Source organism: Cellulosimicrobium sp. NPDC055967 (assembly GCF_042269845.1).
Taxonomy (GTDB): Bacteria; Actinomycetota; Actinomycetes; order Actinomycetales; family Cellulomonadaceae; genus Cellulosimicrobium.
The window spans coordinates 511,183-554,949 of the sequence record NZ_JBHJYJ010000001.1; the positions used below are offsets into that span (position 1 = coordinate 511,183).

The window sequence follows — 43,767 nt, forward strand, 5'->3', positions numbered from 1 at the left end:
GCCGCGGACACGTAGTCGCGGGCCCGCAGCGACTTGGCCTGCATCCGGAGCACGATCGCCGCACCCGGCCAGGCCGTCAGCCCGAGGATCACCGCGACGATGATGAGCGACCGCGTCTGCAGGTACGCCGAGATGACGATGATCAGCGGCAGGCCCGGGATGACGAGCATGATGTTGGTGACGAGCGAGAGCGCCTCGTCGGTGAACCGCCCGCGGTACCCCGCGACGATGCCGAACACGATCGACAGCACGAGCGCGATCGCCCCGGCGACGAGGCCGACCATGAGCGAGCCCTGCCCGCCGTACGCCACCTGGGCGAAGATGTCGTTCCCGATGTGGTTGGTGCCGAGCAGGTGCTCGGTGCTCGGCGGCAGGAACCGCGCGTTCGCCGTCGAGCGCGGGTCCTGCGTGAAGAACGGCGCGACGAACGTGAACAGCAGGATGCCGACCACGAGGACGATCCCGGCGGTGAGCTTGCCGGACCGGCGCGGGAGCATCGCGCGCAGGCCCCGGCGCGCGGGCGCGGCCGGTGCGTCCTGGTCGAGCGCCGCGGGGACGTCCCGCACGTCCGGGACGATCCCCTCGGTCGTCGTCGCCGGCGCGAGGCCGTCGGCCACGACCGTGGCCACGGGTGCCGCGTCGGCGGCGGGGGTCACGATCTCCGTGTCGCGGATGTTGTCAGACATTGGCGCGCGCCCTCGGGTCGATGAATCCGTAGATGATGTCCATGAGGAAGTTCGCGGCGAGCACGGCGAGCGTGATCACGAGGAACGTGCCCTGCATGAGCGCGAAGTCGCTCGCCTGGACCGCGTTGAACAGGAGCTTGCCCAGACCCGGGTAGCTGAAGACCTGTTCCATGACCACCGACCCGGCCACGACGAACCCCAGCGCGACCCCGAACCCGGCGAACGACGGGAGCGCGGCGTTGCGGGTCGCGTAGGTGATCGCGACGCGCATCCGGCGCAGGCCCTTGGCCTCGGCCGTCGTGACGTAGTCCTCGGACAGCGTGGACACCATCATGTTGCGCATCCCGAGCAGCCAGCCGCCGACGGACGAGAGCACGATCGTCAGCGCGGGCAGGAAGCCGTGGTAGATCACGCTGCCGACGAACGCCCACGACCACTCCGGGCCGTTGTCGAAGCCGAAGATGTCGTAGCTGCCGATCCGCGGGAACCACCCGGTCGAGACGGAGAAGACCGAGACGAGGATGAGAGCGAGCCAGAAGTAGGGCACCGCCTGGAGCAGGGTCGAGGCGGGGATGATGCTGTCCACCCACGTGCCGCGCTTCCAGCCGGCCCACGCCCCCAGCCCGACACCCAGGACGAACGAGATGATCGTCGCGAGTCCCACGAGCCCGACCGTCCAGGGCAGCGCCTGGCCGATCAGCTCGGTGACGGGCTGGGGGTAATAGGTGATGGAGATCCCGAGATCTCCCTGGAACAGGCGCCCCCAGTAGTCCACGTACTGGTCCCACAGGGAAGCGTTGTCGTCCGCGCCGAAGAGGAGGTCGATGCTGTTCTGCATCTGGGGCGTCAGCTCGCCGCCCTTGCGCAGGAACTTGTCGATGAAGATCTGCTTGGGGTCACCAGGCATGAGCTTCGGGATGAGGAAGTTCAGCGAGACCGCTGCCCAGAGGGTGATCACGTAGAACGTGATCCGTCGTGCGTAGTACCTCATGATGCGTGTCCCTCGTTCCCCGTTCCTCCTCCTCGGCGCGGTCGCATCAGCTCGTCGGCTCGAGCTTCGAGAGCACGACGCCCAGCGAGACCGTGCTCCACGACGGCGGGAAGGCGTAGAGGTCCTCCTCCGTCGGCCAGCCCGTGAAGTCCTTCGTGTCCATGAAGGTCTGCGAGGCGTTCACGACGACGGGGATGTAGGGCAGGTCGCGGACGATCTCCTCCTGGATGACCGCGTACTGCTCCTGCTTCGCGGCCTCGTCGTTCGTCGAGGCGGCCGCCTCGACCGCGGCGTCGACCTTCGGGTTGGTGTAGCGCACGTAGTTGAAGAGCCCGGACTCCATGACCTCGCCGACCGGACGCGTGTAGTCCGTCGACATCCACTGGCGGTAGATGGTGAACGGGTCGTCGAGCGACGGGCCCGTGATGCCGCCGACCATGAGCTGGTAGGTGCCCGCGGCGCGCGCGTCGGACATCTCCTGCTGCGTGACCTTGTTGTGGACGACCGAGATGCCGGCGGCCTTCGCCTGCTCGACGAGCAGGTCACCGACGGCGTTGTAGTCGTTCCAGCCGTCGACCGTGATGAGGGTCAGCTCGACCTTCTGGCCGGCCTTCTCGTAGATGCCGTCCGCACCCTTGGTGTAGCCGGCGTCCTCGAGGACCTTCGACGCCGCCGCGGCGTCGGCCGTCTGCGGGCTCTCCGCCTCGACGTCCGGCGAGATCCAGCGGTCGTCGCGGCCGAGCAGCGCGAACGTCGGGGACGCGGTGGCGGCGAGGCCGGCGAACGCCTTCTCGTTGATCTCGGTGCGGTCCATCGCGAGGTTGATCGCCTGGCGCACCGCGACGTCGGTCTGCGGCCCGGCGCAGCCGAGGTCGACCGAGACGCACGTGTAGATCGTCGTCGGGTCCTGCGGCGTGTTGATCATGCTCAGGCGCCCGTCCGCGGTGATGCGGTCGGGGTCCGCGACGAACATCGCGGTCCAGTCGACCTTGCCCGTGGTCATGAGGTCCTCGGCGCTCTGGTTCGCGTCGATGCCGAGGTAGCGCACCTTCTTGATCTTGGGAGCGCCGTCCCAGTAGTCCTCGTTGGCGACCACCGTGTAGGCCGCCTCGGTGACCGCGTCGGCCTTGAACGGGCCGGTGCCGACCGGGTTCTCGTTCGCGAACGTCACCAGGTCGTCGACCTCGGACCAGATGTGCTCGGGCACGACGAGCGACGTGCCGAGGATCTGGACCTCGGAGGTGAACTGCGGCGAGTCGAACGTCCACGTCACGGTGTACGGGTCGACGGCCTCGACCGAGAGCACGAAGTCCCGCTTGGCGGCCTCGTTGGTCTGGGAGAAGACCACGTCCTCGGCGTCGAAGGCCTCGCCGTCGGTCCACTTGACGCCCTCACGGAGCTTCACGGTGAGCTCGGTCCCGTCCTCCGACCACTCGAACGACTCGCCCAGACGGGGCTCCGGCGGGCCGGCCTGCGCCTTGTTGTAGTAGAAGAGCGGCTCGTAGATCGCGCCGTTGGCCGCGTGCAGCGGGTTCGGCGAGTACGGGTTGAAGTTCGCGACGATCGGCGTCTGCGACCCCGCCCAGACGTTGAGCGTGCGCCCACCGTCCGCGGTCTGCTCGCCGTCGCCGTTCCCGGAGCCGGAGCAGCCCGTCGCCATGAGGGTCACGCCGGTCACGAGCGCAACCGCCGTGAGCAGACGCTTGCGCGCCGTGCTTCGAATCATCATCGGTCCTTTCGCGTGGACGACGCGTCGTCGCGTCGTTCGTCGTGCGCCCGGAGGCGTGTGGCAGGAACACTAACTAATCGATCCGGGGTCGCCGGCTAATACGACAGGAAAGTTACCTAACTGAGACATGGCCGCCGACGCCCGCCCGGAACGACGGCGGCCGACCCCCGCGTGGGCGGGGGCCGGCCGTCGGGACGTCGTGCCGTGAACGGCTCGCGCGCGCCGGGTAGCGGGGCGAGGTGCCGCTAGCGCGCGGCGTCGAGCGCCGTGCGCGCGGCCGCGGCGACCTCGGGGTCCGTGACCTCGTAGCCGGCGTCGCCGCCGCCCCCCGGTCCGGCGTCGTCGGCGACGACGCGCTTCGCGGAGAGGTGCACGGCGTCCACGCCGGCGGCCACGAGAGCGCCGACGTCCTGGGGCCGCACTCCCCCGCCGGCCATGACCTGGACGCGGCCGCGCAGCGGGCCGCGGGCGTGCACCGACATGGCGCGCAGGCGCTCGACCCCGTCGATGCTGCGGGCGGCGCCGCCCGACGTGAGCACGCGCACCACGCCCGCGGCGGCGAGCGCGTCGAGGGCCGCGAGCGGGTCGGCCACGACGTCGACCGCGCGGTGGAACGTCACCTGGCGACCGTCGGCGGCCTCGACGAGGGTGCGCACGGCGGGGACGTCCACGGAGCCGTCCGGGGTCAGCGCCCCGACCACGACCCCCGAGGCTCCCGCCGCGACCGCGGCCCGGACGTCGCGGACCTGCACGTCGAGGTCCGTCGCCGAGAGGACGAACCCGCCCGGGCGCGGGCGCACGAGGACGTGCACCTCGACGGCCGCCGCACCGGTCATGGCGTCCGCGGCGGCCGCGACGGCCGCCTCCACGAGGCCGGCGCTCGGCGTGAGCCCGCCCGTCGCGCCCAGGCCGACGCACAGCTCGACGCGCCGAGCGCCTGCGGCGGCAGCCACCCGGACGCCGTCCGGGTCCTGCACCGCGAGCTCGAGCACGACGTCGCGGCCCACGCGCGAGGCGGGCCCCTCGGGATCGGTGGTCGTCACTGCGTTCTCCCGTCGTCCGGTCCGGCGGCCGTCGCGTCGCGCGCTGTGCGCGACGGCGGCCGTCGGCCAGGGTAGACGACGGTCAGATGACGCCGAGCGCGAGGATCGCGTCGGCGACCTTGGTGAAGCCCGCGATGTTGGCGCCGAGCACGTAGTTGCCGGGCGTCCCGTACTCGTCGGCCGTCTCGACGCACCGGTCGTGGATGCCGGACATGATCTGCGCGAGCCGGTCCTCGGTGTACTCGAACGACCACGCGTCGCGCGAGGCGTTCTGCTGCATCTCGAGCGCGGAGGTGGCGACGCCGCCGGCGTTGGCCGCCTTGCCCGGCGCGAAGAGGACGCCCGCGTCCTGGAGCAGCGCGACGGCAGCCGGGGTGGTCGGCATGTTGGCTCCCTCGGCGACGGCGACGACGCCGTTCGCCACGAGCTGCTTGGCCGCGCCCTCGTCGAGCTCGTTCTGCGTCGCGCACGGCAGCGCGACGTCGCACGGCACGTCCCAGATGGAGCCGTCGGTGACGACGCGCGCGCCCGGGCGGCGAGCCGCGTAGTCGGCGACGCGACCGCGCTCGACCTCCTTGATCTGGCGCAGCAGGTCGAGGTCGACGCCCGCCTCGTCCACGACGTAGCCGGAGGAGTCGGAGAAGGCGACGACGTTCGCGCCGAGCTGCTGCGCCTTGGCGGTCGCGTAGATCGCGACGTTGCCCGAGCCCGAGACGACGACGCGGCGGCCGTCGAGGTCCTGCCCGCGCGTCGCCAGCATGCTCTGCGCGAAGAGCACGGTGCCGTAGCCCGTCGCCTCCGTGCGCACGAGGGACCCGCCCCACGAGATGCCCTTGCCCGTGAGGACGCCGGACTCGTAGCGGTTCGTGATGCGCTTGTACTGCCCGAACAGGTACCCGATCTCGCGTCCGCCCACGCCGATGTCGCCGGCCGGGACGTCGGTGTTCTCGCCGATGTGCCGGTACAGCTCGGTCATGAACGACTGGCAGAACCGCATGACCTCGCCGTCGGAGCGGCCGCGGGGGTCGAAGTCCGACCCGCCCTTGCCTCCGCCGATCGGCATGCCGGTGAGCGAGTTCTTGAAGATCTGCTCGAAGCCGAGGAACTTCACGATCCCGAGGTAGACCGACGGGTGGAACCGCAGGCCGCCCTTGTACGGGCCGAGCGCGGAGTTGAACTCGACCCGGAAGCCGCGGTTGATCTGCACGCGGCCCGTGTCGTCCACCCACGGGACCCGGAAGATGATCTGGCGCTCGGGCTCGCAGACGCGCTCGAGGACGGCTGCCTCGACGTAGCGCGGGTGCTTGCGCAGCACGGGGCCGAGCGAGTCGAAGACCTCGCGCACGGCCTGGTGGAACTCGGCCTCGCCGGGGTTGCGACGCAGGACCTCGTCGTAGACGGACTGCAGTCGACTGTCCATGGGCACTCCTCGTCTGGGCGGAAACTCCTGCTGACGGTACGCCTGTGCCAGAAGTTCCCGTACCGCCGTCTCACTCCCTGCGCACCCGGAGAGGTCGCGCGCGGGCTCGGGACGAGGCCCGGGGCGCGCCCCGGGGGGCGTCACGGGCCTGCCGGAAGCACCCGCGGACGACACAACCGTCCACCCGTCGAGAAACCCGATCGATCTAGTGCGGTTTATCGCGAGCCGTTGCTATACCCGTCCCCAGGTCACGAGCACCAGCGCCAAGCCCCGGCTCGCTGGTCGGCAACCCCCTGTTACGGCGGGGTGCTCCGGGAGATGACCCGGCCGTGCGCGACCAGCCCCGCACCCGCGGGGACGGCCGCACGGCAAGCGTGATCGACGACTACTGCGAGGTGCACATGACCCACCGCTCCCCCTCCCCGACGGTCCTCGCCGTCTCCGGCAACCCTCGGCCCGGCTCGCGCACGCTCGGTGCCGCCGAAGCCGTGGCGCACCGCGTCGCGGGCCTCCTCGGTACGACCGACGTCGCGGCGATCGACCTCGCGACGTTCGGCGACGAGGTCCTCGCCGCCGAGCACCCCGGCGCGGACGCCGCGCGCGACCGGCTGGCCGCGGCGACCGTCGCCGTCGTGGCGACCCCGGTCTACAAGGCCTCGTACACCGGGCTCCTCAAGGCGTTCCTCGACCTCTACGGCCCGGACGGCCTCGTGGGCGTCGTCGTCGTGCCGCTCGTCGTGTCCGGCAGCCCCGCCCACGCGCTCGTCGGCGAGGTGCACCTGCGACCCGTGCTCGTCGAGCTCGGGGCGGTCGTCCCGACCCGCTCGCTCACGGTCACCGAGGCGCAGCTCGCGGACCTGGGCCCCGTCGTGGACGCGTGGCTCGCCCGCGAGGGCGACGCGCTGCGCCGCGCCGCGACGCCGCTCCCCGGTGTGGACGGCGGCGACCCGCCGCCCGCCGACCAGGCCGTCGCCGACGCGTTCGCGGGGGTGACCCGATGACCGCCGGGCTCACCCACCTGGAGGCCCTCCTCGCGGAGCAGGACGAGCCGCAGCTCTCCCCCGACGAGTACAAGGCCGTGTTCCGCGGCCACCCCGCCGGGGTCGCCGTGATCGCGCTCGAGCACGACGGCCGCCTCGTGGGATTCACCGCGACGTCGGTCATCTCCGTCTCGGCCGCGCCGCCGCTGCTCGCGTTCTCGCTCGCGTCGACGTCGTCGTCGTGGCCCGCGGTCTCGGCCGCGCGGACGCTCGCGGTGAGCTTCCTCGCCGACCACCAGGACGACGTCTCGGCCCGGTTCGCCACGAGCGGCATCGACCGGTTCGCCGACGGCGGCTGGTCCCGCCTCGGCACCGGCGAGCCCGTGATCGACGGCGCGCTCTCCTGGGTCCGGGGCCGCGTCGTGCAGCGCACGCCCGTCGGCGACTCCTACCTCGTCTCGCTGCGCGCGCTCGCGTCGAGCGTCGGCGCGGGCGGTGGCACCCGGCCCGGGGCGGCCGGCGCGCCGTCGCCCCTCGTCTACCACGACCGCACCTACCACCGGATCGGGGACCACTCGGCGCTCTGACCCCGAGCGGCGGGCACCAGGGGCGAGGGGCCCGACCGCGGACGCGCCGCCGTCGGGCCCCTCGTCCGTCCCGCGCCGCCCTTCACGGGTGGACCGGTCACCAGCTCCAGCCGCGCGCGCTGAGCTCGAGCTCCTCGCGGAAGCGTTCGTCGTCGCCCGTGCGGAACCCGGCCCGCAGCGGGGCGTCCTCGACCGAGAGCCCGGTGAGCCGGCACGCCTCCCGCAGCAGCGCGTCGTAGGCGCCCTGGACCGCGAGGTAGTGGTGAGCACGGGCGAAGACCTCCGGGTCCGCCTCGATGCGCCGCATCTCCGCCGCGAGCTCGCTCAGCCGCACCTGGAGCGCGAGCGTCGCGAGCGGGTCGGGGGGCGGCGGACGGCGCCGCAGCAGGTGCGGCCGGCTGGTCGTCCGGTGGCTCGGAGGGCGACCTGCGCGGCGCAGCACCCACCACGCGGCGGCGGCGGTGCACGCCGTCGCGCACCAGATCATGAGCAGCCACGACATCGGAGCCGACCTCTGCGCGGGGAGACCCACAGGACCCCTCCAGTCTAGGTCCGCGTGCCGCCCCGAGCCATGGGTCGCGCGCGCCATCCCCCCGGAGCGCGGCACGGCCGTACGATGCCGACGACGCGCGCCGAGGCGCGCCACGACGACGGGGGCCGCGCATGACGACAGCACGACGGCTGCGGACGATCGCGTTCCGCGGCCGGCTCTGGGCGGCCCTCGTGCTCCCGCTGTGCCTCGTGGCCGGAGCCGTCGCCGCGGGCGGCGGCCTGCTCATGGCGGGGTTCGTCGTCGCGGCGGTCCCGGTCGCCGGCCTGCTCGCGCTCCCGCCCCTGCTGGGGACGTGGGTCGGGCGCGTACGGACCGCCGACGACGTCCCGCTCCCCGACGCCGTCGTGACCGTCGCGCTGTGGGTCGTGACGGTCCCCGTCGGCTTCCTCCTGACGTACACCCAGCCGGTCCCGCTGGACGTCGCGACCCCTCCCGGGTATCACGCGGCCGAGCTCGCGAGCGCCGTCGTGGTGCCCGCGGTCCTCGTGCTCTGGGTCGCGCAGCTGGCCCTGGCGCTCGTCGGCGTCCGGGCACGGCGACGCGCGCCCGACGCCGCACCCGCCGGCCCGGGAGCCGCGACCCTGCCGGGCTGACCGGGTCAGCCGGCGAGAAGGTCCGCCTGCGGGTGCCGCACGCCCTGCACCGCCCCGCGCGGGATGGCGGCGCCGATCGCCGCGACGTCGTCCGGGGTGAGCCCGATCGAGGCCGCGGCGACGTTCTGCTCGAGGTAGGCGAGTCGCTTCGTGCCCGGGATCGGGACGACGTCCTCGCCCTGGGCGAGCAGCCAGGCGAGGGCGAGCTGCGCCGTCGTGACGCCGCGCTCCGCGGCGAGCTGCTCGAGGGTGCGCACGAGGCCGCGGTTGTGCTCGAACGCCTCGCCGGCGTACCGGGCGTGGGCGCGGCGCACGTCGTCCGCGGCGAAGCCGTCGGGCGCGTCCACGGTGCCGGTGAGGATGCCGCGGCCCAGGGGTGAGAAGGGCACGAACCCGACGCCGAGCTCGCGCAGCGCGGGCAGCACCTCGTCCTCCGGGTCGCGCGTCCACAGGGAGTACTCGCTCTGCACGGCCGTCACCGGGTGCACCGCGTGGGCGCGGCGCACCGTCGCGGCGGACGGCTCCGAGAGGCCGATGCCGCGGACCTTCCCGGCCTCCACGAGCCCCGCGAGCGCACCGACCGTGTCCTCGATCGGGACCTGCGGGTCGACGCGGTGCAGGTAGTACAGGTCGAGCCGGTCCGTGCCGAGGCGGCGCAGGCTCGCGTCGACCGCCGCGCGCACGTACGCGGGGCGACCGTCGACCCGCCGGCCGTCCGGGTGCCCGCCCGCGGGCGGGAGCCCGAACTTCGACGCGAGGACGATCTGGTCGCGGTGCGCCCCGAGTACCCGGCCGATCAGCTCCTCGTTGCGGCCGTGCCCGTAGACGTCGGCGGTGTCGATCAGCGTCACCCCGAGCTCGAGCGCACGTCGCAGCACGGCCTCCGCCTCGGTGGCGTCCGCGGGGCCGTACGCGTCCGTCACGGACATGCCGCCGAAACCGACGGCCGCGACGGTGAGGGCGGCGTCCCCCGCGCCGAGCGTGCGCTGGGGGAGGAGGTGCAGGGCGGCAGGGGCGAGGTCGTCGGTCATGACGCCAGCGGACCACTCCGGGCGTCGCTCGGCAAGGGCCGCGGCGGGTCCTCTCACCTGGCGAGAGAACGTGACGCGCACCCCTCGCGACGGGCACCATCGGCCCGTGTCGCCGTAGGTCAGGCACGCCTGTCCTTGCTGGCGGGAGCGGGGAATCCTACCTAGTCTGGAATCGTTCAAGAGAACGAGCCACGAGGACGGCACCGACGGAAGCCGGGTGACCGCCGCACGTTCCGGGAGACCCCCGAGAGAGCGAGGAGCACCATGTCCGCACCCACCATCCACCGCGCCACCGCCCGATTCGAGGCGTCGGAGACGCTCCGCGCCCACCTGCAGCGCGTGCTCGTCGCGCTCGTCGACCTGCACGTCCAGGGCAAGCAGGCCCACTGGAACGTCACGGGCCGCGGGTTCCGCGACCTGCACCTCCAGCTCGACGATGTCGTGGACGTCGCGCGCGAGCACAGCGACACCGTCGCGGAGCGCATGCGCGCGCTCCAGGTCGTGCCCGACGGCCGGACCGAGACCGTCGCGACGACGACCGACCTCTCGCCGTACCCGGCCGGCCTCGTGTCCGTCGGCGACACGGTCGACGCGATCGTCGAGCGCATCGCCCAGACCGTCGAGGTCGTGCGCGAGGTGCACGACGGCGTCGACGCCGAGGACCCCACGACCGCCGACATCCTGCACGAGATCATCGCCGACCTGGAGAAGCAGGCGTGGTTCCTCTCCTCGGAGAACCGCGAGGCCTGACGAGCCCGTCGGCCCGGGCGTCGTGGTCGCACGAGGCCCGGGCCGCACGGCCTGCGCCGAGGGGCTCGGTCAGGCGACCGCGACGTGCCGGGATGCTCGTCCGGAGAGACCGAGCGTGTCGCGCAGCGTCGTCCCGGGGTAGGCCGTGCGGAACAGGCCGGCCCCCTGCAGGAGGCGCACGACCCGGCCGACGATCGCGTCGAGGTCGGTGCTCAGGGACGACGGGCGCAGGAGGAAGCCGTCTGCCGCACCGGCGCGCACCCACTCCTCGGCCGTGACCGCGAGGTCGCGCGCCGTGCCGACGTGCGTGAGGGAGTCCGTGTCCCACGAGACGCCCTCGAGGTCCTCGATCAGGTCGAGGCGCGCCTGGGCGCTCGCACGCGTGTCGCCGATGACCACGTACGCGTCCACGAGGACCCGCAGGGCGTCGGGGTCGCGCCCCGCGTCTGCCGCGGCGGCGCGCACCTGCGCCCGCCGGGCGACAGCCTCGTCCAGCGTCGCCGCCCGCACCCGGACCACGTCCGCGCGGCGGGCCGCGAGGTCCAGCGACGCGGGCGTGCTCGCTCGCACGACGACGGGCGGCCGGCCCTGCGGCGGCCGCGGCGTGCTGGACGGCCCCGCGACCGCGAACCGGATGCCCTCGTGGTCGACGTGGCGGAGCTGCTCGCGATCACCGGGCCGGCCGGTCGCGACGTCGCGGGTCTCCGCGTCGTCCTCCCACGAGTCCCACAGCCGCGTGACGGCCTCGACGGCCGCGCCCGCCTCCGCGACGGCGCCGGGCTCGTCCTGCGCGCCGTCGGGCCCGGACGCCGCGGCCTCTGCCGGCGTGGTGGACCACCCGACCTGCCAGCCGGCGCGTCCAGAGCTCACGTGGTCGATCGTCGCGATCGCGGTGGACACGTGGAAGGGCTCGGTGTGCGTCGTCGTCACGGTCGGGACGAGGCCGATCCCCGCGCTGCGGGGCGCGAGGCGGGAGGCGACGAGCGCGGCGTCGAGCCGGCCCCGGACGGACCCGTCGCGGCTCGGCCGGAGCGTGAACGCGTCGTCGAGCGTGACGAGGTCGAGCAGGCCGCGCTGGGCGGTGGCGACGAGCTCGACGAGGCGCTTCCCGTCGAAGAGCCGCTGGGCCTGGGTGCCCACGGTCCGCCAGGCGGCGGGGTGCGCGCCGGCGTCGGTGAGGTCGACGCCGAGGTGGAGCGTGCGGGCGGGGCGGGGGTCGGACATCGCGAGGTTCCGTTCTCGGTGCTGCCAGCGCAGCGCCGACGCCGTCGCCGGTAGAGCGCCGACGACGCTCGGGGCGCGGCGGGTGCGGAGGTGGGCAGGGCTGCTCCGCCGCGGGGTGGCAGGACGGGGCGCGGGAAGCCGGGGGCGACGGGCCACGCGCGGGGCGCGCGGGCCTCTTCGGTGGCGGTTCGTCGTCAGCGACAACAGGTGGCGCGCGCGGGACCCGCGGTCCCGAGTGCGCGCGCGGCAGAGGCGCCCGCGGGTGGACGGGGGCACGTCGAGGCGTGCGCGGCGGTCACCGGGGTGCTCACCGCGGTGCTCACCGCGGTGCTCGACTCCCGCCGGTCCATCGTCCGTCTCCTTCGTGCCCGTCGCCGGGCTCCGCGTCCTTGCCCCGCGCCGCGCGTGGTCCGCGCGACGCGGGACCCGGTCCTCACCCGGGGCACCCCACCGCGCGGGAGGGTTGCCGTCCGACGAGCCGGGGCTTGGCGTCGGAGCTCATGACCATGTCCTGTGACCGGGGTACGTCGACCTCGGTTGCGCGGGAACTTACGAGCGGCCGCCGCAGGGTGTCAACGCGCCGAGGGGACCTTCCCACATACTGGACTTGATCGGTCAACTTTCTGCCGCCCGAGGCGCTGCTTGCACCGAGTGCATCGATGCACTTAGTGTCAAGAGGTGCCCCTCCCCTCCGCGACCGACCCGTCGGGCGTGCCCGTGACCGACCCGACGACGGGCTCCGCGCCCGCCCCCCCGACCGGCTCCTCCACCGACCGCCGCGCCGCGCTGCGCGCACGGCACCGGCGGGCGATCGTCGACGCGGCGGCGTCGCTCATGGAGGAGAACGGCGGCACCCGGTTCACCGTCGACGAGCTCGCGGCCCGCGCCGACGTCGCGCGGCGCACGATCTTCAACCACTTCGCGTCGCTCGACGACGTGGTGGTCGAGGTGTGCGAGGATGTGCTGGGCACCGTGGTCGACGCGCTCGGGGCGAGCGCGGCCGACCCCGGCACCGACCGCACGACCCCGCTCGACGACCTCACCGCGGCGCTCCGCGGCACCGACCTCGTCGGCCCGATGTCCTACCTCACGCGCGCACTCGGCGGCACCGCGACCGAGCCCACCCCGCGCGTCACGACGATGGTCGTGCGCACGTTCACCCACCTCGCCGAGCGCCTGGTCGCCGAGACCACGCGGCGGCACCCCGACGTCGACCCGCTCGAGATCGAGATGCTCGTGGGCGCGCTCATGGCCGGGGTCCTGGTGATCCAGCGACGCTGGTGGGCCGCGACCGGCGCCGCCGACGACGACGCCTCGCGCCGCGTCTGGGCGGACCTCCTCGACCACCTCGTCGGACGTGTGCGCGCGGGCTGGGCGCTCCCCGCCTGACGCCGCCCTCCTCCCCCGACCGACCACCACCCGGCCTGCACGCCGCACCGCTCACCGGACCGCCGACCGGACCGTCCCGGACTCCCACCGAAGGATCCTCATGGCTGAACTCCTCTACCGCCTCGGCCGCGCCAGCGCGCGCCGCGCGCGGACCGTCCTCGCTTCGTGGCTCGCGGTGCTCGTGCTGGCCGGGGCGGCGTTCGTCGCGTTCGGCGGCTCGCTCGCGAGCAGCTTCTCCATCCCCGGCACCCCGACCGCCGAGGTGACCGAGCGCCTGCAGACGGCGCTCCCGGAGGCCTCCGGCGGGAGCGGCACCGTCGTCTTCGTCACGGAGGACGGCTCCGCGTTCACGCCCGAGCAGGAGGCGGAGATCTCCGACCGCCTCGCCGCGGCGGAGGACGTCGACGGCGTCGAGACGGCCGTCGACCCGTTCGCCACGCAGGCCGAGCTGGCGGACCAGCGTCAGCAGATCGGGGACGGTCGCACCCAGATCGAGGCCGGGCGCACGCAGATCGAGGACGGTCGCGCCCAGCTCGCCGCGGGCCAGGAGCAGCTCGACGCCGCGCGGACCCAGCTCGACCAGGGCCAGGCCCAGCTCGACGCGGCGCGCGCGCAGGCCGAGGCCGCGGGCGCGCTCGACCAGGTGGCGCCCCAGCTCGACGCGCAGCAGGCCGAGCTCGACGCCGGGCGCGCCGAGCTCGACGCCCAGGCCGCGGCGCTCGACAAGCAGGTGACCGCGCTGGAGGACCAGAGCACGATGCTCGAGGAGCAGTCCGCGCAGCTCGAGCTCTCCGCACCGCTCCTCGAGATGGCGTCGGAGATCCGCATGGTGTCCGAGGACGGGAGCGCCGCCGTCGCGAGCGTCGCGTTCACCGAGCCGAACATGAGCATCGAGCAGCAGACCAAGGACGACCTCGTCGCGGTCTTCGCCGACGACCCGGTCGACGGCGTCCAGACGGACTTCTCGTCCGACATCACGCAAGGAGTTCCCCAGGTCTTCGGCGTCGGCGAGGCGATCGGCCTCGTCGTCGCGGCGATCGTGCTGATCGTCATGCTGGGCACGCTCGTCGGCGCGGGGCTGCCGATCCTCACGGCGCTCATCGGCGTCGGGATCGGCGCGCTCGCGGCGATGTCGCTGTCGGGCGTCGTCGAGATGTCGTCCGTGACGCCCGTGCTCGGCCTCATGCTCGGGCTCGCGGTCGGGATCGACTACTCGCTGTTCATCGTCAACCGCCACCGCCGCCAGCTCAAGCAGGGCGACGACGTGCAGGAGTCGATCGCGCTCGCGAACGGCACGTCGGGCAACGCCGTCGTCTTCGCCGGCGCCACGGTGCTCATCGCGCTCCTCGCGCTCAACGTCACCGGCATCCCGTTCCTCGGCCTCATGGGGACCGTCGGCGCGCTGTGCGTCGCGATCGCCGTGCTCATCGCCGTCACCCTCACGCCAGCCCTGCTGAGCATGATCGGGACGCGCATCCTCAGCCGTCGCGAGCGCGCCGCGCTCGCCGGGACCGAGGCGGCCGGGGCTCCGGGCGAGACCGACGCCGCAGCCGGCCCCACGCCGTCGGGCACCACCGCGGGGGCGGCGAAGCCCGCTCGCCCGATGTCGACGCTGCGCGCGGTGGGCACGGCGCTGCTCGCCGTCGTGGCGCTCGGGGTGATCGCCCTCCCCGCGCTCGACCTGCGCACCAACCTGCCCGACGGGTCGTCGGAGGCGCACGACTCCACCCAGTACCGCGCGTACTCGACGATCGCCGAGCGGTTCGGCGAGGGCACGAACGGCCCGCTGCTCGTCGTCGCCGACCTCCCGGGCGAGCCCACGGAGGCGGAGGCCCTGGAGTACCAGGTGCGCGTCGCCGAGGAGCTCTTCGCGCTGGACGACGTCCGCGCGGTCGCCCCGATCGGCACGTCGGACGACCGCACGGTCGCCGCGTTCCAGGTGGTTCCCGCCGAGGGACCGACGAGCGAGTCCACCGAGGAGCTGGTGCACGACCTGCGCGCGCTCGAGCCGCTCGACGGGGACGTGACGCTGGGCGTCGCCGGCTCGGCCAGCGGCAACATCGACATCTCCGACAAGCTCGCGCAGGCGCTGCCGATCTACCTCGCGGTCGTCGTGGGCCTGTCGCTCGTGATCCTCGTGCTGGTGTTCCGGTCGGTCTTCGTGCCGGTCGTCGCGACGCTCGGGTTCATCCTGTCCTACTTCGCCGCGCTCGGCGGCGTCGTCGCGATCTACCAGTGGGGCTGGCTGTCGGGGGTGTTCGGCGTCGAGACGCCGGGCCCGATCCTCAACTTCCTCCCCACGATCCTCGTCGGCATCCTGTTCGGCCTCGCGATGGACTACCAGCTCTTCCTCGGCTCGGGGATGCGCGAGGCGTACGCGCACGGCGCCCCGGCGCGCGTCGCGATCACCCAGGGCCTGCGCGCGGGCCGGTCCGTCGTGACCGCGGCGGCGATCATCATGATCTCCGTCTTCGGCGGGTTCGTCTTCTCGCACAGCGCGATGATCCGGCCCATCGGGTTCGCGCTCGCGTTCGGCGTGCTGGTCGACGCGTTCGTCGTGCGGATGCTGCTCGTCCCGGCGCTCATGCACCTCGTGGGCGACAAGGCGTGGTGGCTCCCGCGCTGGCTCGACCGCATCCTGCCCGACGTCGACGTCGAGGGCGCCGCCCTGGAGCGCCGCCACCCGCACCACCCCGACGGGGATGCCGGCGCGGACGACGCGGGCAGTGCCACGACCGACCCTGGAGCGACCGAGCCGGAGCCCGCGCGCGGCTGAACGCTCCACGTCACCTCCCGGCGCCGAACCCGGGGTCCCGCGTCACCGAGTCTGCTCGGTGGCGCGGAATCCCGGGTTCGGCGTCAAGGGCGGGGCACGTGGACCGTCGCGACGATCGCGTGGTGGTCGCTGCCGGGCACGGGCAGGGAGGCGACGTCGGTCACGACGTTCTCGCGGTCCGTCACCACGTGGTCGAGGTTCAGGACCGGCGGCACCGTGCCCGGCCGCGGCGACCACGACAGGTCGAGCCCGCCGCCCGACGCGCGGCTCGCGTCGTGGAACCGGTCGCCGAGCAGCCGGCGGAACGTCGCGTGGTCGTGGGTCGCGTTGAAGTCGCCGACGAGCACCTGCGGGAGCGGGTCCGCCGTCGCCCGCTCGGCCAGCGCGGCGGTCTCCTCGCCCCAGACCCGCACGTACTCCGGGATCGGCGGGATCGGGTGCACGGCGGTGACCCGCACCGGCACCCCGTCGACCTCGACCGTCGCGGACGGCATCGCGTCGTTCGAGAACGGCTCGAGGTCCACGTCGCGGAGGGGCGACGCGCTCCACAGCCCGCTGCCGAGCGCCCCGGACCCGACCTTCGCGTCCGCGCTGTACGGGAGCACGTCCTCGATGCCCGCCGCGACGAGGCGCTCGCGCAGGTCGGTCGTCAGCTCCAGCACGGCGAGCACCTGGACGTCCTGCTCGCGGACGAGGTCGACCAGCGCGTCGGCGTCCGCCGACCCGAGCCACGCGTTGGCGCCCATCACACGCACGGAGACCGCGCCGTCGGGCGGTGCCGGACCGGGCACGAACGCCGGCACGAGCCACACCGCCTGCGCGGCGACGCACACGGCGAGCAGCGCCGCGAGGATCCACCGGCGCACGACGAGCGTGACCACGACGCCGACGACGGCAGCCGCCGCGACGAACGGCGTGAACCCGACGACCTGCGCGAACGGCGTCACCGCGTCGTACGGGACCGCGCGCACGAGCGTGAGCAGAGCGACCGCCACGGTCCCCGTCGCCAGCAGGACGGTGAGGACCGGACCGCCCGGCCGCCGTCGGGCGGTGACGCGCGCGGGCGGGAGGCTCGTGGTCACCGAGGTCATGCCCGGACTCTCGCAGCATCGCGCCCGGCCCCGCGCCCCGCCGCACCACCTCGCCCGCCGACCTCCACGAAACCCGCGCAGCATCGCGCCCCGGTCCGCCGAGCACGACATGAGGGTCGTTCTCCGCCCGAGAACGACGCTCATGTCGTGCTCGACAGCGGGCAGGGTCGTGCTCGGCCAGGGTCCATGGACGACGACGCCCCGGTCACCTGGGCGGTGACCGGGGCGTCCGTGGTGCGGGGTGTCAGCCGAAGATGGCCGGGAGCGTGCCGCGGAAGGCCGCGTCCGCCTCGCTGAGCGGGACGGTGAACAGGCCCGCGACGTCGAGCGCCTCGCCGGACTCGGCGACGGCGCCGGGCTCGGTGCCCGTCTCGCCGATCTTCAGCACGGGGACGCCTCGCGCGACGCACGCGTCGACGAGCTTGGACTCCTCGCCGCGGGGGACCGCGACGAGCGCGCGCGCCGTCGACTCGGAGAACAGCGCCTCGAACGGGGTGACGCCGTCGCGCTCGGTCAGCGCGTCGAGCGACACGGTGGCCCCGACGCCGAAGCGCAGCGACGCCTCGAGGAGCGCCTGCGCGAGCCCGCCCTCGGAGAGGTCGTGCGCGGCCGACACGAGGTCGTCGCGGCTCGCGTTGACGAGGACGCCGGCGAGCGCCTTCTCGGCCGCGAGGTCCACCTGCGGGGGCACGCCGCCCAGGTGGCCGTGCTCGACGTCGGCCCAGGCCGACCCGTCGAGCTCGGGGCGCGTCGTGCCGAGCAGGTAGATGCTCTCGCCCGTCTCGCGCCAGCCCGACGGCGTCGCGTGCGCGACGTCGTCGAGCACGCCGAGCACGCCCACGACGGGGGTCGGGTGGATCGACGAGTCGATCTGGCCGGGCTCGCCGGTCCCGTTGTAGAGCGACACGTTGCCGCCCGTCACCGGCACGCCGAGCTCGCGGCACGCGTCCGCGAGGCCCTCGATCGCCTCGACGAGCTGCCACATGGAGTCCGGGTCCTCGGGCGAGCCGAAGTTGAGGCAGTCGGTCACGGCGAGCGGGCGGGCGCCCGTCGTCGCGACGTTGCGGTACGCCTCGGCGAGCGCCAGGCGGGCGCCCGTGCGCGGGTCGAGCTTGCCGTAGCGGCCGTTCGCGTCCGTCGCGAGCGCGACGCCGAGGCCCGTGCTCTCGTCGACGCGGACCACGCCCGAGTCGTCGGGCTGCGCGAGCGCGGTGTTGCCCTGGACGAACCGGTCGTACTGGTTCGTCACCCACTCCTTGGACGCGAGGTTCGGCGACGCGAGGAGGCGCAGGGCCGTCGCGCGCAGGTCGTCGCCGCTCTCGGGGCGTGCGAGCGCGTCGGCCTCGACGGTGCGGGCGTTGAGGCCGTCCTGCCACGACGGGCGCGCGTACGGGCGGTGGTAGACCGGGCCCTCGTGCGCGACCGTCCGGGGGTCGACGTCGACGATGCGCTCGCCGTGGTGGTCGATCGTCAGGCGGCCCGAGTCGTTGACCTCGCCGATCACGGCGGTCTCGACGTCCCACTTGGCGGTGATCGCGAGGAACTCGTCGAGCTTGTCGGGCGCGACGACCGCCATCATGCGCTCCTGCGACTCCGACATGAGGATCTCGCCCGCGTTGAGCGTGGGGTCGCGCAGCAGGACGTCGTCGAGCCACACGTGCATGCCGCCGTCGCCGTTGGAGGCGAGCTCCGACGTCGCGCAGGAGATGCCGGCGGCGCCGAGGTCCTGGATGCCCTCGACGACCTGCGCCGCGTAGAGCTCGAGGCAGCACTCGATGAGGACCTTCTCCATGAAGGGGTCGCCCACCTGGACGCTCGGGCGCTTGGCGGGCACGCCGTCCTCGAACGTCTCCGAGGCGAGGATCGAGGCGCCGCCGATGCCGTCGCCGCCCGTGCGCGCGCCGAACAGCACGACCTTGTTGCCGACGCCCGAGGCGTTGGCGAGGTGGATGTCCTCGTGGCGCAGCACGCCGAGGCACAGCGCGTTGACGAGGGGGTTGCCCTGGTACGAGGAGTCGAAGACGAGCTCGCCACCGATGTTCGGCAGGCCGAGGCTGTTGCCGTAGCCGCCGACGCCGGACACGACGCCGTGCACGACGCGCGCCGTGTCCGGGTGGTCGACGGCGCCGAAGCGGAGCTGGTCCATGACGGCGACGGGGCGCGCGCCCATGGAGATGATGTCGCGCACGATGCCGCCGACGCCCGTCGCGGCGCCCTGGTAGGGCTCGACGAACGACGGGTGGTTGTGCGACTCGACCTTGAACGTCACGGCCCAGCCGTCACCGATGTCGACGACGCCCGCGTTCTCGCCGATGCCGACGAGCAGGTGCTTCTTCATCTCGTCCGTGGTGGCCGCGCCGAACTTCGACAGGTGGACCTTGGACGACTTGTACGAGCAGTGCTCGGACCACATGACGGAGTACATCGCGAGCTCCGCGGCCGTGGGGCGGCGCCCCAGGATGTCGCGGATGCGCTGGTACTCGTCGGGCTTGAGGCCGAGCTCGGCGTACGGCTGGACCTCGTCGGGGGTGGCGGCGGCGTGCTCGACGGTGTCGAGCGTCGGCGCGGCGGGACGAGCCTCGGAGCGTGCGGAAGCCTGGGGTGCGGGGGCGGTCATCGTTTCCCTCGGGTGGGCGCTGAGCGGGGAGCGCACGACGGCGCGCGGCCAGTCTACCGGCGTACGGGGAGAGGGCGTCCGCGCGTCTCGCGTCGCGGTCGGCGGAGAACCGAGACGGGCGTCTCGCCGTGCGGAGACCCGTCCTCCGGGTTCGGATGGAGGCGTGCCCACCCTTCTCGAACCGACCTCCGGTCCTGCCCGCACCCCGACCAGCGACCTCCTCGACCCGCACCTGGAGCGCCTCGGTCACGACCTCACGCTCGTCGAGCGCCAGCTCCACGGCTACTCCCGTCGCACGGGCTCGTACGTCGGGCACCAGGCGTTCGAGACGGTCGAGCCGGCGGGTGGGCGCTACCGGGAGGAGCTCGAGGCCGAGCGCGAGCGCATCCTGTCGCGGCTCGAGCTGCTCAGCGCGATGCGCGTGGCCGCAGGCTCCTGACCGCCCTCCCGACCCGGGTCAGAGCGTCAGCCCGAGCACGACGCCCAGCACGCCGAGCGCGGGCGGCACGAGCTGGACGAGGGCCGCGCGCGCCTTGGACGGCGACGACAGGATCAGCACCAGCCCCGCGGCGACCATCGACCCGGCGCCCGCGACGACGAGCGTGAGCCCCACGTCCTGCCGGTCCGTCGCGTACAGGACGATGCCGAGCACGACGAGCACCGCGAGGAACAGGTTGTAGAACCCCTGGTTGAACGCGAGCTCCTTCGTCGCCTCCGCCTCCTCGCGCGACGTGCCGAACGTCGCGCGCGTGCGCGCGCTCGTCCAGGTGAGCGACTCCATGACGAAGATGTACACGTGGATCGCCGCGGCGACCCCCGCGAGCGCCAGCCCGAACCCGATCACGGTCGGCCCCTCCCGGTCCGCGAGGCCGCACGGTGCACGACCTCCCGCCGGCGGGCGGGTCCGGGTCGCTGCCTCAGCGGTCCTCAGCGTTCCACAGGAGCGGCTCCGCCGCCGCGAGCGCCACGGCGAGCGCGCCGAGGGCGAGCCCGACACGCGTGTGCGGCAGGCGCACGCCCCGCGCGCGCAGCCGCTCCCCACGGCGGTAGACCCACTTCTCCCCGGCGACGGCGAGCGTCGTCGCGAGCGCGACGCCCCCGACGGCCCCTGCCGCGACGACCCCGGGCGGCACCGGCGTCGGCTCGTCGCGGTCCGGCGCGTACCTGTTGTCCTCGCGCGCGGTGGGGTCCGCGGGATCAGACCCCCGCGTGCTGCCCGTCCCGGCGCTCGGCGCCGCGTCGAGGTCGTCCGCGACGGCCCCTGCTGCGCGGACGGCGTCGCGCAGCGACCGGGCGCCCTCGCGTGCCTCGCGTCCCTCCGTCGTCGAGGTCACCGTGAGCACGGCGCCCGCCGTCGCGACCGCCGTCTTGGCGAGCGCGCGGGCCCAGCGCGGCCGTACGACGTCGGGCACGGCGTACCAGGCGACGGTCGCCAGGCCGGCGATCGCCACGGTGCGCGGGTCGGCGGACCGCCGGGTCGGCTCGTGCTCGGTCATCGGGCCCCTTCGTCGGACGGGTGCGGCGCGGACGCGCTCGCCGACCTCAACGGACCACGCGCCCACGGAGTTCCGGCGGCGGACGCGACCTCCGCCTCCCTGGATGCCGCCGAACCCGGGGTCTTTCCCGACGCACGGCCGAGGGTGAGGAGCGATCCCGGGCTCGGCGCCTGGTCAGGGCGCGACGGCGCGCAGGCGCTCGCGCAGGTAGCGGACCGCGGGGGCGTCGGTCATGGTGGCGCGCCAGACGACGGTCACCGGGCGGGTCGGGACGGGCTCGCGCACGGGCACCGCGACGACGTCGGCGGGCAGCGGGCCGCGGCCGAGCCGCGGCACGAGCGCGACGGCGAGGTCCTGCGCCACGACCTCGACCTGCGACGCGAACTCGAGGCACCGGAAGTCGATGCGCGGGACGCGCGGCTCGCGCGCGAACATGTGGCAGAACCACTCGTAGCAGATGGTGCCGTCGGGCGTGCAGACCCACGTCTCGTCGAGCAGGTCCGCGGGCGTGAGGGTGGGACGCCCGGCGAGCGGGCTCGACGCGTGCACGAGCACGTCGGCCTCGTCGCGGAAGAGCTCCTCGCTGCGCAGGCTCGGGGGCAGCGCGAGGCCGACGCCCTCCCAGTGGTGCACGAGCGCGAGGTCGAGCGTCCCCGCCGCGACGGCCGCGACCGCGTCCCACGGCTCGGTCTCCTCGACGACGAGCCGCAGGTCCGGGACGTCGTCCCGCACCCGCGCGACGAGCGGCGCGACGACGCCGCGCACCGCCGTCGAGAACGACCCGAGGCGCACGGTCCCCGTGGGGCGGGCGCCGGCGTCGTGCAGGCGCGCGCGGAGCGACTCGACGTGCTCGCGCAGCGTGCGCCCCTCCTCGACCACGCGCCGGCCGGCGGCCGTGAGGACGACGCCGCGCCCCTCGCGGTCGAGCAGGCGTGCGCCGAGGTCGCGCTCCAGGCGCTTGACCTGCTGCGAGACGGCGGACGGCGTGTACCCGAGGTCGCGCGCGGCCGCGTGGACGCTCCCGGTGCGCTCGACGGCGATGAGCGCGTCGACGGCGGCGAGGTCGATCATGCACCCAGGGTATCGGGAAGCAGCACTACCGGGAACCGTGCACGACCGTGCGCTGGACGTGCACGATACCCGGAGCGCACCCTCGTACCCATGCCCCTGCGCTCGTCCCTCCTCGCCGTCCTCGTCGCCGTCCTGTGGGGCGTGAACTTCGTCGTCATCGACCTCGGCCTCGGCGACGTGCCGCCGACGCTGTTCGTCGCCCTGCGCTTCCTCGTCGTGCTCGTCCCCGCGATCTTCCTCGTCCCACGGCCCCGTGCGCGCTGGCGGGACGTGCTGCTCGTCGGCACGTTCATGAGCCTCGGCCAGTTCGGCCTGCTGTACACCGCGCTCGCGCTCGGCATGCCCGCCGGGCTCGCGTCGCTCGTGCTGCAGGCCCAGGTCGGGCTCACCGTGCTGTTCGCCGCCGCGGCGCTGCGCGAGGTCCCGACGCGCGCGCAGCTCGTGGGCGTGCTGGTCGGCGCGGCCGGGCTGGTCGTCGTCGGCGTGGGGCGCAGCGCCTCGACGCCGGCCCTCGCGTTCGTCGTGACGCTCGCCGCCGCGGCGTCGTGGGCGGTGGGGAACGTCGTCGCCCGACGCGCCGGGAGCCGCCGCGACCAGGGTTCTACCTCGCGTGACCTGGGCTCTACCTCGCGTGACCTCGGCTCTACCTCGGCGGGCCGGGACGCTCCCTCGCGACCCGGGCTGGAGGGGCTGTCGATGACCGTCTGGTCGGCGCTCGTCGTGCCCCTCCCCATGCTGGGCCTGTCGCTCGCGCTCGACGGGCCCGACGCCGTCGGGCACGCGCTCACGCACCTCACGCTCGCGCCCGTCCTGTCGACCCTGTACACCGCGTGGCTCGCGAGCCTCGTGGGCTACGGGATCTGGAACACGCTGCTCGCCCGGTACCCGGCGTCGGCGGTGGTGCCGTTCACGATGCTCGTGCCGCCGGTCGGGATGCTCGCCGCGTGGGTCGTGCTCGACGAGGTGCCGAACGCGGCCGAGCTGCTGGGCGGCGTCGTGCTCCTGCTGGGCGTCGCGACGACGACGGGCGTCCTGCGCCGGAGGCCGCAGCGAGCCGCACGCCCGACGGCCGCCGAACCCGGGGTTGTCGCACCCCATGCGGCCGAACCTGGCGACGTCCCCGGGTTCGGCGAGGGTCCCGACCACAGGGCCGGGTTCGACAGCCCAGGGGCGACACGCGCGCGTTCGCGCTGACAGGACCCCGCGACCGGGGGTTCCATGGAGGTCCGGGGACGTCCGAGACGCGAGGGAGCCTCTCATGAGCCAGACCGCGGGTCGCACGGAAGAACGGCAGCAGCCGGAGCTCAAGCGCGTCATGGGGCCGAGGCTGCTGCTCCTGTTCATCGTCGGGGACATCCTCGGCACGGGCGTGTACGCGCTCACGGGTCAGGTCGCGGGCGAGGTCGGCGGCGCGGCGTGGCTGCCGTTCCTGCTCGCGTTCGTCGTCGCGACGATCACCGCCTTCTCCTACCTCGAGCTCGTCACCAAGTACCCCAGCGCCGCCGGGGCCGCGCTCTACACGCACAAGGCGTTCGGCATCCACCTGCTGACGTTCGTCGTCGCGTTCATGGTCATGAGCTCGGGCATCACGTCGGCGTCGACGGCGTCCAACGCGTTCGCCGGGTTCGTCTCCGACGGCTTCGGCCTGGCCCTCCCGACGGGCGGCGACGGCCGGCTCCTCATCGCGCTCGGCTTCATGGCCCTCGTCGCGCTCGTCAACTTCCGCGGCGTCGGCGAGAGCGTCCGGGCGAACGTCGTGCTGTCGCTCGTCGAGCTGTCCGGCCTGCTGCTGGTGATCTTCGTGGGGCTGTGGGCGACGACGCAGGGACGGGCCGACTTCTCGCGCGTCGTCGTGTTCGAGAGCGCGGACGACAAGAGCGTGTTCCTCGCCGTGACCGCCGCGACGACGCTCGCGTTCTTCGCGATGGTCGGGTTCGAGGACTCGGTGAACATGGCCGAGGAGTGCAAGAACCCGGTGCGCGACTTCCCCCGCATGATGCTCACCGGGCTGTCCATCACGGGCGCGATCTACGTGCTCGTCGCGATCACCGCCGTCGCGCTCGTCCCCGTCGGCGACCTCGTGGACGACTCGAAGGGATCGGCGCTCACGCAGGTCGTCGCGGCCGGCGCACCGAACCTGCCGTTCGACACGATCTTCCCGTTCATCGGCATGTTCGCCGTCGCGAACTCGGCGCTCATCAACATGCTCATGGCGTCGCGCCTGCTCTACGGCATGGCGAACCAGGGCGTGCTGCCGCGCGCGTTCGGCCAGGTGCACCCGTTCCGTAGGACGCCGTGGGTGTCGATCCTCGTGACGACGGCCATCGCGTTCGCGCTCATCGTCTACGTGGTGCGCCAGTCGGGGACCGAGGCGGGCACGAACGCGATCGCGCTGCTCGGCGGCACGACGTCGCTGCTCCTGCTCGTCGTGTTCACGATCGTCAACGTCGCGCTCCTCGTGCTGCGCCGCGACCGCGTGGACCACCAGCACTTCCGGACCCGCACCTGGCTCGCGGTCCTCGGTGCGCTCACGTGCGCGTACCTCGCCGGGCCGTGGGCGCGCAGCGCCGAGCAGCAGGAGCAGTACGTCATCGCGGGCGCGCTCGTCGGCCTGGGGGTCCTGCTCTCGTTCGTCACGTGGCTGTACAACCGCTCGGTGCGGCACCGCCAGATCGCGTTCTCCGACGTGTCCCGCCTCGAGGACGAGGTCGAGGACGGCTCCGACGACGACGGCCGCTCCCCGTGAGCGACGACGTCCGCCCGGGGCCGTGGGCCTCGGGCGGACGTCGTGCGCGGCGTCAGGCCGAGCGCTGCCGGGTGCGGAACGCCTGCGTCGCGAGCCAGCCCATGACGACCGCCGCGAGCGCGAGCAGCCCCAGCCGGCCCCACACCACGCCCCAGTCCGGCGAGGCGGCGAGCGCCTCGCGCCCCGCGACGACGGCCCAGTCGAACGGGTTGTACCGCGCGACGTCGGCCACCCAGTCGGCAGACAGGCTCGTGTCCATCACGGCGGACGACAGGAACATGAGCGGCAGCGTGATGAGCTGCGAGATGCCGATGAGCGCCTCCTGCTGGCCGGTGAGCAGGGCCATGGCGTTGCTCAGCGCCGAGAAGAGGGCCGTGAGCAGCACGACCGCGAGCAGCAGCGCGAGGACGCCGAGCGTCGTCTCGCCGGGCGTGCTGCCGAACCGTGCGCCGCACAGCCACGCGACGGCGAGCACGACGAGGGCCTGCCCGACCGCGATGACGGCCTGGTAGATCATCGTCGACGCCATGAGCGCGCCGCGGGACGCCGGGGACGTGAGGAAGCGGTCCATGACGCCGCGGTCCATGTCCTGCACGTACGAGGTGCCGGCCCACGCGGCGCCGAACATCGCCGTCATCATGACGACGCCCGGCGTGATGAACTCGAGGTACGTCCCGCCCGTGGAGAACCCGGGGATCTCGACGACGGACCGGAAGAGCTGGCCGAACAGCAGCAGCCAGATCATCGGCTGCACGAGGTTCATGACCATGAACACGGGGATGCGCGCGCCCTGGCGCAGCGCCCGGGCGGTGAGGAGCCCGGTGTGCACGACGGCGGTCATGCGGCCACCCCCTCGACGGTCGCGCCGGCATCGGCCCTCGGGGCGCCCCCGGCTGTCGCGTCCGCGGAGGACTGCGCGGCCGTGAACGTGCGGCCCGTGTGCCGCAGGTACACGTCGTCGAGGCTCGGGCGCGCGAGCGTCGCCGACGCGACGGGGAGCCCCGCGGCGTCGAGCGCGGTGAGGACGGCGGGCAGCGCGACGGCGCCCGAGTCGGCCCGGGCGCGCAGGGTGCGACCCTCGACGTGCACGTCGCGGACTCCCGCGCACGCGCGCACCGCGTCGGTGACGCGGCTCGCGAGGGCGGCGCCGCCGTCGGGCCCGCCGCTCCCCGCTCCGAGCGCCGCGGGGGCGAGCTCAACGACGATGCCGTCGCCGCGCAGCTCGTCCTTCAGCGCGTCGGGGGTGCCCGCGACGGCGACGCGGCCGTGGTCGACGATCGCGAGGTTCGCGGCGAGGCGGTCGGCCTCCTCCAGGTAGTGCGTGGTGAGGAGGATCGTCATGCTCTCGCGCGCCGTCATGCGCTCGATCTCGGCCCACATCTCGGCGCGCGCCTCCGGGTCCAGCCCGGTGGTCGGCTCGTCGAGGAACAGCACCTGGGGCCGGTGCACGATCCCCATCGCGACGTCGAGCTTGCGCGCCATGCCGCCGCTGTAGGTCTTCACGAGGCGGTCGGCCGCGTCCGCGAGGGAGAACCGGTCGAGCAGCTCGGTCGCCCGGACGCGGGCGGCGCGCGCGCCGAGGCCCTGGAGCCGGCCCGCGAGGACGAGGTTCTCGCGCCCGGTGTCCATGGGGTCGGTCACGGGCTTCTGCGCGACGTAGCCGATCGCGCGCCGCACGCGCTCGGGCTGGCGTGTGACGTCGATCCCCGCGACGGTCGCCGTGCCGGAGTCCGCGCGGCTGAGCGTCGTGAGGATCTTGGCCGTCGTCGACTTGCCCGCCCCGTTGGGGCCGAGCAGCGCGAACACGGTGCCCGCGGGGACGGCGAACGACAGGCCGTCGAGCGCGTGCACGGGCGGGCGGCCGCGGCCGCCCGGGTAGGTCTTGCGCAGGTCGACGGCGGCGATCGCCGTCTCCTGCGCACGGGTGCTGGAGGGCACGATGAGGCTCCTTGTGTCGGGAGCCGTCTCGCCGGGGGTGGTCCCTCCCGCGCGGCTAGCATGGGAGGGCCCTGGGTGACTGTTGACGCAGCAGTTCTGTCGGTTTCCGGCGGGACGACTCGGGCTCGGTGGTCCGGATGTTGGCGCATCCGGGCCACCACTCTTTCTCCGTCCGGCGCGCGCCTGGTCGGGGCGCGCGCCGGTGGTTCAGGGGGTGGGGTCGGCGGGCAGGTGGCGGCGCACGACCTCCTCGATCTCCTCGGGCGAGGCGCCCGCGGCGCGCAGGCGCGCCATCTCGGCCCAGCCGTCCTGGCCGCCGACCTCGCCCGTCTCCAGGCGTGCGGCGAACCGGTCGATCCACGTGCGCTCCGCGCGCAGCATGGCCAGCCGGTAGTCGGCCTCGACGAGGAAGATCTCCGGCAGCCCCGCCGCCGCGGCGCCGGTGAGCCCGGCGTCGCGCGTGCGGATCTCGTTGTCGAGCGACGCGAGGCGCGCGCGCAGGAGCGCCGCGACCTCCTCCGGCGAGAGCATCGCGATGAGCGACAGCCCGGCCTCGACGTCCGGGTACTCCTTGGACGGCACGGCGAGCAGCTCGCGCAGCCACGCGGCCGCCTCGACCTTGCCCGCCTCCGTGATCTCGTAGACGACGCGCTCGGGCCGGTTGCCCTCTCGCTCCGAGTGCGACGGCGTGATGAAGCCGTGCTTCTCGAGCGACTTGATGACGGAGTACAGCGAGCCGAAGTTGAGCCGGATGCTGTCGTCCTTGCCCCGCTCGCGCAGGGTCGTCGTGATCTCGTACGGGTACATCGGCCGCTCGGCGAGGCTCGCGAGCACCGCGAGCGCGAGCGGGTTGGACACAGGACGACGGGACATCGCTCACCTCCGAATACTTGATCCAGAGTATTCTGTCTCGATCACTCGCGCAAGGCTATCGCCGCGATGTGGTCGAACACGGGGTCGTGGACGGTCCAGGCGCTGGGACGGGCGACCTCCGCATGCTCGGCATGTCGGGACCGCATGGTCGACGGGAGCGGGAAGGGGCTGTGGCCGTCGTCGGGCGGTCGTCGCGCATGATGGGTCCATGCAGACCCGCGTCGCCGCCTACGCCGTGATCGTCCGCGAGGACGGGAGGATGCTCCTCCCCCACTGGAGCGAGGGGGACCACGACGGCTGGACCCTGCCCGGGGGCGGCATCGACCCGGGCGAGCACCCCGAGGCCGCGGCCGTCCGCGAGGTGCGCGAGGAGACCGGCTACGACGTCGAGCTCGACGGCCTGCTCGGCGTCGACAGCGTCGTGGTCGACGCCGCGGCGCGGCTGCGCGCCGAGGACCGCGACCGTTCGCTCCACGCGATCCGGATCGTCTACCGCGCCCGCGTGGTGGGCGGCGAGCTGCGCGTCGAGGAGGACGAGTCGACCGACGACGTCGGCTGGTTCACGCCCGACGAGGTCGACGCGCTCCGGCGCGTGGGGCTCGTCGACCTCGGCCGGGGCTGGGCCGGCCTGCTTCCCGTGTCGTCGTGACCCGGCCCGGCCGCGCCGGTGCGCGGCGCCGGCCTCGTCCGACGGCGCGACCCCTCGCCGCCGACGTCCTGATGCTCGTCGTCCTCGCCGGGTGCACGCCCGGCGGCGGGGCGTCCGCGCCAAGCCCCGGCACCGTCACGACGATGCGGGCGGACGGCACGCCCGGCGACGACGGCACGGCAGACGCCGGTGGCGACACGACCGCGGCGCCCGAGGTCGTGCGGGTGCCCGTGGGTCCAGCGACGGTCGAGATCGCGGCGCCGGTGCTCGCCTCCACCGCGGCGGACGGCGGTGCTCCGGCAGCGGCGGTCTCGGCAGGCGGCGAGGGCACGTCGAACGTCGCGCTCGTGCTCGCCGACGCCCCGGCTCTGGTCTCGGTCGAGACCGGGTCGCTCGTGCGCCACCCGGACGGCACCCTGACCGTCCTGGACGACGCCGGCACGCCCGTCGGCGGGCTCGACGCCCCCCGCGTCGTCGGTCCGCACGGCGACGTCGCGCCCGGCGGCACTGCGCACGGCGACGCTCCGCAGGGCGACTCTCCGCAGGGCGATGTTCCGCGAGACGCCAGTCCGGACGCCGCGAACCGGGACGTGGGCACGACGGCCGCCGACGGGACGGACGCCGACGACGCGGCCGGACCGACCGCACCCGACGCTCCCGGTGTGCGAGTCGTGCTGCTGGACGCCCACCGCGCGGAGGTGACGCTCGCGCCCGCGACCGGGACGCCGTCGGGCACCGCGCCGGACGCCTCGTCCGGTCCCGACGAGACGAGCGGTCTTCCGCAGACCCCCGCGGACGACGCGGGCGGGACTGGCGCTACCGACGCCGCGGGCGCGACCGGCGCCGACCCGCCCGCGGCCTGGGACGTCGTCGTGACGCTCGCTACGCAGGCGGTGCGGAGCACCGACTGGGGCGAGCGCGAGGGCGGGCGGTCGCTCGCGGTCGACGCGACAGCGTGGGCGCGCGCCGCGGGGCAGGCGGGTCAGGAGCTCGTGTGGGCGCAGGTGGTCGCGGCCGAGCCGGAGGCCGACACCCCGACGATGCACGACCAGCTCGTGTGCCACGTGGTGGGCGCCCCGGACAAGGCGACGTGGAACCTCGAGCCGTGGCGGCCCGACGTCGGGCTGCTCGCCACGATGGCCGCGCGCTGCAACCCGACCTGACGGGCAGCGCCCGTGCCGCGCCGAGCACGACGTCGCGCGCGGTCGACCACGAGGTTCGTGGCGTTCTGGCCCTCAGAACGACAGCAACCTCGTGCTCGGCGGCCCGCGACCGGACGGGACGGCAACGGCCCGGGCGGCACGACGGCTGGTGGACGTCGCGCTGCCCGGGCCTGACCCTCGGCGGCGGTACCGCTCCGCCTGCTGCGCCGAGGACGTTCGGGGACGGGCCGGCAGCCCGTCGGTCGTTCTGCGGGTGCGGTCAGCGGGCCTGCGGGCCGCCCTTCGCGGCCTTGCGGAGCGACTTCTCGCTGCGCGGCTCGTCGCCGCTCGCGCGCAGGCGGCGGTAGTAGTCGCGCGCCTCGTCCTGGCGCTCCTTCTCGATGCCGGTCGCGATCGTCGCGCGCAGGTGCTCGGGGCCGTACCCCCACGCGTCGACGAGGTCCTGAGCGTGCGGGCGAAGGCGGTCGATGAGGCGGTCCAGGTAGCTCGTGACCGTCCGGGCGCGCTGCGTCGAGAGACGGCCGTTGAGCAGGTACCACGCGAGGTGGCGCTCGACGAGGCTCAGGCCGAACAGGTCGCGCACGGTCGTGAGGACCTCACGCGTGCCCGCGTCCTCGATCGTCTCGAGCGCCTGCGTGAACGCCTCCCAGCGCAGCAGCTCCGCGTGCGCGCGGGCAGCCTCGACGAGCTCGACCTGGTGGGCGTTGAACAGGTTCGTCGCCGTCTCCGGGTCGGCCTTCTGGGCGGGGCGCAGCGCCTGGGCCACGTCGGCGACCATCGTCTCGACCCGGTCGGTAAGCAGCGCGCGCTGCGTCTCGGGGTCGCGCAGGTGACCAGCGGCGCGGCGCGGGTCGCCGACGTCCGCGAGCGCCTGGGCCGCACGCTTGAGGGGCGTGCGGTGCAGGGCCATGTCGCCCGCGCGCTCGACGACGACGCGCGCCATCTGGCCCGGGGTGATGCCCTTGAACTGCTTGCCGTAGTCGGCGAGCAGCCGCTTGGCGACGAGCTGGAGCAGGACGGTGTTGTCGCCCTCGAACGTCGCGTAGACGTCGAGGTCGGCGCGCAGGCTCGTGATGCGGTTGGCCGTGATGAACCCGGCGCCGCCGCACGCCTCGCGCGTCTCCTGGAGCACGTCGAGCGCGAACCGCGTGCTGGTCGCCTTGAGTGCGGCGGCCGTCGTCTCGAGGTCCTCGCGCTGCTCCGGGGTGTCCTCCTCGCCCGAGAACACCGAGTGGAACAGGTCGAGCAGGCGGTCGTGCGCGAAGTGGGCGGCGTACGTCTCCGCGATCGGCACGATGAGTCGGCGCTTGTGCGTGCCGTAGTCGAGGAGCACGACCTCCTCGGTCGCGCTCGCCCCCGTGAACTGGCGGCGCTCGTTCGCGTACCGCACCGCGATCGCGAGGCCGAGCTTCGAGGCCGTCACGGCGGCGCCGTCGAGCGACACGCGGCCCTGGACGAGCGAGCCGAGCATGGTGAAGAACCGGCGGCCCGGGCTCTCGATCGGGCTCGAGTACGTGCCGTCCGCGTCGACGGAGCCGTAGCGCGCGAGCAGGTCGGTGCGGGGGATCCGTACGTGGTCGAAGTGCAGGCGGCCGTTGTCGATCCCGTTGAGCCCGCCCTTCTGGCCGTCGTCCTCGCCGCCCACGCCGGGCAGGAACGGCAGCCGGCCGAGCTCGTCGCGCTCGCCCGTGGTGTCGCGGATCGGCACGTAGAACGCGTGCACGCCGTGGTTGACGTTCTTCGTGATCAGCTGCGCGAACACGACCGCCGCGACGCCGTGCACCCCCGCGTTGCCGAGGAACTCCTTCCACGCCCCCCGGAACGGGGTGTGGACGACGAACTCCTCGGTCTCCGGGTCGTAGGTCGCCGTGGTGCCGATGCTCGCGACGTCGGACCCGTGGCCGATCTCCGTCATCGCGAACGCGCCGGGCACCGAGAGGTCCATCGCGCCCGGGAGGAGGCGGTCCTGCTGCTCGGGCGTGCCCAGGTGCAGGATCGCCGCACCGAACAGGCCCCACTGGACGCCCGCCTTGATCTGGAGCGACGGGTCGGCCGCGACGAGCTCCTCGAACCCGGCGAGGTTGCCCCCCGCGTCGTCCGCGCCGCCGAGCCGCTCGGGGTACCCGCGCCAGACCTGCCCCTTGCCGACCAGCAGGCGCATCTGCTCCAGCACGCGCTCGCGGTGCTCGCGCAGGCTCAGGCCCTCGATGCGCTGGAACGCCTCCTCGCCGGCGGTGGCGCGCGCCGTCGCGCGCAGGTCTGCCCACCGGCCGAGCAGGAGCTTCTCGAGGGAGGCGACGTCGACGCGGGCGTCGCCCTGCGGCGTCGCGCTCGCGTCACCCGTGGTCGACGCGCGCTGCGCGAGGGCGGGACGGTCGGACGTGGCGGTCATGGGATCTCCTTGAGTTCTGAGGCGGTCGCCGGGTGCTCAGGGCGGTCGGTGGCGGGGCGGACGCCGTCGCGACGGGTCGCGGGCGACGTGCGCCGGTCGCCATGGGAGCGGGGGGTGCCCGGGTTGTGGGAGAGGACGCCGACGGGCCCGGCCCAGAGCCAGGCGGCGACGCGCTCGGTGAGCTGCTCGCGGTCGGGGACGTCGGCCCGGTCGCGGTGGCCCAGCCACCACTCCCCGGCGCCCCGCACGAACCCGACGGCGCCCGCGGCCCAGGCTGCGGCGTCGGCGGGAGAGACGTCGGTGACGCGCGCGAACGGCTCCGCGACCAGCTCGATCACCGAGTCGAGGAACGCGGCGAGCGGTGCACGGCTCGCGCCGGTCGTCCCGTTCGTCAGCCCGCTCGCGGCGAGCTGCGCCGCCGGCTCCTCGGTCCCCGCGACGGCGCTCGTCCGGGTGACGAAGTAGTAGACGTTGGGCGAGCTCTCGATCATCTCGAGGTAGACGCCGACCATCGCGCGCAGCGCGCGCCTGGGGGTCTCGGCCGACTCGGCGGCCTGGGTCAGCGCGTCGTGCATCTGTCCCACGACGGCGGAGCCGAGCGCGACCTGCAGGCCCGTCTTGTCGTCGAAGTAGCGGTAGATGATCGACTTCGACGTCCCCGACGCCGCCGCGATCTCGTCCATGGAGACCCCGGGGCCCCCGCGGTGCACGGCCTTGCTCGCCGCCCGGATGAGCTCCGCGCGGCGCGCCGCCCGGTGCTCGTCCCAACGGGTCGACCGGCCGTCCACCGCCGCGCCCGGCTGCACCCTCCCTCGGGTGGCCGCTCGCGCGTCGGCACCTGTGTTCACGTCGCCCTCCGTTGCGCCCGACCTCGATGTCGTCGGTGCCTGGTCCTCCGGCACCGCGTCGGGGCAGGGCGCTGCCCTGTGACCCGACTCACGAAACCGAGAGTATCAGGTACTCTTGGTATTGGACACCAGCCGGCCCTCTCCCTCGCCTCCGCACGGCGTCGACCGCGGCATCGCCGTCGGACTCGTGCAGAGACTCCCTCTCCGGGCCGGACCGACGCAGCGCAGCGAGCACGGACAGGAAGTGAGGCACAGTGGCCAACCGCACCAGCCCCCGCCAGACCCCCGAGCAGACCCCCGAGAACGTTCCGGCGACCAGCACCCCGGGCGCCCCCCGCGACGCCTGGGTCGTGGGCGGGAACCGCATCCCGTTCGCCCGCGCGGGCAAGAAGTACTCCTCGGCGAGCAACCAGGAGATGTTCACGGCCGCGCTCGAGGGACTCGTCGCGCGGTTCGGCCTCCAGGGCGAGCGGCTCGGGGAGGTCGTCGGCGGCGCGGTGCTCAAGCACTCGCGCGACTTCAACCTCGTCCGCGAGTCCGTGCTCGGCTCGTCCCTCTCCCCCGAGACCCCCGCGTACGACCTCCAGCAGGCGTGCGCGACCGGCCTCGAGGCGACGATCGCCGTCGCGAACAAGATCCGCCTCGGTCAGGTCGAGTCGGGCGTCGCGGGCGGCTCCGACACCGTGTCCGACGCCCCGATCGCCGTGAGCGAGGGGCTGCGCCGGGCGCTGCTGGAGGCGAGCCACGCCAAGACGCTCGGCCAGCGCGTGAAGGCGTTCGCCAAGGTCCGCCCCGCCGACCTCGCGCCCCTCACGCCCGCGACCGACGAGCCGCGCACCGGCCTGTCGATGGGCGAGCACCAGGCGATCACGACGGCGCGCTGGGGCATCGAGCGCGAGGCGCAGGACGAGCTCGCGCTCGCGAGCCACGAGCACCTGGCGGCCGCATGGGACGCCGGCTTCTTCGACGACCTCGTCACCCCGTTCCGCGGGCTCGTGCGCGACGACAACCTGCGCACCGACTCGTCGCTCGAGAAGCTCGCCGCGCTCAAGCCGGTGTACGGCAAGCGCTTGGAGGGTGTCACCCCGACCATGACCGCGGGCAACTCGACGCCGCTCACCGACGGTGCGTCGACCGTCCTCCTCGCGTCGGCCGACTGGGCGCACGAGCGCGACCTGCCGCTCCTCGCGCGCGTCGTCGACGCCGAGACCGCCGCCGTCGACTTCGTGCACGGCCACGAAGGCCTGCTCATGGCGCCCGCGCACGCCGTCCCGCGCCTGCTCGCGCGCAACGGCCTCGCGCTCGGCGACTTCGACCTCTACGAGATCCACGAGGCGTTCGCGTCGACCGTGCTCACGACGCTCAAGGCCTGGGAGGACGACGTGTACTGCCGCACCGAGCTGGGTCTCGACGGCGCGCTCGGCTCGATCGACCGTTCCCGGCTCAACGTCAACGGCTCCTCGCTCGCCGCGGGCCACCCGTTCGCCGCGACCGGCGGCCGCATCGTCGCGACGGCGGCCAAGCTCCTCGCGCAGCGCACCGCCGAGACCGGGGCGCCCGCGCGTGCGCTGATCTCCGTGTGCGCCGCGGGCGGCCTCGGCGTCGCCGCGATCCTCGAGTCCGTTCCCACCGCGGACCCCGCGACCGACGCCGCCTGACGCCCCGACGACCCGAGAGGAACCACCGTGACCGACTCCTACGTCCAGGCCGTCAACTCCGGCTTCACGAAGACGCTCGCCAAGAAGCTCGGCCTCCCGCGCCCCGCGGTCCTGCGCCGCTTCCGTGCGGGTGACCCGCTCACCGTCGGGCCCGTGCTCGTGCTGGGCGGCACGCCGGGCGTGCGCGACGACGCCGACCGCGTCGCCGAGGCCCTGCTCGCCTGGGACCTCGACGTCCGCCAGACCCCGGACGACACGACCCGCTGGGGCGCGGTCGTCGTCGTGCTCACCGGGATCGAACGCCCCGAGGACGCGTCCGCGCCCGTCATGGCGCTCTCCGCGACGCTGCGCCGCCTCGCGTCCAACGGCCGCGTCGTGACGATCTCGCGCGCCCCCGCGGACACCGACTCCCCCGAGCTCGCCGCCGCCCGCGAGGGCGTCGACGGGTTCCTGCGCTCCGTCGCCAAGGAGCTCCGCTACGGCGCGACCGGCAACGGCATCCAGGTCACCGACGACGCCCCCGTCGACAGCCCGAGCGTCCTCGCGACCCTCCGCTTCTTCCTGTCCGCCAGGTCCGCGTTCGTCGACGGCCAGCTCCTCCGTGTCGGCGCGAGCACGCCGTCGGACCTGGGCGCTGCCCCGCGCGGCCAGGGCTCTCCCTCGTCGGACCAGGGCTCTGCCTCGGCAGGTGCGACGGGCGCCGGCCCGATCCAGGGCCCGAGCCCCGACCAGCCGCTCGCCGGCAAGGTCGCCGTCGTGACCGGCGCGGCCCGCGGCATCGGCGCGCAGGTCGCCCGGACGCTCGCGCGCGACGGCGCGAAGGTCGTCGTGGTCGACGTGCCCGCGGCGGGCGAGGCGCTCGCGAAGGTCGCGAACGAGATCAAGGGCACGGCGCTGCAGCTCGACGTGACCGCCGACGACGCGGGTGCGCGCATCCTCGAGCACGCCCGCGCACGGCACGGCGGGCTCGACGTCCTCGTGCACAACGCCGGGATCCTGCGCGACAAGCTGCTCGCCAACATGTCCGCGGACAAGTGGGACGCGGTGGTCGCGGTGAACCTCGCGGCGCAGCTGCGCATCACCGAGTACCTGCTCGGCGCGAACGGGTTCTCCTCCGCGCCGCGCATCGTGTCGCTCGCGTCGACGAGCGGCATCGCAGGCAACCGCGGCCAGGCGAACTACGCGTTCTCGAAGGCGGGCGTCATCGGGCACACGCGCGCGTTCGCGCGGTTGCTCGCCGCGCCGGGCGGCCCGGGCGGGACCGCGAACGCCGTCGCGCCCGGGTTCATCGAGACGGACATGACCGCGTCGATCCCGTTCGTCCAGCGCGAGGTCGCGCGCCGCGTCGCGTCGCTCCAGCAGGGCGGCCAGCCCGTGGACGTCGCCGAGGCGATCGCGTTCCTCGCGTCGCCCGGGGCCGCGGGCGTCAACGGGCAGGTGCTGCGCGTGTGCGGGCAGAACGTGGTGGGCCGGTGACCGCCGCACCCACGTCGCCCGACGGCGCCGCTGCCGCTCCTGCCGGAACCGCTCCCGCGCGCGTCGAGACGCTGCCCGCGATCCCGGGCCTCGGCGGGCTGTACGTGCGCGGGCTCGCGGCGTCGGGCCGGATCGCAGCGGCGCACCGCCTCCCCGGTGGCGGCGGCCGACGCGACCTCGCGCTGCCCGACGTCACGTACCGCGTCGCGGGCGTGCCGACGGGCGACGCCGCCGCACCGGACCACGTGGGCAGCGCCGCGCACCTCGCGCGGTACGCGCGCCTCGTGGGCGAGGCGCCCTCGGAGGTGCTGCCCGCCGGGTACCTGCACGTGCTCGGCTTCCCCCTCGCGACGGCGGTCATGGTCCGGACCGACTTCCCGCTGCCGCTGCTCGGCATGGTGCACCTGGCGAACTCGGTGTCCGTGCTGCGCCCCGTGCGGCTCGGGGACACGCTCGAGGTGCGCGCCTGGGCCGAGCGGCTGCGGCCCCACCGGCGCGGGGTCCAGGTGGACCTCGTCACCGAGGTCTCCGTCGAGCGCACCGACGACGAGCGCGCGGCGGGGAGCGGCCTGCCGGCGACGACGCTCGCGTACCGCGGCGTCTCGACGTACCTCGCGAAGGGCGTCACGCTCCCGGGCGGCCCGGCGGACGAGGACGCCGGGGCCGCGTCGGACACCGAGGGGTTCGTCGCCCCGCTCCCGACGGCGCGCTGGGCGCTCGGCACAGGGACGGGCCGCGCGTACGCGGCGGTCTCCGGCGACCGCAACCCCATCCACACGTCGGCGCTCGGCGCCAAGGCGTTCGGGTTCCCGCGCGCCATCGCGCACGGGATGTACACCGCCGCGCGGGCGCTCGCCGAGGCGGGACCGCGCCGCGGCGACGCGTACGACTGGACGGTCACGTTCGCCAAGCCCGTCCTGCTGCCGAGCACGGTCGACGTGGCCCTGCGCCCCGCGGGCGACGTGCCCGCCGCGGTGCGGGACGCCGTCGGGCAGGTCGCTCCCGCGGTACCCGACGGCGCGGGCGACCCGACGACGGGCGTCGTCTACCAGGCGTGGGACGGCAAGGGTCGGTCGCACCTCTCGGGCCGGGTCACGCCCCGCTCCTGAGGTCGCATCTCTCGGGGCGGGTCACGCCCCGCTCCTGACGAGCCGCGTCGCCGCCCGGGCTGACCGGCGCGCCTGCCGGACAGCCCGGGCGTGCTCACGCACGTCGCGCCTCAGCGCGACGCGCACCGACGCGATGTCGACCGCCGCCGCGCACAGGGTCCCGGGCAGGACGGCGAACCAGTACGAGCTCGCGACGGGGACCAGCAGCAGGCTCCCCGCGAGGGCGCCGAGATTCATGGCGCCGCTGACGGCGCCGGAGCCGACGAGCAGCCATCGGGCGCTCCAGGCGCTCGTCACCATCCCGCCCAGCACCATCCGCACGAGTGCGAGCGCTCCGACACCCAGGACGAGCCAGAGCACGCCGTCCGGCGACGGCTGGTCCCACACGGAACCGAGGAGCGAGGTCACGAGGAGCATCGCGAAGGAGACCCCCGAGCACGCGAGCACGGCGAGCCCGAAGTTCACGGTGACGGTCCCGGCGCGGTCGACCGACCACGGAGCGGGCGGCAGATCGGCGCGCACCCGTGGGGCGCGTGGCCGCGGTCGCCGCCTCTTCTGCCAGTCCCAGACGGGCTCGGGCGGTTCGTGGTACATGGCGTGCGGCCCCCTTCGTCGACGGCCCCGATGCCCGGGGCGCGTCGCACGCTAGCGGCGCACGGGCCGCCCCGAACCGTTGTCCACAGGCTCCGTCGGCGCGGTGCCCGCGAGCGCGTCGAGGCGCGCGAGCAGGCCGTCGCGGACGGTGGGCCACTCGTCGAGGAGGATCGAGAAGTAGGCCGTGTCCTGGCGCGACCCGTCGGGCGCGACACGGTGGCTGCGGAGCACGCCCTCGGGCACGGCGCCCAGGCGCCGGATCGCCCCGATCGAGCGGCTGTTGCGCGCGTCGGCCCGCAGCGCGACGCGCGCGACGCCGAGGTCCTCGAACGCGTGCCGCAGCAGCAGGTACTTGCACGCCGGGTTCGTCACGCCGCCCCACCACTCGCGCGCGTAGAACGTCGAGCCGAGCTCGATCCGGCCCTGGGAGGGCACCCACTCGTAGAGGGACGTCGACCCGCGGACGACGTCGGCGCCGTCGGGCGCGCCGTCCGACGCGGCACTCGACCCCGAGCCGACGACCGCGAACGCGAGCCGGCCGGGGGCGGCGACGGCGTCGCTGACGTACCGGGTCATCGCGTCCGTCCCGCTCGGCACGCGGCTGGACATGCCGGCCCAGATGCCGTCGTCGACGAGCGCGCCGAGCGCGGGAGCGTGGCTGTCGTCGAGCGGGACGAGGCGGACGCCGAAGCCTTCGAGGGTGGTCTCGTGCTGCACCCGCACATCCCACCACACCGTGGGTACCCGACCGCGTGCGAGCGAACGGGGCCGTGCCTACGGTCGACGAGTACCGACGAGAGGAGCAGTCATGGGACTCGGAGACAAGGCCAAGCACGCCGCCGAGGAGGCGGGCGGCAAGCTCAAGGAGGGCGCGGGCAAGCTCACGGACAACGAGCGGCTCGAGGCCGAGGGCAAGAAGGACCAGGCGAAGGCCGACGTCAAGCAGGCGGGCGACGACGTCAAGGACGCGTTCGACCGCTAGTCCCTGCCCCTGACCTGCTCGCGAGGGCCCCGCTCCGGCGGGGCCCTCGCGGCGTCCCGGGTCCGCCCGGTCCCGGGACCGCCGTCCGGCACGGGCGTCCGGCGACGGGCCTACGACGCGGCGAGCGGCAGCGAGGCCACCGGGTGCGCCGGGGCGAGCACGGGCACGACGCGCGGCGCGTTGATCCGCTCCAGGAGACCGACCTCGACGGTGGGCCACTCGGGCGCGAGGATCGAGAACATCACGGAGTCGGCGCGCGTCCCGTCCGGCGCGGTGCGGTGGCCGCGCATGACGCCCTCCTCGTACGCCCCGAGCCGGCGCATGGCCCCGAGCGAGCGGGTGTTGCGCGTGTCGACGCGGAAGCCGACGCGGTGCACGTCCCACGTCTCGAACGCGTGCCGCAGCAGCAGCCACTTGGTCACGGGGTTGACGAGGCTCCCCCACGTCGAGCGGGCGTAGAACGTCCGGCCGACCTCGACCCGGCGGTCGACGAGCGACAGGTCGCGGAACGCCGTGCTGCCGAGCACGTCGCCCGGGGCCCCGTCGGGGCCGGTGGCGCGCACGACGAAGCCCGTCAGGTCGGGCGCGGCGCGCGTCGCGGCCACCAGCTCGGCCATCCCCGCGACCCCGAAGGGCATGGGGATGCTCATGCCTGACCACATCGCCTCGTCGACGAGGCCGGCCAGTGTCTCAGCGTGCTCCAGGGCCAGCGGTTCCAGGCGGAATCCGTGCCCCGAGAGGACGACGTCGTGCAGCACAGCGCATATCAGAGCACACGCGGACGACGCCGCCAAGAGGCTCCGGCAACACGGTGGACAACGCTCGTCGACGGCCTGGTGAACGGACGCCCGAGCGCCCGCGAGAGAGCGACGCCCGGCCGAGGTAGCGACCTCCGGTGCCTCGACAGGGCTGCACGTCGCTACCTCGGCGGGAGGTCGCTATCTCGCGGTCATGCGGCGGGGCCGCACCCCGCCGCGTCGGCGAGGAAGCCCGCCGCGGCGGTGGCGAAGAGGCCTTCCAGGCCCGAGCCCGCCGGTACCGGGCGCGGGTCGTCGGCGACGGCCCAGCAGCCGTCGACGACCTCGTAGCGCGTCGCCGGGCCCTGTTCCACGTACGACCGCACGGCCTCGACGAGGCGGACGACGTCCGCGCCCGTCGTCCCGACGCCGACGGACGCGCGGATCGCGCCCGCGTCGTACCCGAGGCGTGCGAGCAGCGGGTGGGCGCAGAAGCGACCGTCGCGCACGCCGATGCCGTGCTCGGCGGAGAGGTACGCGGCGACGAGGCCCGGGTCGTGACCCTCGACGGAGAACGTGACGACGCCGACCGGGTCGACGGCGTCCTCCCAGACCCGCACGACGCGCACGCCCGGGACCGCCTCGAGGCCCGCGACGAGCGCGGCGCGGAGCGTCGCCTCGTGGGCGTGGAGGTCGGCCGGGTCGAGCGCCGCGAGCGCGTCGCACGCGGCCGCGAGCGCGGCGGCGCCCACGACGTTCGGCGACCCGGCCTCGTGGCGCGCGGGCGCCGTCTGCCACTGCGTGCCGGTGACGGCGACCTGCCGCACCGCGCCGCCCCCGGCGAGGTAGGGGGTCCCCGCGTCGAGCCAGTCGCGGCGGCCCACGAGCGCGCCCGCGCCGAACGGCGCGTACGTCTTGTGGCCGGAGAACGCGACGTAGTCGACCCCGGAGTCCGCGAGGGAGAACCCGCGGTGCGGGACGAGCTGGGCGCCGTCGAGGACGACGCGCGCCCCGGCGTCGTGCGCGACCCGCACGACGTCCGCGACGGGCAGCGACTCGCCCGTGACGTTCGACGCACCGGTCACGGCGACGAGCGCGTACGGGAAGCGCGCGAGCTCGGTGCGCAGGCCGGACAACGTCTCCGCGACGGACGCGCCGCCGGCGAGGACCGTCGCGCCGCCAGCACGCTGCCACGGCAGCAGGTTCGCGTGGTGCTCGACGTCGAGGACGAGCACGCGCCCGGGCGTCCCGTCCGCGTTCGCCGGGACGCAGCCCGCGAGCAGGTTGAGCGAGTCGGTCGTGTTGCGTGTGACGACGGTGACGTCGTCGGCGCGCGCGCCGACGAACGCGCCGATCGCGCGGCGCGACGCCTCGTAGAGCGCGGTCGAGACCTGCGACAGGTACCCGGCGCCGCGGTGCACGCTCGCGTAGAGCGGCAGCACCTCGGTCACGCGGTCCGCGACGGAGCGCAGCGCCGGGGCCGACGCCGCGACGTCGAGGTTCGCGTACGGGACGCTGCGGCCGTCGACGAGCGGCACGAGCGTGTCCGCGCCGACGACGGGCAGAAGCGCGGGCGCGCCGGCGACCGCCGCGAGGTCAGGCGCCGTCGGGAGGTCGGTCGGACACGAGACGTCGGCGAGAGCGGTCATGGCACAGTCCTCCGAGGGCGGTCCGGGGACGGTGATCCCCGCGCTTGCCACGCGCCGGTCGGCGTGCGGCCTGGTCGTCACCCGGGGCACCCCGCCGCGAGAGGAGGGTTGCCGGCCAGCAAACCGGGGTTTCACGCTGGCACTCATGACCTGCGTCCCAGCATGTGCGCGGCGGCCCGGGCGTGTCAACCGGTGGTCAAGGCGTCTCGGATGGCGGGACACAGCTCACGGGCAGGTCGAGGCGCCAGCCGGACTCGTCGACCTCGAACGCGTCGAGCACCTCGCCGGTCCGCGCGTCGAGCACGACGACGGAGTCGGGCGGCCAGTCCGCGGGTTCTCCGAGCGCGCCGTACGGGACGCCCTGGAGCCTCGTCCCGTTCACGAACGCCTCGACCGGCTCCCCCGACCGCGTGCTCACCAGGACCACCTCGGGGTGGGCGTCGGCGTACGCGTCGCAGGCTGCGCCGTCGCCGTCGCCGCTCCACCACCCCTCGTACCCACCGACGGCGAGCTCTGCGAGGTCGACCGGCTCGCCCCCGGTCGCCACGTCGGCGGGCACCGGTCGGGGCGATGGCGGCGGCGCGGAGCCGACGTCCGGCTCGACCAGGACGATGCGCGCCCTCCCGTGGGCGTCGAGGACGTCGTCCTCCGCGAGACGGACGCTCGCCACGCGCGGCGGCGGCTCCTCGTCGCCGGTCGCCACCCAGAGCCAGGCGCCCGCGGCGACGACGCCCGCCACCACGACCGCACCCAGAACCCGTCCCCGGCCGGTCCGCATCCGGTTCCCCCCTGCCCGTCGTCCTGCCCCCGGGACCCCCGCCCGGGCGCGCTGCCACGCTAGCGCGACCGTCCGACGTCGGGCACCTCGCTCGGGGCCGCTCGCCGAGACAGGCGTTCCGCGCGTCGGACGCGTGGCGTACGATCCGTGCCAACCATCCGGAGCGGCCGAGTGACGTGGCACGTCGACGCCGCAGCAACCCCCCGGTCCGTCGCGAGGCGGCCGGGCGCAGGGTGCTACTGCCACGATCGATGGAGGAGGACTCATGAGCGACCGGTCCCAGCAGACGTCGGCCGTACCCGACGCCCGACCCGCCGTCGGCTACGCCGGCGACATCACCCCGCAGCAGGCGTGGGACCTGCTGACGAGCGACGAGCGCGCGGTGCTCGTCGACGTCCGCACCGAGGGCGAGTGGCGCACGATCGGCGTGCCCGACGCCACGGACCTCGGCCGCGAGGTCGTCTTCGACGAGTGGGTGACCCCGGCCGGTCCCAACCCCCGCTTCGTGGACCGGCTCGTCGAGGCCGGCCTGGCGCCCGGCGACGAGCGTCCGGTCGTGTTCCTGTGCCGCTCGGGCCAGCGCTCGATCGGCGCGGCGCGCGCGGCCACGGCCGCCGGGCTCGGGCCGTCGTACAACGTGCTCGAGGGCTTCGAGGGCGCCCAGGGCTTCTCGGGCCTGCGCGACGTCGAGGGCTGGAAGGTCCGCGGCCTGCCCACCACGACCTACGACGAGGCCGCCCGGTGAGCGCCGCGCAGCCCGTCCCCGGCGGCTCGGGCCGCAAGCCCCTGCCCGCGAGCGCGCGCGCCGCGACGCTCGCCGTGCGCGGCGGGCACCACCGGACGGAGTTCCAGGAGACGTCCGAGGCGCTGTTCCTCACGCAGGGGTACACGTACGACCGCGCGTCCGACGCGGAGGCCGCGTTCAAGGGCGAGATCGACCGGTTCGTCTACTCGCGCTACGGCAACCCCACGGTGCACGCGTTCGAGGAGCGCCTGCGCCTCCTGGAGGGCGCGGAGGCGTGCTACGCGACGGCGTCCGGCATGTCCGCGGTGTTCACGTCGCTCGCCGCGCTCGTGGGCTCGGGGTCCCGGATCGTCGCGGCGCGCGCGCTGTTCGGGTCGAGCATCGTCATCTTCGACGAGATCTTCGCCAAGTGGGGCGTGCGGACCGACTACGTCGACGGGCACGTGCTCTCCCAGTGGGAGGAGGCGCTGGCGACCCCGGCGGACGTCGTGTTCTTCGAGACGCCGTCCAACCCGATGCAGGACATCGTCGACGCGCGGCGCGTGAGCGAGCTCGCGCACGCCGCGGGCGCGGTCGTCGTGCTCGACAACGTCTTCGCGACCCCGCTGCTGCAGAAGCCGCTCGAGCTCGGCGCGGACGTCGTCGTGTACTCGGCGACCAAGCACATCGACGGCCAGGGCCGCGTGCTCGGCGGGGCGATCCTCGGGACCGAGGAGTACGTCCACGGCCCCGTGCAGACGTTCCTCCGCAACACCGGCCCGTCGCTCTCCGCGTTCAACGCGTGGGTGCTGCTCAAGGGCCTGGAGACCCTGCCGGTGCGCGTCGCCGCGCAGAACGCCGCGGCGACCCAGGTCGCGGAGGCGCTCGAACAGCTCCCCGGCGTCGGCCGCGTGCGCTACCCGTTCCTCGCGTCGCACCCGCAGCAGGAGCTCGCGCGGTCGCAGCAGAGCGGCGGCGGCACGGTCGTGACGTTCGACCTCGCCGTCCCTGAGGGCACCGACCCCGAGACCGCGAAGAAGCGCGCGTTCACGTTCCTCGACGCGCTGCAGGTCGTCGACATCTCGAACAACCTCGGCGACGCGAAGTCGCTCATCACGCACCCCGCCACCACGACGCACCGCAAGCTCGGCCCCGAGGGCCGCGCCGCCGTCGGGATCGCGGAGACGACCGTGCGCCTGTCGGTGGGCCTGGAAGACCCGCTCGACGTCATCGAGGACGTGGAGCAGGCGCTCGACGCCTGACGACCCTCGCGCCGACCATGTGGTCGTGGGGCGGGCCCGCGGGGGGGGCGGGGCCCCCCCGGGCCCGCGCGGGGGGGGGGGCGGGGCCGGCCGGGACCGCCCACGCCCCCCCACGGGGGGGGGGGGGCGGCGAGGGGCCGGGGACGCACACCCGGAGGAAAC

40 protein-coding genes and 3 riboswitches (1 of these 43 only partly in view) are annotated in these 43,767 nt (G+C 74.4%); of the genes, 17 read left to right on the plus strand and 23 right to left on the minus strand.

What is annotated here, in order from left to right; all coding sequences use genetic code 11:
* The 5 genes from ACFC2L_RS02160 to gdhA form a co-directional block, all read right to left on the minus strand.
* On the minus strand, positions 1 to 686 hold the 5' portion of the coding sequence (locus tag ACFC2L_RS02160; protein ID WP_375822580.1) for an ABC transporter permease. 520 nt of this gene lie to the left of the window's left edge; the window shows 686 of its 1,206 coding nt (coding positions 1-686); it begins with the start codon at positions 684 to 686; the stop codon falls past the left edge of the window.
* Positions 679 to 1,677: an ABC transporter permease gene (locus ACFC2L_RS02165; protein WP_375822581.1), complete on the minus strand. Its 999-nt coding sequence runs from the start codon at positions 1,675 to 1,677 to the stop codon at positions 679 to 681. The genes ACFC2L_RS02160 and ACFC2L_RS02165 overlap by 8 nt, the downstream gene beginning before the upstream one ends.
* 46 nt (positions 1,678 to 1,723) lie before the next feature.
* A complete protein-coding gene (locus ACFC2L_RS02170) occupies positions 1,724 to 3,403 on the minus strand; it encodes an ABC transporter substrate-binding protein (protein WP_375822582.1) in 1,680 nt (559 codons plus the stop codon).
* A gap of 248 nt (positions 3,404 to 3,651) precedes the next feature.
* Positions 3,652 to 4,449, minus strand: a complete 798-nt coding sequence (locus tag ACFC2L_RS02175; RefSeq protein ID WP_375822583.1) for a copper homeostasis protein CutC — start codon at positions 4,447 to 4,449, stop codon at positions 3,652 to 3,654.
* 82 nt (positions 4,450 to 4,531) lie between these two features.
* The gene (gdhA, locus tag ACFC2L_RS02180; protein WP_375822584.1) at positions 4,532 to 5,869 is read right to left on the minus strand and encodes an NADP-specific glutamate dehydrogenase; all 1,338 of its coding nucleotides are present in this window, start codon (positions 5,867 to 5,869) and stop codon (positions 4,532 to 4,534) included.
* Between the two features lie 246 nt (positions 5,870 to 6,115).
* A riboswitch (SAM riboswitch) is annotated at positions 6,116 to 6,250 on the plus strand.
* Between the two features lie 20 nt (positions 6,251 to 6,270).
* Here gdhA and ACFC2L_RS02185 point away from each other — a divergent pair.
* Together ACFC2L_RS02185 and ACFC2L_RS02190 are read left to right on the plus strand one after the other, a co-directional pair.
* Entirely contained in the window at positions 6,271 to 6,870 is a 600-nt protein-coding gene (locus tag ACFC2L_RS02185; protein ID WP_375822585.1) for an NADPH-dependent FMN reductase, read from the plus strand.
* Positions 6,867 to 7,436, plus strand: coding sequence for a flavin reductase family protein (locus ACFC2L_RS02190; RefSeq protein ID WP_375822586.1), 570 nt, complete (start codon positions 6,867 to 6,869; stop codon positions 7,434 to 7,436). Before ACFC2L_RS02185 ends, ACFC2L_RS02190 begins: the two co-directional genes overlap by 4 nt.
* A 97-nt stretch (positions 7,437 to 7,533) precedes the next feature.
* Here the strand turns inward: ACFC2L_RS02190 and ACFC2L_RS02195 are convergent, their stop codons facing one another.
* On the minus strand, positions 7,534 to 7,938 hold the full coding sequence (locus ACFC2L_RS02195; protein WP_375822587.1) for a hypothetical protein: 405 nt from the start codon (positions 7,936 to 7,938) through the stop codon (positions 7,534 to 7,536).
* A gap of 161 nt (positions 7,939 to 8,099) precedes the next feature.
* Here ACFC2L_RS02195 and ACFC2L_RS02200 point away from each other — a divergent pair, with 161 nt between their 5' ends.
* On the plus strand, positions 8,100 to 8,582 hold the full coding sequence (locus ACFC2L_RS02200; RefSeq protein WP_375822588.1) for a hypothetical protein: 483 nt from the start codon (positions 8,100 to 8,102) through the stop codon (positions 8,580 to 8,582).
* 5 nt (positions 8,583 to 8,587) lie between these two features.
* Here ACFC2L_RS02200 and ACFC2L_RS02205 read toward each other — a convergent pair whose 3' ends face one another.
* A complete protein-coding gene (locus tag ACFC2L_RS02205; RefSeq protein ID WP_375822589.1) occupies positions 8,588 to 9,613 on the minus strand; it encodes an aldo/keto reductase in 1,026 nt (341 codons plus the stop codon).
* 264 nt (positions 9,614 to 9,877) lie between these two features.
* Here ACFC2L_RS02205 and ACFC2L_RS02210 point away from each other — a divergent pair, with 264 nt between their 5' ends.
* Positions 9,878 to 10,363 carry a Dps family protein gene (locus ACFC2L_RS02210; RefSeq protein WP_375822590.1) on the plus strand — a complete coding sequence of 162 codons (486 nt, stop codon included), beginning with the start codon at positions 9,878 to 9,880 and terminating at the stop codon, positions 10,361 to 10,363.
* Between the two features lie 69 nt (positions 10,364 to 10,432).
* Here the strand turns inward: ACFC2L_RS02210 and ACFC2L_RS02215 are convergent, their stop codons facing one another.
* The gene (locus ACFC2L_RS02215; RefSeq protein WP_375822591.1) at positions 10,433 to 11,587 is read right to left on the minus strand and encodes an LLM class flavin-dependent oxidoreductase; all 1,155 of its coding nucleotides are present in this window, start codon (positions 11,585 to 11,587) and stop codon (positions 10,433 to 10,435) included.
* Between the two features lie 380 nt (positions 11,588 to 11,967).
* Positions 11,968 to 12,093, minus strand: a riboswitch (SAM riboswitch).
* A 172-nt stretch (positions 12,094 to 12,265) separates the two neighbouring features.
* On the opposite strand from ACFC2L_RS02215, the gene ACFC2L_RS02220 reads away from it, so the two are divergent.
* Both ACFC2L_RS02220 and ACFC2L_RS02225 read left to right on the plus strand, forming a co-directional pair.
* Complete coding sequence (locus tag ACFC2L_RS02220; RefSeq protein ID WP_375822592.1) at positions 12,266 to 12,976, plus strand: TetR/AcrR family transcriptional regulator; 711 nt, start codon at positions 12,266 to 12,268, stop codon at positions 12,974 to 12,976.
* Between the two features lie 100 nt (positions 12,977 to 13,076).
* Positions 13,077 to 15,752 carry an MMPL family transporter gene (locus ACFC2L_RS02225; protein ID WP_375822593.1) on the plus strand — a complete coding sequence of 892 codons (2,676 nt, stop codon included), beginning with the start codon at positions 13,077 to 13,079 and terminating at the stop codon, positions 15,750 to 15,752.
* 83 nt (positions 15,753 to 15,835) lie between these two features.
* On the opposite strand, the gene ACFC2L_RS02230 is transcribed toward ACFC2L_RS02225, so the two are convergent.
* Together ACFC2L_RS02230 and purL are read right to left on the minus strand one after the other, a co-directional pair.
* Complete coding sequence (locus ACFC2L_RS02230) at positions 15,836 to 16,843, minus strand: endonuclease/exonuclease/phosphatase family protein (protein WP_375822594.1); 1,008 nt, start codon at positions 16,841 to 16,843, stop codon at positions 15,836 to 15,838.
* A 244-nt stretch (positions 16,844 to 17,087) separates the two neighbouring features.
* A complete protein-coding gene (gene purL / locus ACFC2L_RS02235) occupies positions 17,088 to 19,460 on the minus strand; it encodes a phosphoribosylformylglycinamidine synthase subunit PurL (RefSeq protein WP_375822595.1) in 2,373 nt (790 codons plus the stop codon).
* A gap of 163 nt (positions 19,461 to 19,623) precedes the next feature.
* Here purL and ACFC2L_RS02240 point away from each other — a divergent pair, with 163 nt between their 5' ends.
* Positions 19,624 to 19,899, plus strand: a complete 276-nt coding sequence (locus tag ACFC2L_RS02240) for a hypothetical protein (protein WP_375822596.1) — start codon at positions 19,624 to 19,626, stop codon at positions 19,897 to 19,899.
* 18 nt (positions 19,900 to 19,917) lie between these two features.
* Here ACFC2L_RS02240 and ACFC2L_RS02245 read toward each other — a convergent pair whose 3' ends face one another.
* From ACFC2L_RS02245 to ACFC2L_RS02255, 3 genes are all read right to left on the minus strand, one after another.
* The gene (locus tag ACFC2L_RS02245; RefSeq protein WP_375822597.1) at positions 19,918 to 20,304 is read right to left on the minus strand and encodes a DUF1304 domain-containing protein; all 387 of its coding nucleotides are present in this window, start codon (positions 20,302 to 20,304) and stop codon (positions 19,918 to 19,920) included.
* Between the two features lie 73 nt (positions 20,305 to 20,377).
* On the minus strand, positions 20,378 to 20,956 hold the full coding sequence (locus ACFC2L_RS02250) for a hypothetical protein (RefSeq protein ID WP_375822598.1): 579 nt from the start codon (positions 20,954 to 20,956) through the stop codon (positions 20,378 to 20,380).
* Positions 20,957 to 21,130: 174 nt separating this feature from the next.
* Entirely contained in the window at positions 21,131 to 22,027 is an 897-nt protein-coding gene (locus ACFC2L_RS02255) for a LysR family transcriptional regulator (protein WP_375822599.1), read from the minus strand.
* Between the two features lie 90 nt (positions 22,028 to 22,117).
* On the opposite strand from ACFC2L_RS02255, the gene ACFC2L_RS02260 reads away from it, so the two are divergent.
* Both ACFC2L_RS02260 and ACFC2L_RS02265 read left to right on the plus strand, forming a co-directional pair.
* Positions 22,118 to 23,221 carry an EamA family transporter gene (locus tag ACFC2L_RS02260; RefSeq protein ID WP_375822600.1) on the plus strand — a complete coding sequence of 368 codons (1,104 nt, stop codon included), beginning with the start codon at positions 22,118 to 22,120 and terminating at the stop codon, positions 23,219 to 23,221.
* A gap of 64 nt (positions 23,222 to 23,285) precedes the next feature.
* Positions 23,286 to 24,773, plus strand: coding sequence for an APC family permease (locus ACFC2L_RS02265; RefSeq protein ID WP_375822601.1), 1,488 nt, complete (start codon positions 23,286 to 23,288; stop codon positions 24,771 to 24,773).
* A 52-nt stretch (positions 24,774 to 24,825) separates the two neighbouring features.
* Here ACFC2L_RS02265 and ACFC2L_RS02270 read toward each other — a convergent pair whose 3' ends face one another.
* The 3 genes from ACFC2L_RS02270 to ACFC2L_RS02280 all read right to left on the minus strand — a co-directional run bounded on the left by ACFC2L_RS02270 (position 24,826) and on the right by ACFC2L_RS02280 (position 27,584).
* Entirely contained in the window at positions 24,826 to 25,614 is a 789-nt protein-coding gene (locus ACFC2L_RS02270) for an ABC transporter permease (RefSeq protein ID WP_047231327.1), read from the minus strand.
* Complete coding sequence (locus ACFC2L_RS02275; protein ID WP_375822602.1) at positions 25,611 to 26,711, minus strand: ATP-binding cassette domain-containing protein; 1,101 nt, start codon at positions 26,709 to 26,711, stop codon at positions 25,611 to 25,613. Before ACFC2L_RS02275 ends, ACFC2L_RS02270 begins: the two co-directional genes overlap by 4 nt.
* Positions 26,712 to 26,918: 207 nt before the next feature.
* Positions 26,919 to 27,584, minus strand: coding sequence for a PadR family transcriptional regulator (locus tag ACFC2L_RS02280; protein WP_375822603.1), 666 nt, complete (start codon positions 27,582 to 27,584; stop codon positions 26,919 to 26,921).
* Between the two features lie 208 nt (positions 27,585 to 27,792).
* Here ACFC2L_RS02280 and ACFC2L_RS02285 point away from each other — a divergent pair, with 208 nt between their 5' ends.
* The gene (locus ACFC2L_RS02285; RefSeq protein ID WP_375822604.1) at positions 27,793 to 28,233 is read left to right on the plus strand and encodes an NUDIX hydrolase; all 441 of its coding nucleotides are present in this window, start codon (positions 27,793 to 27,795) and stop codon (positions 28,231 to 28,233) included.
* Positions 28,230 to 29,396, plus strand: coding sequence for a DUF2599 domain-containing protein (locus ACFC2L_RS02290; protein WP_375822605.1), 1,167 nt, complete (start codon positions 28,230 to 28,232; stop codon positions 29,394 to 29,396). Before ACFC2L_RS02285 ends, ACFC2L_RS02290 begins: the two co-directional genes overlap by 4 nt.
* 259 nt (positions 29,397 to 29,655) lie before the next feature.
* On the opposite strand, the gene ACFC2L_RS02295 is transcribed toward ACFC2L_RS02290, so the two are convergent.
* Together ACFC2L_RS02295 and ACFC2L_RS02300 are read right to left on the minus strand one after the other, a co-directional pair.
* Positions 29,656 to 31,788, minus strand: coding sequence for an acyl-CoA dehydrogenase (locus ACFC2L_RS02295; protein WP_375822606.1), 2,133 nt, complete (start codon positions 31,786 to 31,788; stop codon positions 29,656 to 29,658).
* The gene (locus ACFC2L_RS02300; RefSeq protein ID WP_375822607.1) at positions 31,785 to 32,636 is read right to left on the minus strand and encodes a TetR family transcriptional regulator; all 852 of its coding nucleotides are present in this window, start codon (positions 32,634 to 32,636) and stop codon (positions 31,785 to 31,787) included. Before ACFC2L_RS02300 ends, ACFC2L_RS02295 begins: the two co-directional genes overlap by 4 nt.
* 254 nt (positions 32,637 to 32,890) lie before the next feature.
* On the opposite strand from ACFC2L_RS02300, the gene ACFC2L_RS02305 reads away from it, so the two are divergent.
* From ACFC2L_RS02305 to ACFC2L_RS02315, 3 genes are read left to right on the plus strand one after another with little or no spacing between them, the layout of a single operon-like run.
* Positions 32,891 to 34,294 (plus strand): acetyl-CoA C-acetyltransferase, encoded by a 1,404-nt coding sequence (locus tag ACFC2L_RS02305; protein ID WP_375822608.1) that lies wholly within the window; start codon positions 32,891 to 32,893, stop codon positions 34,292 to 34,294.
* Between the two features lie 27 nt (positions 34,295 to 34,321).
* Positions 34,322 to 35,770: a 3-oxoacyl-ACP reductase gene (locus ACFC2L_RS02310; RefSeq protein ID WP_375822609.1), complete on the plus strand. Its 1,449-nt coding sequence runs from the start codon at positions 34,322 to 34,324 to the stop codon at positions 35,768 to 35,770.
* Complete coding sequence (locus ACFC2L_RS02315) at positions 35,767 to 36,879, plus strand: MaoC/PaaZ C-terminal domain-containing protein (RefSeq protein ID WP_375822610.1); 1,113 nt, start codon at positions 35,767 to 35,769, stop codon at positions 36,877 to 36,879. Before ACFC2L_RS02310 ends, ACFC2L_RS02315 begins: the two co-directional genes overlap by 4 nt.
* A 21-nt stretch (positions 36,880 to 36,900) precedes the next feature.
* Here ACFC2L_RS02315 and ACFC2L_RS02320 read toward each other — a convergent pair whose 3' ends face one another.
* Positions 36,901 to 37,401 carry a hypothetical protein gene (locus tag ACFC2L_RS02320; protein ID WP_375822611.1) on the minus strand — a complete coding sequence of 167 codons (501 nt, stop codon included), beginning with the start codon at positions 37,399 to 37,401 and terminating at the stop codon, positions 36,901 to 36,903.
* A 123-nt stretch (positions 37,402 to 37,524) separates the two neighbouring features.
* Positions 37,525 to 38,190 (minus strand): GNAT family N-acetyltransferase, encoded by a 666-nt coding sequence (locus ACFC2L_RS02325; protein WP_375822612.1) that lies wholly within the window; start codon positions 38,188 to 38,190, stop codon positions 37,525 to 37,527.
* Positions 38,191 to 38,281: 91 nt separating this feature from the next.
* Between ACFC2L_RS02325 and ACFC2L_RS02330 the strand changes: the two genes are divergently transcribed.
* Complete coding sequence (locus ACFC2L_RS02330) at positions 38,282 to 38,455, plus strand: CsbD family protein (protein WP_047233613.1); 174 nt, start codon at positions 38,282 to 38,284, stop codon at positions 38,453 to 38,455.
* Between the two features lie 110 nt (positions 38,456 to 38,565).
* On the opposite strand, the gene ACFC2L_RS02335 is transcribed toward ACFC2L_RS02330, so the two are convergent.
* From ACFC2L_RS02335 to ACFC2L_RS02345, 3 genes are all read right to left on the minus strand, one after another.
* Complete coding sequence (locus ACFC2L_RS02335) at positions 38,566 to 39,213, minus strand: GNAT family N-acetyltransferase (protein WP_375822613.1); 648 nt, start codon at positions 39,211 to 39,213, stop codon at positions 38,566 to 38,568.
* A 191-nt stretch (positions 39,214 to 39,404) separates the two neighbouring features.
* Entirely contained in the window at positions 39,405 to 40,841 is a 1,437-nt protein-coding gene (locus ACFC2L_RS02340) for an aminotransferase class V-fold PLP-dependent enzyme (protein ID WP_375822614.1), read from the minus strand.
* 35 nt (positions 40,842 to 40,876) lie between these two features.
* A riboswitch (SAM riboswitch) is annotated at positions 40,877 to 40,992 on the minus strand.
* Between the two features lie 45 nt (positions 40,993 to 41,037).
* Complete coding sequence (locus tag ACFC2L_RS02345; RefSeq protein ID WP_375822615.1) at positions 41,038 to 41,619, minus strand: hypothetical protein; 582 nt, start codon at positions 41,617 to 41,619, stop codon at positions 41,038 to 41,040.
* Between the two features lie 265 nt (positions 41,620 to 41,884).
* Here ACFC2L_RS02345 and ACFC2L_RS02350 point away from each other — a divergent pair, with 265 nt between their 5' ends.
* Both ACFC2L_RS02350 and ACFC2L_RS02355 read left to right on the plus strand, forming a co-directional pair.
* The gene (locus ACFC2L_RS02350) at positions 41,885 to 42,364 is read left to right on the plus strand and encodes a rhodanese-like domain-containing protein (RefSeq protein ID WP_375822616.1); all 480 of its coding nucleotides are present in this window, start codon (positions 41,885 to 41,887) and stop codon (positions 42,362 to 42,364) included.
* Entirely contained in the window at positions 42,361 to 43,605 is a 1,245-nt protein-coding gene (locus ACFC2L_RS02355) for an O-succinylhomoserine sulfhydrylase (RefSeq protein ID WP_375822617.1), read from the plus strand. Before ACFC2L_RS02350 ends, ACFC2L_RS02355 begins: the two co-directional genes overlap by 4 nt.
* Positions 43,606 to 43,767: the final 162 nt, after the last annotated feature.

Coding starts and splice junctions, on each gene's coding strand:
- ACFC2L_RS02350 (WP_375822616.1), top strand. CDS start 41,885: ATGAGCGACCGGTCCCAGCAGACGTCGGCCGTACCCGACGCCCGACCC.
- ACFC2L_RS02345 (WP_375822615.1), bottom strand. CDS start 41,619: ATGCGGACCGGCCGGGGACGGGTTCTGGGTGCGGTCGTGGTGGCGGGC.
- ACFC2L_RS02295 (WP_375822606.1), bottom strand. CDS start 31,788: ATGACCGCCACGTCCGACCGTCCCGCCCTCGCGCAGCGCGCGTCGACC.
- ACFC2L_RS02205 (WP_375822589.1), bottom strand. CDS start 9,613: ATGACCGACGACCTCGCCCCTGCCGCCCTGCACCTCCTCCCCCAGCGC.
- ACFC2L_RS02270 (WP_047231327.1), bottom strand. CDS start 25,614: ATGACCGCCGTCGTGCACACCGGGCTCCTCACCGCCCGGGCGCTGCGC.
- ACFC2L_RS02165 (WP_375822581.1), bottom strand. CDS start 1,677: ATGAGGTACTACGCACGACGGATCACGTTCTACGTGATCACCCTCTGG.
- ACFC2L_RS02170 (WP_375822582.1), bottom strand. CDS start 3,403: ATGATTCGAAGCACGGCGCGCAAGCGTCTGCTCACGGCGGTTGCGCTC.
- ACFC2L_RS02230 (WP_375822594.1), bottom strand. CDS start 16,843: ATGACCTCGGTGACCACGAGCCTCCCGCCCGCGCGCGTCACCGCCCGA.
- ACFC2L_RS02255 (WP_375822599.1), bottom strand. CDS start 22,027: ATGATCGACCTCGCCGCCGTCGACGCGCTCATCGCCGTCGAGCGCACC.
- ACFC2L_RS02195 (WP_375822587.1), bottom strand. CDS start 7,938: ATGTCGTGGCTGCTCATGATCTGGTGCGCGACGGCGTGCACCGCCGCC.
- ACFC2L_RS02225 (WP_375822593.1), top strand. CDS start 13,077: ATGGCTGAACTCCTCTACCGCCTCGGCCGCGCCAGCGCGCGCCGCGCG.
- ACFC2L_RS02330 (WP_047233613.1), top strand. CDS start 38,282: ATGGGACTCGGAGACAAGGCCAAGCACGCCGCCGAGGAGGCGGGCGGC.
- ACFC2L_RS02340 (WP_375822614.1), bottom strand. CDS start 40,841: ATGACCGCTCTCGCCGACGTCTCGTGTCCGACCGACCTCCCGACGGCG.
- ACFC2L_RS02190 (WP_375822586.1), top strand. CDS start 6,867: ATGACCGCCGGGCTCACCCACCTGGAGGCCCTCCTCGCGGAGCAGGAC.
- ACFC2L_RS02280 (WP_375822603.1), bottom strand. CDS start 27,584: ATGTCCCGTCGTCCTGTGTCCAACCCGCTCGCGCTCGCGGTGCTCGCG.
- ACFC2L_RS02285 (WP_375822604.1), top strand. CDS start 27,793: ATGCAGACCCGCGTCGCCGCCTACGCCGTGATCGTCCGCGAGGACGGG.
- ACFC2L_RS02215 (WP_375822591.1), bottom strand. CDS start 11,587: ATGTCCGACCCCCGCCCCGCCCGCACGCTCCACCTCGGCGTCGACCTC.
- gdhA (WP_375822584.1), bottom strand. CDS start 5,869: ATGGACAGTCGACTGCAGTCCGTCTACGACGAGGTCCTGCGTCGCAAC.
- ACFC2L_RS02260 (WP_375822600.1), top strand. CDS start 22,118: ATGCCCCTGCGCTCGTCCCTCCTCGCCGTCCTCGTCGCCGTCCTGTGG.
- ACFC2L_RS02265 (WP_375822601.1), top strand. CDS start 23,286: ATGAGCCAGACCGCGGGTCGCACGGAAGAACGGCAGCAGCCGGAGCTC.
- ACFC2L_RS02200 (WP_375822588.1), top strand. CDS start 8,100: ATGACGACAGCACGACGGCTGCGGACGATCGCGTTCCGCGGCCGGCTC.
- ACFC2L_RS02250 (WP_375822598.1), bottom strand. CDS start 20,956: ATGACCGAGCACGAGCCGACCCGGCGGTCCGCCGACCCGCGCACCGTG.
- purL (WP_375822595.1), bottom strand. CDS start 19,460: ATGACCGCCCCCGCACCCCAGGCTTCCGCACGCTCCGAGGCTCGTCCC.
- ACFC2L_RS02210 (WP_375822590.1), top strand. CDS start 9,878: ATGTCCGCACCCACCATCCACCGCGCCACCGCCCGATTCGAGGCGTCG.
- ACFC2L_RS02185 (WP_375822585.1), top strand. CDS start 6,271: ATGACCCACCGCTCCCCCTCCCCGACGGTCCTCGCCGTCTCCGGCAAC.